The organism is Maritimimonas sp. 2210JD6-3 (genome assembly GCF_056591795.1).
The window spans coordinates 1-57,671 of the sequence record NZ_JBWQOJ010000021.1; the positions used below are offsets into that span (position 1 = coordinate 1).

Annotated in this window: 44 protein-coding genes and 1 pseudogene (1 of these 45 running past the window's edge); 31 read left to right on the forward strand and 14 right to left on the reverse strand. The window is 34.5% G+C overall.

The genetic code is table 11. The annotated features are described in order from the left end of the window. Positions 1-121: 121 nt before the first annotated feature. Positions 122-6,562 (reverse strand): alpha-2-macroglobulin family protein, encoded by a 6,441-nt coding sequence (locus tag AC1EUY_RS09895; RefSeq protein ID WP_480195370.1) that lies wholly within the window; start codon positions 6,560-6,562, stop codon positions 122-124. 237 nt (positions 6,563-6,799) lie between these two features. Here AC1EUY_RS09895 and AC1EUY_RS09900 point away from each other — a divergent pair, with 237 nt between their 5' ends. From AC1EUY_RS09900 to AC1EUY_RS09910, 3 genes are all read left to right on the forward strand, one after another. Then, entirely contained in the window at positions 6,800-8,152 is a 1,353-nt protein-coding gene (locus tag AC1EUY_RS09900; protein WP_480195371.1) for a UDP-N-acetylmuramate--L-alanine ligase, read from the forward strand. 79 nt (positions 8,153-8,231) lie between these two features. Then, entirely contained in the window at positions 8,232-8,291 is a 60-nt protein-coding gene (locus AC1EUY_RS09905) for a hypothetical protein (RefSeq protein ID WP_480195413.1), read from the forward strand. A gap of 55 nt (positions 8,292-8,346) precedes the next feature. After that, positions 8,347-8,490: a GIY-YIG nuclease family protein gene (locus AC1EUY_RS09910; protein ID WP_480195372.1), complete on the forward strand. Its 144-nt coding sequence runs from the start codon at positions 8,347-8,349 to the stop codon at positions 8,488-8,490. A gap of 236 nt (positions 8,491-8,726) precedes the next feature. Here AC1EUY_RS09910 and AC1EUY_RS09915 read toward each other — a convergent pair whose 3' ends face one another. Further along, positions 8,727-9,728 carry an NADP-dependent oxidoreductase gene (locus AC1EUY_RS09915; RefSeq protein ID WP_480195373.1) on the reverse strand — a complete coding sequence of 334 codons (1,002 nt, stop codon included), beginning with the start codon at positions 9,726-9,728 and terminating at the stop codon, positions 8,727-8,729. Between the two features lie 11 nt (positions 9,729-9,739). Continuing rightward, positions 9,740-10,183: a DUF1569 domain-containing protein gene (locus tag AC1EUY_RS09920; protein WP_480195374.1), complete on the reverse strand. Its 444-nt coding sequence runs from the start codon at positions 10,181-10,183 to the stop codon at positions 9,740-9,742. An 80-nt stretch (positions 10,184-10,263) separates the two neighbouring features. Here AC1EUY_RS09920 and AC1EUY_RS09925 point away from each other — a divergent pair, with 80 nt between their 5' ends. Further along, entirely contained in the window at positions 10,264-10,986 is a 723-nt protein-coding gene (locus AC1EUY_RS09925; protein ID WP_480195375.1) for a DUF1223 domain-containing protein, read from the forward strand. A 33-nt stretch (positions 10,987-11,019) separates the two neighbouring features. Here AC1EUY_RS09925 and AC1EUY_RS09930 read toward each other — a convergent pair whose 3' ends face one another. From AC1EUY_RS09930 to AC1EUY_RS09955, 6 genes are all read right to left on the reverse strand, one after another. Continuing rightward, positions 11,020-12,405, reverse strand: coding sequence for a TPM domain-containing protein (locus tag AC1EUY_RS09930; protein WP_480195376.1), 1,386 nt, complete (start codon positions 12,403-12,405; stop codon positions 11,020-11,022). Between the two features lie 20 nt (positions 12,406-12,425). Continuing rightward, positions 12,426-13,307: a GTPase Era gene (gene era, locus AC1EUY_RS09935; RefSeq protein WP_480195377.1), complete on the reverse strand. Its 882-nt coding sequence runs from the start codon at positions 13,305-13,307 to the stop codon at positions 12,426-12,428. Positions 13,308-13,374: 67 nt separating this feature from the next. Further along, complete coding sequence (locus AC1EUY_RS09940) at positions 13,375-13,632, reverse strand: four helix bundle protein (protein WP_480195378.1); 258 nt, start codon at positions 13,630-13,632, stop codon at positions 13,375-13,377. Positions 13,633-13,792: 160 nt separating this feature from the next. Further along, positions 13,793-15,271 carry a Na+/H+ antiporter NhaC family protein gene (locus AC1EUY_RS09945; protein WP_480195379.1) on the reverse strand — a complete coding sequence of 493 codons (1,479 nt, stop codon included), beginning with the start codon at positions 15,269-15,271 and terminating at the stop codon, positions 13,793-13,795. A gap of 3 nt (positions 15,272-15,274) precedes the next feature. Next, a complete protein-coding gene (locus AC1EUY_RS09950) occupies positions 15,275-17,134 on the reverse strand; it encodes a trehalase family glycosidase (protein WP_480195380.1) in 1,860 nt (619 codons plus the stop codon). Next, positions 17,118-18,344 carry an MFS transporter gene (locus AC1EUY_RS09955; protein ID WP_480195381.1) on the reverse strand — a complete coding sequence of 409 codons (1,227 nt, stop codon included), beginning with the start codon at positions 18,342-18,344 and terminating at the stop codon, positions 17,118-17,120. The genes AC1EUY_RS09950 and AC1EUY_RS09955 overlap by 17 nt, the downstream gene beginning before the upstream one ends. A 206-nt stretch (positions 18,345-18,550) precedes the next feature. Between AC1EUY_RS09955 and AC1EUY_RS09960 the strand changes: the two are divergent. The 10 genes and pseudogenes from AC1EUY_RS09960 to AC1EUY_RS10005 all read left to right on the forward strand — a co-directional run. Then, positions 18,551-18,796 (forward strand): annotated as a pseudogene (locus AC1EUY_RS09960) (MFS transporter); the annotation flags it as partial. Positions 18,797-18,964: 168 nt separating this feature from the next. Next, on the forward strand, positions 18,965-20,620 hold the full coding sequence (locus tag AC1EUY_RS09965) for a glycoside hydrolase family 13 protein (RefSeq protein WP_480195382.1): 1,656 nt from the start codon (positions 18,965-18,967) through the stop codon (positions 20,618-20,620). A gap of 8 nt (positions 20,621-20,628) precedes the next feature. Beyond that, complete coding sequence (locus AC1EUY_RS09970; protein ID WP_480195383.1) at positions 20,629-21,528, forward strand: carbohydrate kinase family protein; 900 nt, start codon at positions 20,629-20,631, stop codon at positions 21,526-21,528. A 219-nt stretch (positions 21,529-21,747) separates the two neighbouring features. Next, positions 21,748-24,801, forward strand: coding sequence for a SusC/RagA family TonB-linked outer membrane protein (locus AC1EUY_RS09975; RefSeq protein ID WP_480195384.1), 3,054 nt, complete (start codon positions 21,748-21,750; stop codon positions 24,799-24,801). 22 nt (positions 24,802-24,823) lie between these two features. Next, positions 24,824-26,416 (forward strand): RagB/SusD family nutrient uptake outer membrane protein, encoded by a 1,593-nt coding sequence (locus tag AC1EUY_RS09980; protein ID WP_480195385.1) that lies wholly within the window; start codon positions 24,824-24,826, stop codon positions 26,414-26,416. 158 nt (positions 26,417-26,574) lie between these two features. Continuing rightward, positions 26,575-29,928 (forward strand): VCBS repeat-containing protein, encoded by a 3,354-nt coding sequence (locus tag AC1EUY_RS09985; RefSeq protein ID WP_480195386.1) that lies wholly within the window; start codon positions 26,575-26,577, stop codon positions 29,926-29,928. Then, positions 29,921-33,169, forward strand: coding sequence for a VCBS repeat-containing protein (locus AC1EUY_RS09990; protein ID WP_480195387.1), 3,249 nt, complete (start codon positions 29,921-29,923; stop codon positions 33,167-33,169). Before AC1EUY_RS09985 ends, AC1EUY_RS09990 begins: the two co-directional genes overlap by 8 nt. Before the next feature lies 1 nt (position 33,170). Beyond that, entirely contained in the window at positions 33,171-34,505 is a 1,335-nt protein-coding gene (locus AC1EUY_RS09995) for a phosphatase PAP2 family protein (protein WP_480195388.1), read from the forward strand. Positions 34,506-34,516: 11 nt separating this feature from the next. Continuing rightward, positions 34,517-35,410, forward strand: a complete 894-nt coding sequence (locus AC1EUY_RS10000) for a GyrI-like domain-containing protein (protein WP_480195389.1) — start codon at positions 34,517-34,519, stop codon at positions 35,408-35,410. 30 nt (positions 35,411-35,440) lie between these two features. Next, on the forward strand, positions 35,441-36,757 hold the full coding sequence (locus tag AC1EUY_RS10005) for an MFS transporter (protein WP_480195390.1): 1,317 nt from the start codon (positions 35,441-35,443) through the stop codon (positions 36,755-36,757). Positions 36,758-36,797: 40 nt separating this feature from the next. Here the strand turns inward: AC1EUY_RS10005 and AC1EUY_RS10010 are convergent, their stop codons facing one another. The 5 genes from AC1EUY_RS10010 to AC1EUY_RS10030 are packed head-to-tail and all read right to left on the reverse strand — an operon-like array spanning position 36,798 to position 42,009. After that, entirely contained in the window at positions 36,798-37,544 is a 747-nt protein-coding gene (locus AC1EUY_RS10010) for a 3-keto-disaccharide hydrolase (RefSeq protein ID WP_480195391.1), read from the reverse strand. Between the two features lie 10 nt (positions 37,545-37,554). Further along, complete coding sequence (locus AC1EUY_RS10015; protein ID WP_480195392.1) at positions 37,555-38,607, reverse strand: sugar phosphate isomerase/epimerase family protein; 1,053 nt, start codon at positions 38,605-38,607, stop codon at positions 37,555-37,557. Between the two features lie 6 nt (positions 38,608-38,613). Beyond that, positions 38,614-39,750: a Gfo/Idh/MocA family protein gene (locus AC1EUY_RS10020; protein ID WP_480195393.1), complete on the reverse strand. Its 1,137-nt coding sequence runs from the start codon at positions 39,748-39,750 to the stop codon at positions 38,614-38,616. Between the two features lie 14 nt (positions 39,751-39,764). Next, positions 39,765-41,000: a nucleoside permease gene (locus tag AC1EUY_RS10025; protein WP_480195394.1), complete on the reverse strand. Its 1,236-nt coding sequence runs from the start codon at positions 40,998-41,000 to the stop codon at positions 39,765-39,767. A 28-nt stretch (positions 41,001-41,028) separates the two neighbouring features. Then, positions 41,029-42,009 carry a sugar phosphate isomerase/epimerase family protein gene (locus tag AC1EUY_RS10030; protein WP_480195395.1) on the reverse strand — a complete coding sequence of 327 codons (981 nt, stop codon included), beginning with the start codon at positions 42,007-42,009 and terminating at the stop codon, positions 41,029-41,031. 234 nt (positions 42,010-42,243) lie between these two features. Between AC1EUY_RS10030 and AC1EUY_RS10035 the strand changes: the two genes are divergently transcribed. The 17 genes from AC1EUY_RS10035 to paaZ form a co-directional block, all read left to right on the forward strand. After that, on the forward strand, positions 42,244-43,941 hold the full coding sequence (locus AC1EUY_RS10035; protein ID WP_480195396.1) for a GMC oxidoreductase: 1,698 nt from the start codon (positions 42,244-42,246) through the stop codon (positions 43,939-43,941). 4 nt (positions 43,942-43,945) lie between these two features. Further along, a complete protein-coding gene (locus AC1EUY_RS10040) occupies positions 43,946-44,536 on the forward strand; it encodes a gluconate 2-dehydrogenase subunit 3 family protein (protein ID WP_480195397.1) in 591 nt (196 codons plus the stop codon). A gap of 6 nt (positions 44,537-44,542) precedes the next feature. After that, positions 44,543-45,358, forward strand: coding sequence for a 3-keto-disaccharide hydrolase (locus tag AC1EUY_RS10045; protein ID WP_480195398.1), 816 nt, complete (start codon positions 44,543-44,545; stop codon positions 45,356-45,358). A 17-nt stretch (positions 45,359-45,375) separates the two neighbouring features. Then, complete coding sequence (locus tag AC1EUY_RS10050) at positions 45,376-46,812, forward strand: Gfo/Idh/MocA family protein (RefSeq protein WP_480195399.1); 1,437 nt, start codon at positions 45,376-45,378, stop codon at positions 46,810-46,812. A 106-nt stretch (positions 46,813-46,918) separates the two neighbouring features. After that, complete coding sequence (locus AC1EUY_RS10055; protein WP_480195400.1) at positions 46,919-47,992, forward strand: 2Fe-2S iron-sulfur cluster-binding protein; 1,074 nt, start codon at positions 46,919-46,921, stop codon at positions 47,990-47,992. A 103-nt stretch (positions 47,993-48,095) separates the two neighbouring features. Then, positions 48,096-49,046, forward strand: coding sequence for a 1,2-phenylacetyl-CoA epoxidase subunit PaaA (gene paaA, locus AC1EUY_RS10060; protein WP_480195401.1), 951 nt, complete (start codon positions 48,096-48,098; stop codon positions 49,044-49,046). A gap of 30 nt (positions 49,047-49,076) precedes the next feature. Next, complete coding sequence (locus AC1EUY_RS10065; RefSeq protein ID WP_480195402.1) at positions 49,077-49,427, forward strand: four helix bundle protein; 351 nt, start codon at positions 49,077-49,079, stop codon at positions 49,425-49,427. 45 nt (positions 49,428-49,472) lie between these two features. Further along, positions 49,473-49,757 (forward strand): 1,2-phenylacetyl-CoA epoxidase subunit PaaB, encoded by a 285-nt coding sequence (gene paaB, locus AC1EUY_RS10070; RefSeq protein WP_480195403.1) that lies wholly within the window; start codon positions 49,473-49,475, stop codon positions 49,755-49,757. 137 nt (positions 49,758-49,894) lie between these two features. Next, on the forward strand, positions 49,895-50,647 hold the full coding sequence (gene paaC / locus AC1EUY_RS10075; protein WP_480195404.1) for a 1,2-phenylacetyl-CoA epoxidase subunit PaaC: 753 nt from the start codon (positions 49,895-49,897) through the stop codon (positions 50,645-50,647). A 148-nt stretch (positions 50,648-50,795) separates the two neighbouring features. Beyond that, on the forward strand, positions 50,796-51,296 hold the full coding sequence (paaD, locus tag AC1EUY_RS10080; RefSeq protein WP_480195405.1) for a 1,2-phenylacetyl-CoA epoxidase subunit PaaD: 501 nt from the start codon (positions 50,796-50,798) through the stop codon (positions 51,294-51,296). 83 nt (positions 51,297-51,379) lie between these two features. Then, entirely contained in the window at positions 51,380-52,165 is a 786-nt protein-coding gene (locus tag AC1EUY_RS10085) for an enoyl-CoA hydratase-related protein (protein WP_480195406.1), read from the forward strand. 242 nt (positions 52,166-52,407) lie between these two features. Continuing rightward, on the forward strand, positions 52,408-53,604 hold the full coding sequence (locus AC1EUY_RS10090) for a 3-hydroxyacyl-CoA dehydrogenase NAD-binding domain-containing protein (RefSeq protein ID WP_480195407.1): 1,197 nt from the start codon (positions 52,408-52,410) through the stop codon (positions 53,602-53,604). 27 nt (positions 53,605-53,631) lie between these two features. Beyond that, the gene (locus AC1EUY_RS10095; RefSeq protein ID WP_480195408.1) at positions 53,632-54,021 is read left to right on the forward strand and encodes a four helix bundle protein; all 390 of its coding nucleotides are present in this window, start codon (positions 53,632-53,634) and stop codon (positions 54,019-54,021) included. A gap of 13 nt (positions 54,022-54,034) precedes the next feature. Further along, positions 54,035-54,445, forward strand: coding sequence for a PaaI family thioesterase (locus tag AC1EUY_RS10100; protein ID WP_480195409.1), 411 nt, complete (start codon positions 54,035-54,037; stop codon positions 54,443-54,445). A 244-nt stretch (positions 54,446-54,689) separates the two neighbouring features. Then, positions 54,690-55,895, forward strand: a complete 1,206-nt coding sequence (gene pcaF, locus AC1EUY_RS10105; RefSeq protein ID WP_480195410.1) for a 3-oxoadipyl-CoA thiolase — start codon at positions 54,690-54,692, stop codon at positions 55,893-55,895. Positions 55,896-55,931: 36 nt separating this feature from the next. Beyond that, on the forward strand, positions 55,932-56,252 hold the full coding sequence (locus tag AC1EUY_RS10110) for a GIY-YIG nuclease family protein (RefSeq protein WP_480195411.1): 321 nt from the start codon (positions 55,932-55,934) through the stop codon (positions 56,250-56,252). 29 nt (positions 56,253-56,281) lie between these two features. Then, positions 56,282-57,671 carry part of the coding region annotated (paaZ, locus tag AC1EUY_RS10115; RefSeq protein WP_480195412.1) for a phenylacetic acid degradation bifunctional protein PaaZ on the forward strand (this coding region is incomplete at its 3' end). Its footprint extends 382 nt past the window's final position, so 1,390 of the 1,772 annotated nt are shown.

Genomic DNA, 57,671 nt, shown 5'->3' on the forward strand with positions numbered 1-57,671 from the left:
GTTCTAATTCGTCAATGCGAGTGTAGCGTGGCAATCTGCTTAATTTGAATTCTGTTTTGGCAGATTACTTCGTCATTTCACTCCTCGTAATGACGTTCTAATTTGTCATTAATGACGTTAGCTAATCAACTTTAACTCGTACCCCTTCACTATGACTACTAAATTCTGGAGCATACATACTTTGTATGGTGGTAATGCCATTTGAGAAATCACCTTTGTTATTTACACGTAAATCATACTCAAATACATATACGCCTTTCGGTAAATAATCAAAGAAGAAATTGGTAGCAGCATCCTTCGTACTTTCGTAATACCCTAAACCATCTTGCCATTTGTATTGCGATAATACATTTACAGGTTCAAATCCTGCAGCACGCATATCTTTCATATGTATAAACTCCATCGCTCTATCTACACGTAATTCTATACGCACACGCACCAAATCGCCTAAATTTAAATCTGTAGTTGAAACGATTTCAGATAGCTCTTCACCTTTGTCTGTGTTCTTTTTCAAGAAGAGCTTTTTCTTTAATTTTAAAGGTGTTTCCGCCGAGGTAATTTTATCCAAATCCTCAAAATATTGCCAGTACAAAGCACCCCAAGCAATACCATCTGAGTTTTTAGAGAGTTTTATTGTTGCCATTTCAGGTTGTATTTCATTGCCTTTCCAAGAGGTTTTAAAATAACCCGTACCAGCTTCTACTTTAGTATTTTCTAACGCTAGCGGATCAATTTTTTCTGTACCAATTTTCACCTCCACAAAATCTGTTACTTCTAGCCAGTTTGACCCTTGCAATAATAATGCATATACTGCTTCTGTGGTTGCTTTTGTGGTTTTCCATCTATTGGTTTGTTTATTTTTTAATAGCCAAACTTTTAATTCATCGACCACTTTGGTGTCGCCAGAAATTTCACTAAACGCTTCAATTAACAACGCTTGTGTTTCAATAGGCGCTTGGTACCAATACCAGCTAGCCGTATTTTCTTTCCAATACATGCCTAGTTCTTCACTCGTAATAGCATTTTCTTGTAATGATGCCAAGATTTTAGTTGCAACCGCATTAACATTGCGCTTTGCAATTAAGGCAATCATACCTTTGGTATATAGGTTTCGGTCTAACCAGAATGTATATGCCTGATTTGTATAGTAATCAGCTGCTTTTTGAACATTGTCGTTCATGGCAATGTCTTTATAGAAACTTCGCATATACAAATACTGAATCTGATAATTACCTGTATGATTTTGTTTCCAGAATTCTGCTTCTTTTTTAATGCCTTCTGTTTTGTTTTTAGCACTTTCGCGGATGCGTTTTGCTTGTTTTTCTAGCTTGCGGTAGTCTTCTAAAATTTCATCGTCTAAAAATTTCACTGCTTTTTGAAGTATAGATTTCTCACGTTCGTTCGAAATGACATTTAATTTTCTTAAGTGACCAAAGCCAGAGGCGATATGCTGAGTAATATATCGATTAGGGTAACGTGCACCTTTAAACCATGGAAAACCACCATTGCTCATCTGCATTTGTTGTAGCTTTCGTAATGCTGAGGATAGTTCATTATTCATTTTGTTAAGGTCGAATAATAAAGCAATACGTTTTTTCTGTTCAGTCTCCGATTGTGCATCACGTACCCAAGGTGTTTCTTGAATTAATAATGACTTTAACTCTTGATTTTTCTCTAAATTAGAAAGTAAAGCATCGCTTGATTTCCACTGCTTAAAAACTTCTTGAATTCTCGGATTTGAATTCGCAATATGACTACCCAAGGCATTTGCATAGTACCTAGAGAATGTTTGCTCAGCACATTCGTACGGATATTCCATTAAATAGGGTAATGCTTGTACCGCATACCAGGCTGGGTTGGAAGTAACCTCCAATGTTAAATTATGATTCTTCAACGTAGATGAAGTATTATTTTTCAATTTATCTAAAGAGAATGTCTTCGTTTGCCCAGAACGTAACCACACAGGTAAGGTCTCAGTCACTAACATTCTGTTTGATAAAATAGGTAAGGCATTTTCTTCACCATCGGTAAAATCACCTGCTATGGCAACGATTTTGTATTTTACAGCTTGTACATCGTCTGGTATTTGCAAGCTCCAGCTTACATTGGCATTCCCTTTGGCATCAATGATAAATGCTCTTTGATTGTCTGAATTACCTAATTTGCTATCAATAGGTTTATTAGTTAAAGCGTCATAGAATTGTAATTCGCTAACACCTTCTAATTTTTTATCAGAAAGATTGGCAATTTTCGAAGCAAACACAATACGATCACCTTCTCTAAAAAACCGTGGTGGATTTGGCAATACCATCAATTCTTTTTGTGTAACTGTTGTTAATTGTTGCGTAGCCGTTTGCAAATCTTTAGTATGTGCTAAGAGTTGCAATTTCCAACGGGTTAAACTCTCAGGAATCGTAAAGTTAATACTCACGTTTCCTTTTGTATCTGTTGTTAAATGGGGATAGAAAAAAGCCGTTTCTTGTAGGTTTTTGCGAGCTAAGATGCCTTTTAGGTCGGCTTTTTTAAGATCCGTTTTAGAAACCTCTTTCGTGTCTGCCAAAGCCAAATCTTCTTCAGCCATTTCATTTTCAACTTGAACTCCAGCAACTTTGCTTTCTAAAGCTTGTATAGGAGCAGCACTTCTTTCTAGTTTTTGTCTTTTGCGCTTAGATGTCCCATACCCAGTTACGACTACTTCATCTAATTGTGCACTAGACTCGAGAACAACGTTAAAAATATTATCATTACCTATTGTAATTTCAACGGGCTCCATTCCCACAAAAGTGAAAACAAGAATATCACCTTTTTTAGCTTCTATTGAGTAATTTCCATCAAAATCGGTTTCTGTTCCAGTTATTGTTCCTTTGATCAATATACTTACACCGGGTAAAACTCCACTATCGTCAAAAACTTTTCCTGATATAATACCCCTAGGTTTATTCTTATCAAAACTTGAGCCTGATTTAAAACTTAGATTATATTTTCTTTTTATATTTTTTAAATATTGGTTATTCATCCAGTAACTATTTCCAAATGAAAATCCGAACCAATTCAATTGATCATATCCTTGTTGGCCAAATCCGTAATAGCGATTATGAATATTATAAATATTGAAGTTTGTAGTACCAAAACTATAGTTGGCATTGCTCGAATTATAAGGATAATAGTAGCGATAGTTCAATGCATTTAGGTACCAATTATGTCCTCTAAACTGATCTAAAGAAGCATCATACATAGAAGCCAATACTTCAGCAGCCACTTGATCACCTTTACTTCCTTTGATCTTAAAACTCCATGTTTCATCTTGTCCAGGTTGTAATTTATCCCTAAACGTTGAAGTCTCAATTTGCAATTCATGTTTTGGATAGGGAACAGAAATAGGTAATACTCCGCTTTTAAAAGCATTGTGATTCACCAATTGGTATTGAATGGCAAAGCCTCCTCTGTCTTTTTCTTTCACAGGAATAGAAACGGTTTTCATTTCATTCGATAAATGAATGACTTGCGTATCAACAGTGGTGTAGTTCTTATCAACCTGTAAGGTTACATACACATCTTTTGAAGCTGATCCTAAGGTCACCCGAACATAATCGTCAGGCTTATAGCTGTCCTTATTTGTTTTGATAAAGAACAATTGATTGTCTGCTACCTGTTTATCCTTAGAACCAAAGACATCAAACCGAACTTCATCTCTCACTTCCTGATCAAACTTATCTGCACAAACAAATTCTGCAATATACTTTCCAGAAAGCCATTTTGAAATATAGTTAAGATCAACTTCCTTCGATTTTTCTGTGTCTATATTTGTTTCGAAAACCAGTTCGCCTTTTTCCCATTTTTCTATGTTATCCTCATCTGTATATGCATCATGTGGGAATAGTTTTTTAAACTCCTCTTCAACAATAGTTTGATAATCGGGTGCCGCCCAAGGTCTTTTTCTCAATACCGTTGAAGGTGCTTTGAGTTTGTAAATTTTTAAGATTCCTTTCGTAGGTACAAACGCTCCATTTAAATTATTGGTAGTAAGTGCTAGCGTATGATTCTTGGCTTTATCTAACTTTTCTGGTATTGCTATCGAAATAGCTAAGGCATGATAGCCCACATTTACAGTGGTTTCTGTGCTTCGTGTTTCACCATTTATATCTGTAATATCAGCAGTAATCCTATAATTAAAGGTAGGCTGTGTTGATGGACTTATACTGAGATCAGCTAATGCTTTAAAAACGATTTCAAAATTTCCTTCTGCGTCTGTAGTTGTTTCACCATGTGAAATTTCCTGACTCTCAGAAGAAATTTGTGGACGGTAGTGCCAGTACCACCTCGGATATTGTGCAGTACGATATACTCTGTAACTAACCTTAGCATCCGTAATGTTACTTCCGGCGAAAGCCTTCGCAAAACCTTTGACTGTTACACTATCATTTATTCGATAGGTCTCTGCAACGGGTTTAAATTCAGTTTCAAATTTTGGACGTTTATATTCCTCAACAGCGATATATGTACTTCCTCGCATATTTCTACTTAGTAAACCAAAGCTACCAGTTGCTTCTATATAAAAATTACCAGTCAACCCTGTGTTAGGCAGTACAAATTCACCACTAAATGAACCAAATTCATTGGTATTTAGTTCTAAAGTTTTTACAACTTGATAGTTTACATCTTTAAGCGTAACAAGTACTTTTTTATTTGTTATAACTTCTGACTTATTCGCTTTCATAGCTATGGCAATTCCTTTAAAATGAACATTTTGACCAGGCCTGTAGATGCTTCTATCTGTAAACAAAAAAATTCGAGATTGTGTGCTATTGTCATATTTGGGTTTATAGCCTTTACTTAAATAATAATCCCCAAAAAAAGCTTTTTCTTTACCTTTAGTTACAGTAACAACTATATGACTATAACGTTGGTTTACTCTAAACGAAACAAACCCTTTATCATTTGTTGTTAAGGTATTCTCATACGGCTTGTTGTATCTATCGGTATTATAATTTTTAATATGCACTGTGGCATTTGGTACTGGTTTTCCGGTATTGCGATCTACTATTTGATAGGTATATGTGCCGTATTTAGAATTGTCTATTAATGCAAAATTGGTTACTTGTAAAAAGCTGTATCCAAATACCTCATCTTTATCAAGTGCGTCATGAGATGTGCCTATAAGTAGGTAATACCCTTGCTCTAGTTTAGGAACAACAACTTCTGTTTTATGCATCTGATAATCTTTTTCATCGTTAAGTTTTGCGCTCCAACTCTGAGATAGCTTTAACTTGTTAATGAAAGCTACTTTTGTAGAATCATTGTAGATCTCATCAAATGCTTTTTTCTCTTTTTTGGTAATCTGATATGCTTTGAAATATAGCTGATCTATATTTTTATAACTTATCAATAGTCTCGAAGGTTTTTCAATAGGAACAAATCGTTCATTAGTAATACTTAAGCTTTTACTGAGAATTTGTTGTTGTAGATTTTTACATTTTCTTGCTCCGAATGACTTTGGAAACTTAGTAATTACTTTTTCACAAAGCTCTAAGGCTTCTTTATTGAGCCAACGATTTTCTTCTTTTTTTAGAGGAATATATGTTGTAGCTTTTTGTGTTAACGCTAAACTAATTCTATAAGCTATTTCTGTTGAAATTTCTTGGTCTTTATAGTTGTCGAAAAGCGCTTTTAAAGTATTTAAATAATGTTCTTCTTTATCTTTAAAAATAACATTAGCCTTAACAAAGTCTAATCGCTGTAAAGTAAGATCAACCAATGCATCTGGTTGTTCATCTTTTAGATGAAATAGTGTGAGATTCTTATATAGTTTTAAAGCATGTAATTGTTGTGATAGACTATCTTTTGAAACTAATTCTTGCTTTATAAAAATTTGATTATCGGCTAATAATTCTTTACTTTCTAGTTCGAATTTATAAGCTGGGCGTTGTAAGTTTCGTTCATTTGTTCTATAAAAATTAATAGCTCTATGTGCTAGGAAATCATAGAGCGTTGGTCTTAATTTTATAGAACCTTGCTGCGGACTTAAAATTGAACCATAAGTTCCTAAATATATTTTTTGAAGTAGTAAAGCATCTTCTAAAGACTTTTGATAATATAGATGTATTTCTTCAAATAGCGTTTGTAGGTCCCATGTTCTAAAATCTTCTGAATCAACTTTTTCAGCAGTATTCGTGCGATTATAAAATTTCCATCTGTTTTGTTGAAAATATTGCCAGTAGAGATCAGCCAAAATACTTTCCAAGATATTTTTTGTAGGGAATTTGTTTTCAGTAATTTCCTTTTTAAGTTTATTAATTATTTTTAGCTGCGCATCTTCTTCTAGCGCTAAGGAAAATTTTGATTTATAGAGCAACGATTTGATGATCTGCGGATGATTTTTCTTTTTCTTTGCTTTTTTATAAATTTTTTCAACTTCCGCTAAGGCAGATTTCGGTAGCCCTTTTAATTCAAATTGCTCAACTACCGACCATTCTTTTTGAAAATTATCAAATGTATTTGATTGGGCATTTGCGAATAATGAAAACAATAGCGTCATTAATGTTATGGTGATTGATTTTTGCATAGTTTACTATTTATTTACCAAATAACTCTTAAATTCTGTAGAATCGCAATCAAAAATGAGTGATTGTGTCTTTTTTTAAAGTCATTGGTTGTTTTGATTGAGTTTGGATTAAAGATACCAATTTTATTGTGTACTCTTTTCGTATTTTTGGATGATCTAATCGTCATTGTGAACGAAGTGAAGCAATCTGTTAATGAGATAGCTACGCTTTGCTCGTTATGACGTAATATTATTTAAATGAATATACATTTTATTGCCATTGGAGGTGCTGCTATGCACAACCTAGCTTTAGCATTATACCAAAAAGGATACCAAATTACGGGTAGTGATGATACCATACATGATCCTTCTAAATCTCGTTTGAAAGCGAAAGGCTTGTTACCAGATACTTTTGGTTGGTTTCCTGAAAAGATTACAAGTGATTTAGATGCTATTATTTTAGGGATGCATGCAAAGGAGGATAATCCAGAATTGTTAAAAGCGCAAGAATTAGGATTGAAAATCTATTCCTACCCAGAGTTTTTATACGAACAATCAAAAGACAAAACAAGAGTTGTGATTGGTGGTTCACATGGTAAAACTTCGATTACCTCTATGATTTTACATGTGTTACATTATCATGAAAAGGAAGTAGATTATATGGTAGGTGCGCAGTTAGAAGGTTTTGATACTATGGTGCATCTTACCGAGGATAATGAATTCATCGTTTTAGAAGGTGATGAATATTTGAGCTCACCGATTGATCGACGACCAAAGTTTCACTTATACAAGCCCAATATTGCCTTGCTGAGTGGTATCGCTTGGGATCATATTAATGTATTCTCTACCTATGAAAATTATGTTGAGCAGTTCAAAATATTTGTTGACTCCATAACCAACGGAGGCGCCATGATATATAATGAAGAAGATGTTGAGGTTAAAAAAGTGGTAGAGGAAAGCACTAATCACATTAAAAGATATCCTTATAAAACACCTGATTATACTATCGAAAACGGAATTACTTTTTTAGATACTTCTGATGGGAAATTGCCATTAGAGATTTTTGGAAAGCATAATTTACAAAACTTGTCTGGGGCAAAATGGATTTGCCAGCACATGGGCGTGGATGAAGACGATTTTTATGAAGCGATTGCCAGTTTTAAAGGAGCCAGTAAACGTTTAGAAAAGATAGCTGAAAATAACACTACGGTTATTTTTAAAGATTTTGCACATTCACCAAGTAAGGTTGAAGCAACAACTAAAGCAGTTAAAGAACAGTATAACGAAAGAACCATTCTGGCTTGTTTAGAATTGCATACCTATAGTAGCTTAAATGCTGAATTTTTAAAAGAATATAAAGGTGCTTTAGATGCCGCCGATGAGGCAGTAGTTTTTTATTCACCACATGCTGTTGAAATTAAGAAATTAGAAAAAGTTTCTGCAGAACAAATTGCTAATGCTTTTGAGCGAGATGACCTTATCATTTATACAGATCCAACTAAATTTAAAGAATTTTTATTTTCTCAAAGTCTAGAAAATACGGCACTGCTATTAATGAGTTCGGGTAATTATGGTGGCTTGGATTTTGAGGAGGTTAAACGTTTAATTTAACTTGTCATTCCAAACTTGATTTGGAATCCATCGCGATATGAAGTTGCAACATCAATATTATGTATACATTTTGTCTAATATGACGAATGGTACGTTATACATTGGTATGACCAATAACTTAGAGAGAAGAATGTTTTGAACATAAACATAAACTTGTTGAAGGGTTTGCCAAGAAGTATGGTCTTAATATATTGGTGTACTTTGAACAATTTCAGTATGTTAATGATGCAATCAAAAGAGAAAAACAATTAAAAAGTTGGAGACGCCAGTGGAAAATTGACCTTATTGAAGATGACAATAAGGATTGGAATGATTTATCTCGAGATTGGTTTGATTGACTTCTTGTACATGGATCATGAATCAAGTTCAGGATGACACAAAGCAGTAGTAGCTAAGCAGATTTGATATTGCGAAAGCAACAAAGAAAAACGTGGTAATCTAATGTTTTTAAAGACTTCCACATCCTATATTTCTCACGATTCACGAAGACGTTTAGTATAAATTATTCCTGCGAGGCAGGAATCTATTGATATTAATGGATTCCGGATCTAGTCCAGAATGACATGATTAACAATTATTCACTCACTTTTAATACCAATTTCCCTAGTTTTTCGCCTGAAAACAATCGTAAGAAAGTATCATAAAAGTTTTCAATGCCTTCATACACATCTTCTTTCGATTTTAATTTGCCTTGTTGCATCCATTCTCCCATTTGCATCGCAGCTTTTTGATAATCTTTGGCATAATCAAAAACTACCATCCCTTTCATAGAGGCACGATTTACCAATAACGACAGGTAATTTGAAGGCCCTTTTACAGGTTTGGTATTATTATATTGAGAAATTGCACCACAAATCACGATACGTGCATGCATTGCCAATCTGCTTAATGCCAATTCTAAAATATCACCACCAACATTATCAAAATATACATCAATCCCTTTAGGAAAGTATTCCTTTAATTTGGTAGCAATATTGTCATTTTTATAGTCAATAGCAGTATCAAAACCGAGTTCTTCAACTAGATATTTACATTTTTCAGGTCCGCCTGCGATACCAATTACAGTACAATTTTTAATTTTTGCGATTTGTCCAACGATACTACCCACAGCTCCTGCAGCGCCAGAAACAAATACATGGTCTCCTTCTTTAAGTTCACCTACTTCTAGAATTCCGAAATAAGCAGTCATACCCGTCATACCCAACGTGCCAGTGTACATAGGTAATGGAGCAAGATTAGGATCGATTTTGTGATACCCTTTTCCGTTTGAAATTACATATTGTTGTACACCAGTTTGCCCATAAACAAAATCACCTACATTAAAATCTGGATGCTTTGATTCGATTACTTTACCAACACCACCAGCACGCATTACTTCATCAATTTGCACAGGAGGAATATACGAACGCCTATCATCAAGCCACCCACGCATCGCGGGATCGAGTGAAATGTATTCACATTGTACCAAAAGCTCACCTTGACCAGGTTCTTGAGTTTCAGCTTCAACTAACTGCCATGTGTCTTTTGTTGGTAATCCAACTGGGCGTTCTTTAAGGAGTACTTGTTTATTTTTCAAAGTAAAATAGTTTACACGCCAAATTGACGTAAATGATGATCTAGATGTTTGTATTGCATTTGTCCCCATTGGTCTTTGGTGAAATAACCAAATCCTGGATGTGGTTCCCATTCTTGTTTATGGCGTTGAGCATATAGTTCGCTCATTAGTTCTTTTAATTTTGTTTTTTCAGTTTCAAAATCCCTTTGATCTTTGACACGTAAAGCTCTGGCTGTTGGTAAATTTTTGCGCCAAAGCTTATCGTTGTATAGTGATTTCTTAAAAAACACTTTAGCGAGCCAATTTGGTTTAAATCCGTAATGATTTTTCCCGAGCATGATGTTCAAAGGTCCTTGGCAATGATGCATCATTTGCCCAGCATTCATTTTACCCCAAGTTGCCGAAGTTTCTGAATTTAAATTTTTAATTCGATGCTCAATTTCAGCGTAAGCGTCTTGATTAAAAAGTGATTTCATTTTCATAATAATTATGCATTTGTGTAAAAATAGAGAAAGTTGTACGTCTTAACTAATAGCTTTTAATAAAAATTATAGCAATGCGTCTTAAAATTTCTTTGATTATTTTTTTAGTAGTTATGAGTGTATCGTTTTCAAATAAGGAAAACAATGAAGATAAAATTGTACTGGTTGAATTGTTTACTTCACAGGGTTGTAGTAGTTGCCCCAAAGCGGATGAAGTTTTAAAACAGATAAAAGAAAAGTATAAGGATGAAAAAGTTATTCCGTTAAGCTTTCATGTTGATTATTGGGATCGATTAGGGTGGAAAGATACCTTTAGTCAGGCAAAATTTTCGGATCGACAACGCGATTATGCTAAAAAATTTAAGAGTAGTTCTATCTACACTCCTCAAATGATTATTAACGGCACTATTGAATTTGTAGGGTCACATAAATCTAAAGCTTTTGATGTGATACATAGAAAATTAGGAGGAAATCAAATTGTGCTCGATGGAAATTTTGATGATAATCATACTTTGAATGTTACTTACAGTTTACCCAAAGTAAATTTAAAAACCTACGATTTAAATATTGCATTGGTAAAAGACAAAGAGCAGGTGTCAATAAAGAGAGGGGAGAATTGGGGTAAGAATATAACCTATCACAATATTGTGTATGATTTCAAGTCGTTAGAAAAAGTTGATCAAAAAGGAACCGTAAGTTTTAAAAAACCTAAGGGATTTAATTCAAAAGATTTTTCAGTTGTTATGTTTTTGCAAGAAAATAAAAATGGTGAGGTTGTAACTGTTAAGAAGTTATAATCTGTGGATGTATGGAGTTAAAAGGGTATGTCCCTACCAACTCACTCCGGCACCACCACCACCTGAACTTCCGCCACCAAAGCTTGAAGAACCACTGCTAGAACCACCACCGCCAAAACTTGAAGAACCAGAAGAGGAACTACTTTTTACCAATTGCGGAATAGTTTTTAGTATTTCTTCTTTGTAGTGACAATTTTTACATTGATAATGTTCTAATTTTTTACCACTTCTATTATAAGTAGCCGTGACAAGAACAAGTGTTTTATCTCTACCAAATGTTTTATAACCACACTCTTTACAGTCAGTGTATTTTCTACTAGAACCTTCATATTCAAGGATTAAAATATCACTTTCATCTTCAGTTACCCATACATCATATCGTACTGATTTAATTTTTTCTTCAAGAATTTGTGGATTTTCTAAATACGCATTTTCTGCCCATTCATCTTTCAAGATAAGTTCTTTACCATTTACCTTACTAAAGCGCTTGGCATATCGATACTGCTTTAATCTTTTTTGAACCATTTGGCTAAAAAACCACAAAGGCAAAGGGAACAGAAAAGCTAAGCAACCAACCTTTTGCTTTTTTAAACGATGATACTTATCGTAATAATCGTCTTTAGAACGTTCAATATCATAAGCAACGCCATATTTCCAAATAGAAAGGATGGCAGTAATCAATGCATATATTAGTAAGGGAATAATTAATAATAATTTTTCTTTAGAAGATCTATCATGACTCACACTCGATGAGTAAATTTCATTAATAGTCTTCGGGTCTTCCAAAAATTGCTGAATACGCTGTAAGGCAGCAAAAATACCATCACCAAATTGTCCTTGTTTGAAATAAGGTACAATTTCATCGGTGCCAATTCTATGACAAACTACATCTGTTAGAATAGGTTCAAGTCCGTAACCCACTTCAAACTCAGTACGGCGCTGATCCATTACAGTTAAAATCAATAAGCCATTATCAGTATCAGCTTGACCGATTCCCCATGCTTTAAAAAGAGCTACAGCAAAATTTTTAGGTACTTCATTGGCAATGCTTGGTAGCATTACAATAGCAATTTGCGCTGTCGTTTTTTGTTCTAAATTCCATAAAAGTGCATTTATTTTTTGCTCATCTGCTAATGATAAGTAATCATTTGGGTCTGAAATGTAACCAGTGCCGCCATCTTTTGGGTTAGGAACGCTACTAACCGAGTAACGGTCTTTAACATTTTTATAAGTTGGACTTTTAAAAAATGGCACATTAGAGACACTATTATTACCGTTAGTTTTAAAAGGAAAACTTTTATGTAAAGAATCGATAACAGCTTTAATAGAATCGATTTTTTTGTTAGCAATTGAATCTTGAGCGTTGAGTAAATTAAAAGAGAGAACTAAAAATAATACTACTATGTGACGGGTATTCATAACAATTCTATGACGAAACTTTATTCTTGATAACCAAATCTACGTAATTGGTTCTTATTAGAACGCCAGTCTTTATTGACTTTAACATACAACTCAATAAATATTTTCTTTTGAAAAAATCGTTCTAAATCCTTTCTGGCTTCTGCACCTACGCGTTTTAAAGCAGCTCCTTTATGACCAATAATAATACCTTTTTGAGAATCACGTTCAACCATAATTACAGAACGGATTTTTATGATTTTTTCTTCTTCAAAAAACTCTTCGGTTTCTATTTCGACTGAATACGGAATCTCTTTTTTGTAGTGTATTAAAATCTTTTCACGAATAGCTTCATTGACGAAAAATCGCTCAGGTTTGTCTGTCAATTGATCCTTAGGATAAAAAGCAGGAGATTCTGGAAGTAGTTTAATAATCCTATTAAAGATATTTTGAACGTTAAAATTTTCTAATGCCGAAATAGGATAGACTTCTGCATTGGGTACTTTCTCTTGCCAATATTCAACCTGTTCAACTAATTGTTCTTGTGAGGATTTATCAATCTTATTAATAAGTAATAAAACAGGAATATTTATACCTGTTATTTTTTTAAAAAATTCTTCATCTTTTAAATCTTTTTCACCAATCTCAACCATATATACAAGTACATCTGCATCATCAAAAGCCGACTTTACGAAATCCATCATCGATGCTTGTAATTCATAAGCTGGTTTGATAATACCAGGAGTATCAGAAAAAATAACTTGAAAGTCGTCACCATTTACAATGCCTAAAATACGATGACGTGTTGTTTGTGCTTTCGAAGTAATGATCGATAAACGTTCACCAACAAAGGCATTCATCAATGTAGATTTGCCAACGTTGGGATTGCCAATAATATTTACAAAACCTGCTTTATGCTTCATATTTATTTAATTCTCAAATCTCAAAATTTAAATAACAAATAAATTACAGACTAAAAATTCCAAATAGCTATTTTGATTTTTCAATAATTGATGAAAATATTTTTTTAAGCTCAATTGCTTCTTGAATTAAATTTTCTACTTCAGTTGTATTTCCTAAGTTATTCGTATGCTTGATTAGCTTCAACCAGTATACACTTTCTTTAGCCTCTTTTCTACTTATCTTAACTCTGAAAATGAAATCTTTTTTACTTAGTGATTCGTTTGCTTCAATATAATTTGACCCCAACTGATCCAGAAGACCTAACCAACTGTTTTGAATCTTCAATGTTTGAAATATTACTTGATAGTTTTTTAATAAATAACCTTACATTTTTAGCAAATTCAAAAGTTCTCTCTTCTAAGTCGTAAGGTTTTTTCATATAATGATAATTGGAGCTTATTTGAGATTTGTGTTTTGATGATTGTAATTTCAACAAAGGTACACTTTATATAATAGTTAGTCCTATAATAACATACAATACTAGTGTAATTAATCCACCAATTAAGGCATAGGGTAATTGTGTTTTTACATGATCTATATGATCACTGGCTGAAGCCATAGATGAAATAATAGAAGTATCTGAAATTGGGGAGCAGTGGTCACCAAAAATACCGCCACCAAGTGTTGCCGCAATAATCAATGGCAATTCAGCACTATGAATTTCGGCCATCGGTATTGAAATGGCGAGCATTATAGCAAAAGTACCCCAAGATGTACCTGTTGAAAAAGCAATAAAAGAACTAATGACAAATACAACTGCTGGTAAAAATTCGGGTGATAACCAATCTTTTGACCAATTGGCTACAAATTCTCCTGTGCCTAAGGCTTTACAGGCGTCACCAATAGCAAAGGCAAATAGCATTAATAAGGCTAAAGGCATTAATTCGCTGATTCCTTTTAAGGTAATATCGACCATTTCTTTGGTTCTGATAATACCTTGAATTTTATACAAAACGAATGAAACGATGATGGCAGTTATGACAGCATATAGCACTGCTGAAGAGCCAGAACCTGCACTTATAGATTGAAATAAATGATCTGAAAAAGAGGAGAAATTTTCTACTTGATTCCATCCAGTATATGCTAAATAGATCGGCATTAAAAAAACCATGGTTGCTAAGGGTATGATCATGTTTCTGGCTTTTGCCGGAATTCCTTCTTTAGGTTCAAGTGAAGTAACTGTATCTGATAGCATTGGTTTTGAACCGTCGTTCATTAACTTACCTGTTTCTAAGGTCCGTTTTTCGGCTTTTGCCATGCCTCCAATATCTTTTCTAAAGACAATGGTTAAAAACAGGATTAGTAATGCGAGAATAGGGTAGAAATTGTACTTGATTGATGAGAGTAGTAGTCCGAACGGATTTTCTAATCCTTGTGTTACTAACAAACCCATGATAAAAGCTCCCCATGCATTAAAAGGAATTAAAATGGAAGTTGGAGCCGAGCTCGAATCAGCGATATACGCTAACTTTTCACGTGGTATTTTTAGCTTATCAAATACGGGACGAAATAACGTGCCAACAGTCAATGAACTAATGGTAGTTTCTACAAATAACAGCACTCCAGTCAACAATGCCAATAATTGAATAACCATTCGACTATACCCAGCTTCTTTTTTTTCAAAATATTGAATGATCTTATTCAATTTAACGATAAAACCTTCTATACCTCTAGAATATTGAATTAATAATAATAGCGCACCAACTAGCGCGCTAAAAATGATGGTTCTCGTATTTCCCGCAGATTTAAAAACATTTACCATGGCTTCAATAGTAGCTAAGGTTCCTGTAAAGAAATTCCAGTCACTTAAGATAATCCATGCAAACCAAATTCCGAATAATAGAGAGATATATACTTGCTTGGTGCGTAGCGCTAGAATGATAGCAACGACAGGTGGTAAAATAGAAAGAAATCCGTATTCCATGAGTTAATTTTTAAACAGTTTATAAGGGTGTGTCAATTCGTTTAATTGATCTTTTAGATTTTGATTGAGTAAGCTAAGTCCATATATATAAGAAGCATTCATCCAGCCAAAACCTTCACGTGTAATATATTCAAATTGCGTTCCTACATTCCCATATTCGGCAAATACTTTATGTGTTGCAGAGACCACGTTATACTTTTCAGGAATAGTACCGTTGTAATCAACCGCATTTTTGGTGATCATCCACAACCAGCGATACATCAATTCTTGTGCTTCTTTCTCAAATCCATAATTTAATAAACCTTTCCAAATCATCATTTGATGCGGTGCCCAACCGTTAGGATAGTCCCATTGACGGGCAGGACGATCTTTAGAGAGTTCACCGCGTGCTTCTTCTGTGCAGCCCGCAACACCACCTAAACACACTAATTTAGGTAAAACATGCGCCACTAACATTTTGGCTTGTTCTTGACTTGGAATGTTCCCCCACAAAGGGATTAAAGAAGTCGCCGCTATGAACGGTACTTGTTGTTGTTTTTCAATATCGTAATCGTAATAGCAAGTGTCATTTTCACTCCACAGTAATTGATTCATTAACCGCTTTCTTTGTGCAGCCTTTTCTTCCCAATAGAGGCTGTTTTGCGTGTTGAAATTGTCATTAAAATAAGTTCTAATCAAATAAGAAAAATCGGTTTCATATTTATATAAAAAGGTATTCAATTCAACACAATTTAGATGTGCACATTTGCCTTCAAGTCTATAGGAGGTATCATGACCATTTTCACGAACACTTCGGTCATGAACAAAGTACTCATCTAAGGCTTCATTCTTTATTTCTCTAATATAATATGCTTTTTCATATGCAGCTATTGACATTCCTGCTTTTTCAGCATAAGGTTTTAAAGCAGCATCGTAATGCCCTTTTTCTACTTCAGGAGGTAAGCCTATACCTTCGGCCAAATAACGGTTTAATCCATTTTTGGTAAGTCTTTTTCCTTGAACCATCCACACCGTTTCATATGCTTTTATGGCTGTTTTTAAATGAGAAGATAGCCAAAGCAAATCTGCTCCTTCAACCTTTGCTTCAAAAATTTCACGGATCAAAGAACTATAAAAAGGCGGTTGTGTTCTTGTAAGATAATAGGTTCTATTTGCATTTAAAATTTTACCATACTGTTCAATTTCGTATTGAAAATTATCGGCCATAGCTTTGGCTAAATGCTTTTTTGGGCCGAGTAAAAGCCCTACTGATTCAAAGTAGCTATCCCAACCGTACATCTCATTGAATCGTCCTCCAGGAACCACAAAAGGAGTTCCTTTTACTTCTCCGTTTTTTTCTTCTAATTTTAAGGAAAGAATCCCTGGCTTGTCATTGATACTAGAAACATACTCAGGAGTAATTTTTTCTGGTAATTGTAGGATCTCCAGATTCTGAAAATCTGATTGTAAACTCTTATAATAATTCAGTGCAATAGTATCATGATAAGGCACATAAACGCGTTGAATTTGTGAGTCTGATTTTTCATCGGTTAAAACTTTTTGCAATCCTATTTTATCTATGGTTCTGGTAAGTCCATCCCAATAGTACTGTTCAATCATGCGTTTGAACCGAACTATAGGTTTTTCGGTAATAAATTCAGTATTGATATAATTGATATTAGCCTCTTTAGCAAGAATAAGTTCTTGTAAAAGGTTAGAAAGATGATAGGTTCCTGCAATTGTAACTTCTTGATTATTTTCTGAATCTCTTAGTAAAAAAGATTTTGGACCTTGATCTTCTGTGGTGATTTTTTTATCACCGTCGGTATCTTCCTGATGAAGGAGTGCAGCTAATGTAGAGTGAATATCAAGTTTTAGCAACATGCTTAGTAGTTAATTTTTTAAGAATAAAATAGGATATTAACAACATTCCCATAGGAATAAGGGTATAATAAAATGCATTTTCGGGACCTTGATTTTTAAATAACCATCCTATAATTCGCGATCCTAAAGTACCTCCTAAAGCAGAAAAAACTACGATGAGTCCAGTCATAGGGCTATGCAATTTTTTGGGTAAAGCACTTAAAACTACAGAATTTAATAAAGGATATATAGGCGCTATAAAGAGTCCAACTATTGGAAAAGCAAACCCTATGGGAGGAATATCTTTTAGTGAGTTGATCTCGTCGATAGTTACATTTACAGTTTCAGGTAGCACAAAAATTACCAATAACATGGCCGAGATAGTACAAAAAGAAAGCACCCATATCCAGTTAATATGTTTTGTTATAACACTCGCTACTAATCTACCAATTGCCAAACAAATAGCAAGAATACTAGCCATCATAATACTTATATTTTCAGGTAATTGCAATACTTTATCATTAAAAGAGGGTAGCCACGTCATGATGCCTTGTTCTATCATTACAAACAAAAAAGCACTAATTACGAAAACGATGATAAGAACTCGAGCCATTAGTGCAAACATCTGCTTAAAATCATCTGCTAAATTTGCCCCAGGAATTTCGGGAGGGTTTTCAAATTTTGTAAACAATAAAAACAAGAAAGATAACGCTGATAGCCCTGCTAATAACCAATACACATTCAACCATGAATCAGGGTTACTTTCATTATTAAAGGCTGGAAATAAAAAATAAGCCAAGGCAATCCCAATCATAAATACACCTTCAATACTGCTCATTAAACTGTTATGTTCTTTTTCGTTAGAAGTAACCATTCCAATCATTGAATAAACAGAAACTTTAATCAGGGCAAAGGAAACTCCTACAATAGCAAAAAGAAGTTTAGCCGTATCGAACGAATTTCCAAAATACATTGCTACGCATGCAAAAGTTACTAAACCAAGCCCTATTAGCATTGCCTTTTTATAGCCTAGTCTAGGTAAAAAAGAAGCAATTAGAAAAGATACAATTGCTATGGGTAGATCTTTAAAAGCCTCTAATATGCTCGCTTGCACTTCATCAACTCCATAATTTTTTTGCGCTTTCAAGATTACAATTCCTACACTATTTAAGAGAATTGCAAATACAAAATAGTTGATATACAATGATAGTTTTACACCGAGATTTTTCATTTTTAAAGAGCTAGTTACATACAAATATAATGTTTCAAAGAAGTTATCTGAACTAATGTGAATGGTTTACGAAATACTTTTTAACACTAAAACGTTTTCGAAGGTTAAAAGAAGTATTAGTTCTTCCATATTTAGGTTAGTAGAATTTGATTATTATAAAAATTGACTAATTTAATCCTCTAACGAGCTAAAATCACATTTTAGTGATGAAAAATAAAATATTTAATTGGTCGATAACAGTAGCGCTTGCCAGATTCTTATTCGGTTTTGATACCGTTGTCATTTCTGGAGCAAACCAACCCATAAAAGAATTATGGAATACTTCACCACTGTTTCATGGTACCTTTATTATGTCGATGGCACTTTGGGGAACAGTGCTAGGAGCACTTTTCGGAAATATACCTTGTGATAGATTCGGACAAAAGAAAACCTTATTTTGGATTGGGATATTGTAGTTAGTTTTTATATTAGATTCAGGAATAGCACCAAACCATATTCATTTCTTTGCCGTTATGATGGTGTTACAATTATTATGGGCAATATTTAAAATGCCAGAAACGAAATGGATTTCTTTAGAAGATTTAGAAAAGAAACTTGTAAATAATAAAAGTTAGTAGTGAATGAATAAAAAGTGGTGGAAAGAAAGTGTTGTATATCAAATCTATCCTAGATCCTTTAAAGATACTACAGGTAATGGTATAGGTGATATTAGAGGAATTATAGAAAAATTAGATTATATAAAATCTTTAGGTGTAGATGTTATATGGTTATGCCCTGTCTATGATTCTCCTAATTACGATAATGGGTATGATATTAGAGATTATAAAAAAATAAATCCAGAATTTGGTAGTGCAGCAGATTTTGATGAACTACTGGATAAGATGCATCAAAAAGGATTAAAACTTGTAATGGATCTGGTTGCGAATCATACTTCATTTGAGCATTATTGGTTTAAAGAATCTCAAAAATCTAACGATAATCCGTATAGAGATTATTATATCTGGAGAGAAGGAGAAAAAAACAAACCTCCTAATAATTGGCAGTCATTTTTTGGCGGTAATGCATGGACGTATGATGCTAAAACAAATTCATACTATTTACATCTTTTTACTAGAGAACAACCAGATTTAAATTGGGAAAACCCCAAAGTTCGAAAAGAAATATGTGATGTAATGCATTATTGGTTTCAGAAAGGAGTGGATGGATTTAGAATGGATGTGATCTCTGTTATTTCTAAACCCGATGGATTGCCTGATTCGACCTTAAATGATTTTCAAGAAACGATAAAGCATGTATATGCGAACGGACCTAGACTTCATCAATACCTAAATGAAATGAATAAAGAGGTGTTAAGCAAGTATGATAGTATGACCGTTGGTGAAGGACCAGGTATTGATTTAGATAACGGATTAGATTACGTGCATGAAGATAGAAACGAATTGAATATGATTTTTCATTTCGATCACATGTTTATGGAAGCGGGTCCCGAAGGTAAATATGATGTAATACCTTTTGATTTTATAAAATTTAAAAAAGTTTTTGGTGATTGGGATGATCAATTGGCGCAAAAGGGTTGGGGAAGCATCTTTTTAGGAAATCATGATTTTGCCAGAATGGTTTCAAGGTTTGGTAATGATGAAGATTATAGAGAAGAATCTGCAAAATTACTAGCGATGTTATTGCTTACTTTAAGAGGAACAGTGTATATATATCAAGGAGATGAGATAGGAATGACCAATGTTATTTATGATTCGATAAAAGAATATGATGATGTCGAAACGCTCAACGCTTGGAGAGATGCAAAGAATGCTGGAAAGAATCTTAATGAATTTTTTAAAAATATTCAGAAACAAAGTAGAGATAATGCCAGAACACCAGTGCAGTGGGATACTTCTATAAATGCTGGCTTTACAAGTGGGACACCTTGGTTGAAGATAAATTCTAATTTCGATAAAATTAATGTAGCTCAGCAAAATGATAGAGAAGATTCAATTCTTAATTTTTACCGAAGTATGATTGCAATAAGAAAGCAGTATAACACATTAGTATATGGTAATTATGAATGTATAGATTTGGAAAATAAAGCTATATATGCTTATAAGCGTTGGGATGATGAAAATGAATTTTTGATTGTTTTAAACTTTAGTGACACGATAAGTAATTGGAATTATAATTTTGAAAACTTCAGATTGCTAAAAAGTAATTATAGAGAGGTTGATAATCATATATCTTTTGCGCCTTGGCAAGCCAAATTATTTATAAGAAACCCTAATTAATAAATGTTATGAAAAGTATAGTTTGTTTTGGTGAAGTTTTATGGGATGTGTTTCCCGATAGAAAAAATATAGGAGGAGCACCTTTAAATGTAGCCTTACGTTTAAACTCCTTTGGTGCAGAAGCAAAAATAATTAGTAGAGTTGGTAATGATAGTAATGGTAAAAATGCTCTAAACTATATTGAGACTAACGGATTAAGAATTGAAACTATTCAAATAGACGACGTGTTCGAAACAGGAGCTGTTAATGTTACACTAAACGAAAAAGGGTCTGCGTCCTATGAAATAAAATACCCAGTAGCATGGGATAAAATTGAACTCGTTAATGAGGTTACCGAAGTAGTAAAAAAGTCAGATGCTTTTATATATGGAAGCTTAGTCTGTCGGGATGACATATCTAGAAAGACACTTTTCCGTCTTTTAGAAGTAGCACCATTTAAAGTGTTTGATGTGAACCTAAGACCGCCGCACTATTCTTTTGAACTATTAATGCAGTTAATGCAAAAAGCTGATTTTATAAAGTTAAATGACGAAGAACTCATAGAAATTTGCAAGTACCTCAATTTTCAAGCAATAGATATCAGCGAAATGATGCAATTTCTTTCAGAGGAAACTAAAACAAGGTTAATATGTGTTACAAAAGGGGCAAAGGGGGCATCACTTTTAGTACATAATGACTTTTATGAGCATGGGGGGTATAAAATTAAGGTAAAAGATACCGTTGGGGCGGGAGATTCGTTTTTAGCTTCGTTAATTTATAAACTACTTTTATCTGCCAAACCCCAACAATCACTTGCGTTTGCGAGTGCTGTAGGCTCGTTGGTTGCTAGTAAAGAAGGGGCAAATCCAGTGTTGTCGATCTCAGAAATTGAAAATTTTACTCAAAAAGCTAAAAAAATAAATCATTAAAATCTAAAACGTTTTCGCAACAAAGTTATTAACACGAAAACGTTTTCGTTTGTTAACATTAAGTTAACAACTCAACTAATTTTTATAAATTGTCACATCGTTAAATTAGTACTATTGATTTTTGGGAATATCTATTTTTAGTTCTTACTAAATATGAATTCGGTGAAATCGTGAGAATATCTAGTTTAACAAAGAGACAATTAACTAATTTAAATAATTATGAAAATCAAATTACTTAAACAATTACTATGTATTGGTATCATGTTATGTTCGGGCATACTGTTTTCACAGACAGTGACTGGTACAGTATCTGACACTGATGGTTCTTTACCAGGCGTTAGTGTTCTTGTAAAAGGCACAACCACAGGAACTTCTACTGATTTTGACGGAAAATATTCATTAGATAATGTAGCTAGTGATGCCGTTTTGGTGTTTAGTTTTGTAGGGTACAAAACACAAGAGGTTCCCGTAAATGGAAGAAGTACAATTGATGTAGTTCTTGTTACTGATTCTGAAGCACTAGATGAGGTTGTCGTGATCGGTTATGGTCAAACAACTGTTAAAGATGCAACTGGAGCGGTTGCTGCAGTAACATCTGAAGACTTTAATAAAGGTCTTATTAGCTCGCCAGAACAATTAATTCAAGGAAAAACCGCAGGTGTTCAAATTACTGCATCTAGTGGTGAGCCTGGTGCAGGTGTAGCATTAAGAATTAGAGGTACGGGTTCAGTAAGAGCTAATAATAGTCCTTTATTTGTTGTGGATGGCGTTCCCGTATCAAATGAGAGTATCTCTGCTGGAGGTGCCGACGTAGGAGCTGGGACTAGTGGATCAAAAAACCCATTAAATTTCTTAAATCCTAATGATATTGAGAGCATGAGTATCTTAAAGGATGCTTCGGCTACAGCTATCTACGGTTCAAGAGGAGCTAATGGAGTTATTGTAATTACTACCAAATCGGGTAAAGGCGGTGGTGGTGGACAATTTTCATTTTCTACGAATCTAACGCTATCTGAAACTCGAAATACGTTAGACCTCTTAGATGCTGAAGAATTTGTTGCTTTAGGTGGTGCTGACTTAGGAGGTTCAACGGATTGGCAAAATTTTTTATTTAAAACATCATTTTCATCAGATACTAATCTATCATATGCCAGAAGCTATAATAATGGTAATATAAGGGCCACTTTTGGATATGCAGACCAAGTTGGTATAATAGAGAATACGGAGTTAGAGCGTATTACGGGTAGAATTAATGCAAATCACAGATTGTTTGATGATAAATTGAAAATAGGTTTTCAAGGTACTTTCTCTTCAGTGAACGATAGGAGACCTTTTTTGACCAGAACTACAGGAAGTACGGGGGATTTGCTAGCTTCAGCTTATTATGGAAACCCTACTTTAGCTGCTGATCCAGATATAAGTGCAGACCCAGATAGAAATCCAGCTAACTTGTTAGCTTATTACGATGATAATACCGGTACAAATAGATTTCTTGGAAACCTAACTTTTGATTATGCCATTACAAATGAATTTTCTACTAAACTTACTTTAGGCTTAGACACTTCAGATTCAGGAAGGGATCAGGTAGTTGGACCACAAATTCTTGGTTTGAATAATGGAGCACAGGGTAATGGGTTAGCTGCTATTAGTAATTTAGATACAGATAATAAGTTATTAGAATTAACTTTTAGTTATAAGAAAGAATTTGAGAATTCAAGGTTAGATGCATTAGTTGGGTATTCTTTCCAAGATTTTAAGAGAAAAGGTGAAAATATAGTTGGACTTGGTTTTAATACAAATAGTCTAAGTAGTATAGTAAATACTTTGGAATCTGCTTATAATGCTACCCAAGGTCTCGTAAGCAATTATCAAGGATATGGAATAGGAGCATTTCAAGATACAGGTATAGAACAATTTAGAATATTGAGCTTATTTCCTGAAGTTAATGATACCACTGCTCCTTTACCCTCAATTCCTGTTACTGCGCTTTCAGTAGACACATTTGATAATACTGATGAATTACAATCTTTTTTCGGACGTGTTAATTACACCATTGCAGATAAATATCTATTTACAGCGACATTAAGAGCTGATGGATCCTCTAGATTTGGAGGTAACAATCAGTATGGTTATTTCCCATCAGCGGCTTTTGCTTGGAAAATAAATGAAGAAGATTTTGCTGGTGATGCTTTTTCAACGCTTAAGCTAAGATTAAACTGGGGTATCACGGGTAATCAAGATGGTCTAGGATATGGTAATTTTGTTAATAGAAGAAGATGGAACGCTTTGGGTATCAATGCCAGTGGTCAATTATCTGAACCTGCTAATACACGAGTAGCATTTTCGAACCCAGACCTTAAGTGGGAAGAAACTACTCAATATGGATTTGGTATTGATTTTGGCTTTGGTGATGACCGATTCAAAGGTAACATAGATTTCTATAGAAAAGAGACGAAAGACATCTTGTTAAATTTACCTGCTATTCAGCCAGCGAATTTTGCTTTTAGTTTTACAAATATTGACGCTACAATTCTCAATCAAGGGGTTGAAATTGGGTTAGACTACGATCTTATTCGTACAGATGATTTTACATGGAATGCTAACTTGAACGTAGCTTTCAATACGAATGAACTAACAGACTATAATGGTCCTCCAATACAAGCTGGTAATTTATATGGTCAAGGTTTAACTGGCGCTACTACTCAAATTTTGGCTGACGGTAAACCGCTATTTACGTATAACTTACGTTTAGTTGATGAGAATTTGAATGTAGATGCTAATCCTACGGTGCTAGATAAATCTGGTCTTCCAGATGTTACCGGAGGATTCTCTACAAGTGCATCTTATAAAAATTGGGACGCTGCATTGTTCTTCAGTGGTCAGTTTGGGCATTATGTCTACAATAATACTGATAATGCTCTTTTTGCATCTCCTCAATTAGGTAGTAGAAATAACAGGAGAAGTGTTGTTCAAGAAGGAGCAATTTTATCAGCTACCAACCCAAGTACTTTCTTCTTAGAAAAAGGTGATTTTGTAAGACTTCAAACGGCTTCTATTGGTTATAATCTTCCAATGAGTGGAGACGGTGCTTTAAAAAGTTTACGTTTCAGCTTAAGTGGTCAAAATTTATTTTTAATTACTGATTATGGTGGATTAGATCCTGAAGTAAGTACTTCCGATATACCAGCTAATGGATTACCATCAGCATCTATCGATTACTTGTCATATCCTAGACCAAGAACTTATACATTAGGAATTAATGCTACTTTTTAGAAAAAACGAAAAATTTATAATGATGAAAAAAATAACAAAATATGTATGTTTGATACTCTTACTTCCAGTGATTTTTTCTTGTACTGATCTTGAGATAGAGGGTACTGACTCATTACTCGAAGGCGAGGGTTTTGCTGGTGTTGCAGATATCAATGGTGAAATTGCAAACATCTCTAACATCATTGCCGGGGGTGATTTAGGAAATCAAGACGGTTTATACGCATTAAATGAAGTATCTTCTGATGAATATATAGTAGCTACCCGAGGAACTGATTGGGGTGATAACGGTAGATGGCTAGCCATTCATAGACATACTTGGAATGCAGAATTGCAAGACGTAGTAAGAGCTTGGCAACGATTGAATAGTATCAATCTCAATACTACTTTAATTTTAAATGAAAAAAGTGTAAACACAACTTCTGGGGATGTTGCCGAATTAAAAGCGCAAGCTAGTTTTTATAGAGCTTGGGCAATGCATTGGACATTGGATATGTATAGACAAGTACCTTTTAGAGATCCAGATTTACCTAATAGTGCGATTCCAATAGTGCTCACTGGTCAAGAAGCAATAGACTTTATAGTTTCAGATTTAAATGATGCAATTAATGGTCTCCCAAGTGTTTCTTCTGCAGATGCTATCGATTTGAAATCATCTCCTACAAAGGCTGCTGCTAGGCATCTATTAGCGCGAGTTCTTTTAAATAAGCATGTTTATTTGGGAGTTTCTCCAGATCCAGCTGATATGCAGGCTATTATAGATCAAGTAGATGCTATTGCTGCTGAAGGATATACATTGGCAGCTTCGGGTGATTTCTTTGATATCTTTAGACCTAGTAATGATGTAGAGACTATATGGTGGTCTCCTTCTGATGCAGGTCCCAGAATATGGCCTACACTGCATTATAATTTGAACTCACCTGGTAATAATGGAGGAGGGTGGAATGGTTTTGCTACTCTATCAGAGTTCTATCAGTTGTTTGAGGGTGACCCAGATACCAATTATATTGGTGATGGGCAAGAAGAACGAAGAGGTTGGGTGCCTGATGCAGCTACAGCCAATAATGATAACCTTGGTATTGGCTATGGATTTTTAATTGGACAACAGTATAATGAGGATGGCACACCTTTAAACGCTAGAGAAAATGTTGGAGGAGTACCTCTAGTTTTTACTAAAGAAGTTAGCAAAGCTGAATTTGTAGCTCCCGCAGATAATGCTGTATTAGAGACTGATGGAACTAGAATGTTAAAATACCATCCTAATGAAGAAGGAGGTGATAGAAGAACTCATGTGGTAAAATATCGTTTTGGAGACGCTTATCTCATGAAAGCTGAAGCTATGTTTAGAATGGGAGGTGACCCTTTAGCAATGATTAATGACCTAAGAGCCACAAGAGGTGCTTCTGCCTTAGCAGCCATTACTGAAGCTGATTTATTAGCAGAAAGAGGTAGAGAAATGTACGCGGAGTTGACTAGAAGACAAGACTTAATTAGGTTTGGTCAATTTACTAGAGCTTGGAATCTTAAAGATGCTGGTAATCCAGATTTACAAGTATTTCCAATACCAATTGCTGATGTACTTGCGAACCCTAACTTAGTGCAAAATCCAGGATACTAGTTAAATAATTTTATTTGAATTAAAAAACGTCTTTAGTAGAACTAAGGGCGTTTTTTAATGGGTTTTTTAACGCTTTGTTTTATGAAATTAAAAGTCATTTAAGTAGTTTTGGGCGCTACAATAGTATTCAGCCATATTTTATAAATAATTAGCAATTGATGAAGCTACTAAAGAATATAACCATTATAAAGTCTATAACTTTTCTGTTCATTTTGTTAGGATGTACAAAAGCCGAAAAAAATGTAGAATCTACAAGCGGTGATGAGCTAAAGTTATTTACGCTGATGAGTTCTGAAGAAACTGGTATAGACCTATTCAATAAGGTCGAAAACCAAAAAGACTTTAACATCTTTATGTATCGTAACTTATACAACGGCGGCGGCGTTGCAATCGGCGATATTAATAATGATGGCTTGGCTGATATTTATATGACCGGTAATATGGAGTCAAATAAATTGTATCTAAACAAGGGTAATTTTAAATTTGAAGATATCTCAGAAAAAGCAGGTGTTACCGGTAATAAACCATGGTCAACAGGCGTAAACATGGTAGATATAAATCAAGATGGCTTATTAGATATCTATGTGAGTAATGCAGGTAATATGAAAGGTAATAATCATGATAATGACCTTTATATAAACAATGGCGACCTTACATTTACGGAAAGTGCGGAGAAATATAATTTAGCTAAAACTGGGTTTAGTACTCATGCAACTTTTTTTGATTATGATAAAGATGGCGATCTTGATGCGTATATCTTAAACAATAGCAATATTCCGGTAAGTAGTCTTGGATATGCTGAGCAACGCCAAGTAAGAGCTCAAGATTGGGAAGGCGTACCAGAAATCTTTAGAGGTGTTGGTGATATGCTGCTACGTAATGACGATGGAAAATTTGTTGATGTTAGCGAAAAAGCAGGAATTTATGGTAGTCTCATTGGTTTTGGTTTAGGCGTAATGATTACCGACCTCAATAATGATCTCTACCCAGATATCTATGTGTCAAATGATTTTTATGAGCGAGATTATTTATACATCAATAATCAAGATGGTACATTTTCGGAGGAAATAAAAAATTGGACTTCACATCTCAGCCTATCCGCCATGGGTATAGATATCTCAGATATTAATAATGACGGTAATGCAGATATTTTTATCACCGATATGTTACCAGAAGAAGATCAACGCGTAAAGTCTGTAATGGAATTTGAAGGCTATAACGTATTCAAACTAAAACAAAGTAAAGATTTTTATCAGCAATACATCCAAAACACACTACAGTTAAACAATGGTAATGGCTCATTTTCTGAGATAGCCTATTATAGCGGTGTTCACGCAACAGATTGGAGCTGGGCTGGATTACTATTCGATATGGATAATGATGGCTATAGAGATATTTACATCACAAATGGTATCAATCATGACCTTACCGATTTAGATTTTGTGGACTTTTTTGCCAATGAGATCATCCAAAAAATGGCTTTAACAGGCAAAAAACAGGTGATTGATTCTATTATTAATAAAATGCCTGTTGCACCACAATCTAACTATGCTTTTAAAAATAATAAAGACCTCACTTTTAGTAATGCCTCCAAAGATTGGGGATTAGAATTACCCAGTAAATCGAATGGCGTTGCTTATGGTGATTTAGATAATGACGGTGATTTAGATTTTGTAGTGAATAATGTTAATATGGAGGCCTTTGTATATAGAAATAATGCGGAAAAGGTAACTGACAACAACTATATAAAACTAAAATTTATAGGAAAAGATAACAATAAGTTTGCAATTGGCACTACCGTAAAATTATATTATGAAAACAATACAGTACTTCAAGAATTGATTCCTTCTAGAGGATTTCAGTCTTCAATGGAGCATACCATGACCATAGGTCTTGGCGCCACAAAAAAAATTGATTCTATTCGAGTTATCTGGCCAGATGAAACGACACAAAAATTAGTAACTATTGATGCCAATCAACTTATTACACTTCATCAAAAAGATAGTGAAACCAAATACAAGCCTTTTAAGGAGAAAAATAAAAAATCACTTCTTAAAGAGCTTCCAAATCAAAACTTTATAAGTCATAAAGAGAATGAATATAATGATTTTGATTACGAAGGCTTGATTTCAAAAAAGATATCTCAAGAAGGCCCTTCACTAGCTGTTGGCGATATCAATAATGATGGAAATGAAGATGTATTTGTTGGTGGCGCTAAAGGGCAACCAGCTACTATCTACACACATAAAGGAAACGGAAAACTAAGTGTAAAAGCTTTTTTTCAAGAAGATGCAAATCTTGAAGATACAGCAGCAGCTTTTTTTGACGCCGATAGTGATGGTGACCTAGACTTAATGGTAGCTAGTGGTGGTAATGAAGTAAATAATGAAAGAAATTATAAAAATCGTTTATACCTCAACGATGGAAAAGGTAACTTTAAAAAGTCGCTAAACCGCATTCCATCTAGTTTTAAAAATGTATCTGTAGTTGCGCCTTACGATTTTGATAGTGATGGTGATATAGATGTTTTTATAGGTTCAAGAAGCGTTGTTGGCACGTATGGTGTAAATCCAGACCATTTGTTTTTAGAAAATACCGGTGATGGCACATTTACAGATGCAACTGAAAAAGTAGCCTACAAAGTAAAAGAAGCAGGTATGATTACCGATGCCAAATGGGTTGATATAGATGGCGATGCTAAAAAAGATCTTATTACCGTTTCAGAATGGGGCACTATAAATATTTATAAAAATTCTGGTCGTAGGTTATCAAATTATCAAACAAATCTCAAGGATCACTATGGCTGGTGGAATTCAGTTGAAACGGCAGATCTAGATAACGACGGAGATTTAGATTTTATACTAGGCAATCAGGGCAGTAATACACATTACAAAGCTTCAAAAGAGCAGCCAATGAAAATGTGGGTAAATGACTTTGATAATAATGGTACCATAGAGCAAATTGTAACCAGAAACTACAACGGAAAAGATTATCCCGTCCATCAGAAAAAAGAATTGACCACACAAATGGTTTCCTTAAAGAAACAGAATTTAAAAGCTTCTGAATACGCTAAAAAAACTGTTGATGAATTATTCCCAAAAGAGATATTTGAAAATTCAATTCAAAAGACTGCCAATATTGCTGAATCAGTCATAGCCATTAACGAAGGCGGAGGAAAATTCACTATTAAAAAATTACCACCGCAGGTTCAGCTCTCATGTGTCTGCGATGTTACATGTACAGACATCAATAATGATGGGTATTTAGATATCATCCTAGGCGGCAACAATTTTGAATTTAAACCACAATATTCAAGACTAGATGGTATGTATGGTGGCGTATTACTTAATGATGGTAAACTAAATTTTACTTGGCAAGATTATAACACCAGTGGCTTCTTCATCAAAGAAGAAATAAAACACATCGAACAGTTTAAAGATAAAAATGGTAACCTATACATTATCACTGCTATTAATGATGGTAAACCAAAAATCTTCAAGCTCAATGAATAAGCACCTATTTCTTATACTAGTATTCGTTTTTGTAAGCTGCTCAAAAAAAGAAGGAAGCTTATTTAAAAATCCAAATGCCAGCGATACTGGTATTGCCTTCACCAATACCATAACCGAAACAGATGAGCTCAACATCTTAGATTATCTCTACTTCTATAACGGAGGTGGTATTGCTGTTGGTGATATCAACAACGATGGTTTGCCCGATATTTTCTTTAGCGGAAATCAGGTTAAAAACAAATTATACCTCAACAAAGGCAATTTGAAATTCGAAGATATTACTGATGCTGCTGCTGTTGCAGGAAACAGTTCTTGGAATACAGGTGCCGTTATGGGTGATGTAAACGGAGATGGGTTGTTAGACATTTACGTTTGCGCAGTAGTAGGCATTAAAGGTTTTGATGGGTTTAATGAGTTATACATTAACAATGGAGATAATACATTTACAGAGCGTGCTGCTCAGTATGGATTAGATTTCGATTCGTATAGTTCTAATGCTGCTTTTTTAGACTATGACCTCGATGGAGACCTCGATATGTACATTTTAAATCATGCAGTACATACACAAGAGTCTTTTGGTCATGCTAAACTTAGATTTAAGAGAAATTATCAAACTGGAGACAAATTAATGCGCAATGACGGTGATACATTTACAGATGTAAGTGAGCAGGCAGGCATTTTTGGCGGAATTAATGGTTACGGCTTAGGAATTGCTATTTCCGATTTTAACCAAGATGGGTATCCTGATATTTATGTAGGAAATGATTTTCATGAAGATGACTATTATTACCTGAATAATGGGGACGGTACATTTACGGAAAGCTTAAAAAAATACTTTGGGCATACAACGAGATTTTCAATGGGAAGTGATGTAGCAGATATAAACAATGACGGTTGGCCTGATATTTTATCTTTAGATATGCTTCCTGAAGATGAAAATATTTTAAAATCATCCGAAGGAGATGATAATATTCAAACACAAAAATTACGAACTGAGCGTTTCGGATACCACTATCAATTTACACGTAACATGTTACATATTAATCAACAAAATAGTCCTTATACAGAAACTGCTTTGTTAAGTGGTATTGCAGCAACAGACTGGAGTTGGAGTGGTTTATTTGCTGATTACGATCAAGACGGGCAGCAAGATCTATTTATAGCGAATGGAATTCCTAAGCGTCCAAATGATCTAGATTATATCAATTTTGTGTCTAGTGAAGAAATCCAAAAAAAAATAAACAACACAAAATTAGTAGATCAACAAGCTATCGATTTAATGCCTTCTGGCGCGGTACATAATTATATCTTTAAAGGAGCAAAAGACCTAAAATTTGAAGACAAATCTAAAGATTGGATTAGAAAAGACACTTTAATATCCGGAGCGACAGCGATAAGCGATCTAGACAATGATGGCGACCTCGATATCATCACCAATAATATCAATAGCCCTGCTACGCTCTATATCAACAAAACAAATTCAAAAAGTAATTACCTTAAATTAAAATTTGATTATACACCCAAAAATAAACTAGGTATTGGTACAAAAGTTTTTGCCTATCAAGGTGAAAAATTACAGTATCGAGAATTATATACCGTCCGTGGTTTTCAAGCCTCATCAGAACCTATAGTTCATTTTGGCTTTCGAGAAGCTAAAAAAATAGATTCGTTACGCATTATCTGGCCGAACAACACATCTCAAGTATTAAAAGATGTTTCTGTAAACCAGACAATTACAATTGAATTATTAGAAAATACTACTCCATTTAATTACAAATCTTTAAGATCAAAAACAAAGCAACTTTTTGAAAAAGTTGAAGATAACTTAGGTATTGACTTTATACATAAAGAAGATAATTATATCGATTTTAACCGTCAAAAATTAATTCCTTATCAAGTTTCAGATAAAGGTCCTGCTGTAGCTGTTGGAGATTTGAATAATGATGGTAAAAATGACCTTTTCTTTGGAGGCTCGAAATTTAAACCGTCAAAAATTTATCTACAAACTGATACCTCTTTTGTTGCGAAAAATTTTAACGCTATTTACAAAGACTCTATAAAAGAAGATGTTACAGCACTTATCGCAGATTTAAATGCTGACGGCAATAATGATCTTTTTCTAGGCTCTGGTGGAGCTGACTTTTACGGAAAAATGAAGCCGCTACTTGATAGCTATTATGTAAGAAAAGATAGCTCCTTTGTGTTAACACAACTCCCCGATTATTTTGAGAATGCTTCCATCATAAAAGCAAATGATTTTGATGGCGATGGAGATATTGATCTATTTGTGGCCAGTAATGCTGTATCTGGTGATTTTGGAAACATTCCAAATTCATACATCCTTAAAAATGAAAATGGTAATTTTTCTATCGAAGAAAATGAAGCACTTCAAAAAGCCGGCATCGTTACCTATGCCATTTGGCATGATTTTGATAATGATGGAATTGAAGACTTAATTATAGTTGGTGAATGGATGTCGCCAAAATTCTTTAAGAATACAAAAGGGAGCTTAAAAGAAGTAAATATATTAAAACAAAGCTTAAATGGCTTGTGGCAAGCCATTATTCCGTTTGATATAGATCAAGATGGCGATACAGATTACTTACTCGGCAATTGGGGAACAAATTCTAAGTTTAAAGCTTCAGAAAAATATCCTATGAAAATGTACTATGCCGATTTTGATGACAATAGCAGTACAGAAACCATTATTGCTACAGAAAAAAACGGAAAGTATTACCCTCTAGCCGATCTTAATACACTTTCTAGTCAATTAGTTAGCTTAAAAAAGAAGTTTCCATCGTATAAAACCTACGGTGGTAAAACAATAGAACAGATTTTTGACAAAACTGCGTTAAGCAAAGCTAATCTATTAACTGTAAACACTTTAGAATCAGGCTATTTAAAAAACAACAATGGTGCATTTATATTTGTACCATTTCAAACTGAATTACAAGTGGCTCCTATTAAAGTCTTTTTGAGTCATGATTTTGACAATGATAGTAAAGAAGAAGTACTTGCTGCTGGCAACTACTTTGGTATTAAACCTTATCATGGTCGTTTCGATTCTTTTTCTGGCGCCTTGATAAAGAGTGAAAATAATGTAATTTTGGGAAATAAAGTTGGGTTAAATCTTACACAAAAATCTGTAAGGCATCTCAATATGATAACTTTAAATAATCAAGACTATTTACTAGTCACTTTTAATAATGATAAAGCACAGGTATATAAAATTAAGAAGTAAAATGACATTGAAAAAATCACTTGTACTATTCACCACACTTACTGTTTTCATCTCTTGTACTACAAAAAGTGATCCTATAAAAATTACTGCTAATGATTTTCACGCTTCGGTTGATAAAGTAACCGAAATTATGGTGCATGATATTTTTTCACCACCTGTAGCCAGTAGAATTTATGCGTACCCAAATATTGCCGCCTACGAAATCATCGCACAGCAAAACGAAAATTACCGTTCATTACACAATCAAGTTAATGAATTAAGTAGTATTCCTAAAGCAGATAAAGTTGTAAACTATCAATTAGCAGCACTGATAGCTCATATGGATGTTAGTCGTCGATTGATTTTCTCTGAAGATAAAATAGAATCGTATCGAGATAGCTTGTATGAAGTATGGCAAGATAAAAACAGTGTAGAGTTTGAAGCAGCCAAAGAATATGGTTTAAAAGTTGCCGAGAATATTACAGGTTGGTTAGATAAAGACAACTACAAGCAAACTCGTACCATGCCGAAGTTTACTGTAATTAGCGATGATCCTTCGCGTTGGCAACCTACACCTCCAGCCTATATGGATGGTATTGAACCGCATTGGAACAAGATCAGAACTTTTGTGATAGATTCTGCAGCACAATTTAAGCCTGTTCCTCCACCTACTTTTTCTATGAATAAAAAATCTGATTTTTACAAAGAACTTAAAGAAGTCTATGATATCAGTGAGCAAATAACAAAAGATGGGGACGATTCTGAAGAGATTGAGATTGCCCAGTTCTGGGATTGCAATCCATATGTATCGGTTACGCGTGGCCATTTAATGTTTGCAACTAAAAAAATTACACCTGGCGCACATTGGATTGGTATTACAAAAATTGCAGCTAGAAAAACGAATTCTGATTTTAACAAAACTGTTTATGCCTACACTAAAACATCGATGGCTATTGCCGATGCGTTTATTAGTTGTTGGGATGAAAAATATCGTAGTAACTTAATAAGGCCAGAAACATTGATAAATCAACATATTGATGAAAACTGGAAACCAATACTGCAAACACCTCCATTTCCTGAATATGTGAGTGGCCATTCTGTAGTTTCTGGAGCTGCATCAGTTGCATTGACTAACATTTTTGGAGATAATTTTGCCTTTGATGATGATACCGAATTGGTGTATGGACTTCCTGTCAGAAAATTCAATTCATTTGCGGCTGCTGCGGATGAGGCTGCTATTAGCAGGATGTACGGAGGTATCCATTACAGAGCAGCCGTTGAGATTGGTGTTAAACAAGGGCGAGATTTAGGACAGTTTGTCGTTGATAATTTAGAAATGTACAAAGTCGAGGATTAAGTTCTAAGTGAATGAAAACAAAAAAAATCACACTTATTTTAAGTGTCATCGTTTTAGCAGCGCTTACTTGGTATTTATTTATAAAACCTTATGATTATTTGGTTACTTTCAAAGCCAAGTCAACCCCAAGTATTATCAATCATTCCATTAAAAACTGGAATGAATCATTAGCTAATAACTCAAAAATAAGTCAAGCTACAACAACTGAGCTATCACAAAAGGTGTTCATTAATGACTCTACGTATAACTATAATTGGAAGCTCATAGCTATAAATGATTCAACATCAAAAGTAAAAGTATATGTAAAAGACCTGAACCATAGTTTCATCAATAAGCTGAAAATTCCATTCAGCAATACAAACTTTGAAAAGACAACCAAAAGAACCCTGCTTAATTTTAATAAAGAATTAAATGAGCATCTTAAAAAATTTAAGGTAAAAGTTGTTGGTATGGATAGTATAAAAGGAACTTATTGTGCTTATGTTCCCATAAAAACGGCGCGAAACAAAAAAGCAAGAGGCATGATGCAAAACTATTCTATGCTAGATAATTTTATGTTTAAGAACAGCCTTAAATTAAATGGTAAACCCAGAATTGAAATCGTAGATTGGAATACCGAGCAGGATAGCATTACATATAATTTTTGTTACCCAATTATAAAATCAGATTCGCTACCAAATCATCCTTTAATTAAATACAAGCAGCTTGAAGATAAGGTTGGCTTAAAAGCAATTTACAATGGTAACTATATCACATCAGATAAAGCATGGTATGTATTGCAAGACTATGCAAAGATGAAGAGGATGAATATTGTCCAAACACCTATTGAAGTATTTCATAACAACCCTAACATGGGTGGTAATGAACTAAATTGGAAAACTGAAGTGTTTATGCCAATTCAATAAAAATACCTACTTTTAAAAAAACCTACTCAAATGACACAAAAGCCCCTTAAAACTAGATTATCCTTTTGGCAAATCTTTAATATGAATGTTGGCTTTCTTGGAATTCAATATAGTTTCGGTTTACAGCAAACAGCCATAAATCCGATTTTTTTGTATTTGGGAGCATCCGAAGAAATGCTTCCTATTTTAAACATCGCAGGACCCGTAACTGGCTTAATAGTACAACCAATAATAGGAGCAATGTCTGATAAGACATGGTCCTCAAGATGGGGTAGAAGAAAACCATATTTTTTGATTGGTGCTTTGATAGGAAGTTTATGTCTTTTTGCTTTTCCAACCAGTCCAGTATTGTGGTTTGCAGTTGGACTGTTATGGATTTTAGATGTCGGGAATAACATGGCAATGGAACCTTACAGAGCTTTTGTTGGAGACAAATTACCTGAAAAACAATTAAGTTTAGGATACCAAATGCAAAGCTTATTTGTTGGAGCGGGTATTTTACTGGCAAACTTTTCAATTATTTTATTTCAAGATTGGTTCGGAGGAGATTCTGTAGAAGTGGCGGGATCTATACCAAAATGGTTATATTATTCTTTCTTTATTGGAGGTTTTCTTTCAATTGTGACCATACTATGGTCAGTATTAAAAACACCCGAAATTCCTCCAACTCATGAAGAATTGCTAGAGATTAATAAAAGTAAAGCGCTTCCTTTTGGTAAACGAATTAGAGAACCTTTTTTAGAAATAGTTGATGCTATAAAAAGAATGCCAAAGTTTATGTGGAAAATTGGAGTAGTCTATTTATTTCAATGGTATGCTTTATTTATTTATTGGCAATTTATCACGCCACTTTTTAAACTGACTCTAAATTATTCAACGTCTGAAGCAGCTGCTCAGGCAGCAAAAATGAGTACTACTTATAACGTAGTAACCATGCTTGTTGCGTTGGCATTAGTACCATTAACACTTCGTTTTGGGGGTAAAAAAATCTATGCCTTAAGTTTATTTGGCACTGCATTAGCTTTGTTTACAATACCGTATATATCCGATCCAAACATGGTACTAATACCGATGGTTTTATTCGGAATTGGTTGGGCGGCTATGATGGGTATACCCTATACGATGGTTTCAAAAATTGTTCCGCAAGAGCGTAGAGGTGTATATATGGGGATTTTAAATATGATGATTGTAATCCCGATGTTTATACAAACATTAACATTTGGTCCAATATATAAATATCTGTTAAAAGGAAATGCTATTAACGCAATGTTATTTGCAGGTATCTTTTTTGGAGTTGCTGCGTTTTTATCTCTACGATTAAACGTATCAAAGACGAAAGAAATCTAAATAAAAAAGCTTCGATTCATCGAAGCTTTTTTATTATTTTTTAAAGTTTTTTAATTTTTATATTTCGAAACCAGACGACATCAGAATGATCTTGTAAACCGATATGTCCCTCATGGTATTTACCAAAGCCTTCCCAATCTTTAAATTTTGAGTTGGCTACCATAGCATCCCATTTTTCTCCATGTACTGGAAATGTAAATGCCTCTTTACCATTCATCATAACAGAACCAATATTATTTTTATGATCTACTTTTAAGATACATTCATTCCATTCACCAGCAGGATGTATCAAATCATCTGGGCAAGCAATCATATCATATAATGAACCCGCTTTATGAGTTCCTTCAGCGATGAATGAATCAGGATGTAATTTATTATCTAACACCTGAATTTCTGGTCCAGTTTGATAAGCTTCAGGAAATTTCTCATCTTCATATACACCCCAAAAAATACCACTATTACCCTTTTCTGAAGCTTTCCATTCAAGAGATAAGACAAAATTTTTAAACTTTTGTTTAGAGATTATATTCTTTCCACCACGATCACTAGGGGTAAATTTCATGGCATCTCCATCAATGGTCCATTCATTATAGATGCTATCAGATAAGTATCCTCGCCATTGATCAAGAGAGTTTCCGTCAAAAAGTACAATCCAATCATTTTCTTTTTCCATTTCTTTTTCTATTTCAGTGTCTGACGATTTTTCGACAATAGCTTTTTTAGTATCCTTTTTACAGGCAGCTACTAATATCGTAACTAGTAGTGCAAATCCAACTATTTTTTTCATATTTATAAAATTATAATCCTAAAATTCTTTTTAATTCTTCTTTATTTACTTCCGCTCCAGCGAAATCATCAAATGCTTTTTGAGTTGCTTCGATAATATGTTCTTGAATAAATTGAGCACCTTCGCGAGCTCCTTGCTCAGGAGATTTAATACAACATTCCCATTCCATTACAGCCCAAACATCACAACCATATTGCGTTAGTTTTGAAAATATTGTTTTAAAATCTATCTGACCATCGCCTGGTGAACGATAACGTCCTGCACGATTTCCCCAATCATTATAGCCTCCAAAAACACCTTTTTTTCCTGTAGGATTAAACTCTGAGTCTTTTACATGGAAAGCTTTTATAAATTGATGATAATGATCAATATATTCAATATAGTCGAGTTGCTGTAATACAAAATGCGATGGATCATACAAAATATTTACACGTTTATGATTTCCAGTAGCTTCAAGAAAACGTTCAAAGGTGTCACCATCATGAATATCTTCACCAGGATGTACTTCATAGCATACATCAACTCCTTGTTCATCAAAATGATTAAGAATGGGTAACCAGCGCTTTGCTAATTCTTCAAAACCCATTTCTACCAATCCAGAAGGTCTTTGCGGCCAAGGATGAAATGTGTGCCATAATAAAGCTCCTGAAAATGTTGCATGTACGTTTAAGCCTAGATGCTTACTAGCTGTTGCAGCATTTTTTACGGTTTGTATCGCCCATTCAGTTCTAGCTTTTGGATTGCCTTTATGGATGTTGGGCGCAAAATTATCGAACATAATATCATACGCAGGATGTACAGCGACTAATTGCCCTTGTAAATGCGTAGAAAGCTCCGTAATTTCTAAGCCATAAGAATTGATTTTCCCTTTTAATTCATCACAATAATTTTTGCTTTCTGCTGCAAGGTCTAAATCGATTAATCTCGATTCCCAGGTAGGAATCTGAATACCTTTATAACCTAAATCTGAAGCCCATTTACAAAGTCCATCTAACGAATTAAATGGAGCCTTGTCATCCATAAATTGGGCAAGAAAAATGGCAGGTCCTTTGATAGTTTTCATATTTTTTTAATCTAAATTTACCCAAACATTACCCTGTTGATGTGAGGCAACAGCTTTTTCAATAAAATTCATACCACGAACGCCATCTAGTATCGTTGGAAACTCCATCTTATCATAGGGTTCTTTTCGTATGGCTTTCGCCACACCTTTGTAAATATTTCCCATAGAATCAAAAATGCCCTCAGGGTGCCCAGGAGGTAGTTTTGTTCCGTCTAATGAAATTTCACTATTATAGGAATGTCCGGGTTTTAATACACGGAGCGGTTTACCATCTTCTAACAAATACAAATAATTTGGATTTTCTTGTGCCCATTTCAATCCGGCTTTTTTACCATAGATTTGTACTGTAAAATTGTTTTCCTCACCCGTAGCTATTTGACTTGCGCGTAAAACACCTTTTACATTATTTTCACATCTTAACAACACAGTGCCATCAATATCCATTCTATTATCATCGTATAAATAATTAAGATCAGACAAAATCGAATTAATCTTAAGTCCTGTAACATATTCAATCATATCAAAGGCATGCGTTCCTATATCGCCCATACAACAACTTATTCCTGATTTTTCTGGATTTAACCTCCATGTTGTTGACCTCTTTTGCTTATCATGAATGATTGGATTGATCCATCCTTGGTAGTATTGTGCATCTATTTTTTGAACAGTCCCTATTTCACCCTCAGCAATCATCTTTTTCATTTGTCGAATCATAGGATACCCTGTGTAGGTGTAGGTAACCGCAAAAACAGTATTCGCTAATTTTAGGGTACTTTGTAGAATTTTTGCTTCTTCGTAAGTAGTAGTCATGGGTTTTTCACAGATGACATTAAACCCATTCTCCAATAGTTTTTTTGCCATCGGAAAATGTAAGAAATTAGGTGTAAGTATTGAAACCACCTGCATGCGCTCAGAAAGAGGCAATTTAGTTTCTTCTGCTATTAAAGTGTCAAAATCTTTATAAATTCTATTTGTAGGTAATCCGATTTTTTGTGCAAAGCCAATGTTGTCTTCCCAAAGCGGATTAAAAACACCACCTACAATTTGGTATTGATCGTACATTGAAGATGCGACACGGTGTAAAATACCGATAAGTGAATCACCGCCACCACCAAGTATTCCTAACTTTAGTTTAGTACTCATTTAGTTAATATATATTATGAATCTTTATATTCTATTTTCTCATCTTTAAATAACAATGCATAGATCACCATAATCACTGCGGCAAATGCCGCTGGTATCATCCATATTTTTTGCCAATGATGTGTGTTCTCAGAGATTAAATATGAGTCGGTTATTTTTCCTGCCACCCAAAAACCAATTAACATACCTACACCATAGGTTGCAAGTGTAATCAATCCTTGTGCAGCACTTTTCACTTTTTCCCCTGCTTTTGAATCTGTATAAATTTGCCCAGATACAAAAAAGAAATCATAGCAAATTCCATGTAACGCAATACCCGTTAATAGCATAAAGACTAATTCTCCCGAATTACCGTAAGCAAATAGCAAATAGCGTACTGCCCAGGCAAACATTCCAAAAAGAATGGTCTTTTTAAAACCATATTTTTTAAAAAACCACGGTAATAAGAGCATAAACAAAACTTCAGAAATTTGACCAATCGTCATTTTTCCTGTGGGATTTGTCACGCCAATTTCAGCCAGAAAAGGGTTTGCATTCTGATAATAAAATGCTAATGGAATACATATTAATACTGATGAAATAAAAAAGATCAAAAAGTTACGATCGTTAAGCAATTTTAAAGCGTCTAACCCTAAAATATCAGAAACTGTAACAGATTCTCCTTTTGCTTTTGGAGGTGTTTTGGGTAATGTAAAACTGAAAATACCTAAAATAGCTGAAGCTATTGCTGTCATTAAAAATGTATTTTGTAACATTCCTTTATCACCAGTAATTTCTGGATTTGGATCCCAATGAAAAATATAGCTAATAGTTAGCCCAGCTGCAATCCAACCAATAGTACCCCATACTCGAATGTAGGAAAACTCTTTTGCTGGGTCAGTCATTTGATTAAACGAAACCGAATTTACCAAAGCTAATGTTGGCATATAGGCGATCATATATCCTAAAACATATGGATAAAAGACATTGAATTCGGTAGTTTGAGACATTTGGTACATTAAAAAAGCACCTATCAAATGTAATAAGCCAAGTATTTTTTCGGCGTTAAAAAAACGATCAGCAATCAACCCAATAATAAAAGGAGCAATAATAGCACCCCAAGATTGTGTTGAATAGGCCATGCCTGTTTCGGCACCCGAAGCATTCAGGTTATTTCCTAAAAAAGTACCAAGTGTAACGAACCAGCCACCCCAAATAAAAAATTCGAGAAACATCATAAATGATAACTGAAACTGCGTAGATTTTTTCATAAATAATTAAGTTAGTTAATTAGGTAGATTAGTTAAGTTCTTTTGCAACTTTTAGTAATAGATCACGTGTTGCTTTAATTCCGCCTTCTTCGCTCAATCTACTGCCTTCATATTCTACTCCTACATAACCAGTATAGTTAGCATCTTTTACTATTTGCATCATTTTTGTGTAATCAATGTTAGTCTCATTTCCATTTTTATCAAAGTCATAAGATTTCGCACTTACGGCTTTTGCAAAAGGCATCATTAATTTAATGCCTTCATACATGTCTGCATATTCTTCTAGACATTCTCCCCAATTTTCTCCATCTTTTCGCTTGATACACCAATTGCCGAAATCAGGTAAAGTACCACAATTTTCCATATTAACTGCTTTGATAACTTGAGTAACTCGAGGAGCATCAGATGACATCCAGCCATGATTTTCAACAAGTACATTAATGTTCTTTGTAGCGGCATAAGTTGATAATTTTCTTAAACCATCTTCTGCAACTTTAACCCATAGGTCTGGATCATTGGTGCCAAAAGTATTTACGCGAATAGAATGACAACCTAAATATTGTGCCGCATTTATCCATTTTTTATGGTTTTCGACAGCTTGATCTCGTTCTTTCTCATTCGCGGCAGCAAGATCGCCTTCTCCATCCACCATAACAATAAGATTTTGCATCTTATATTCGTTACTTTTTTTCTTTAAAACTATTAAAAGTGAATCCAATCCAAGAGACTCAATTTGTTTTGTGTACAATTGACTAACATATTCTAATCCTTCAAAACCTAATTCATTTGCCTTTTTAGCAAAATCAAATGGATCCATTTTACCGTCTTCAATTAACTTGTGTAAAGACCATTGCGCTAGCGAAAGTTTAAAAAAGGGTTCTGACATTTCTTGTTTTTGAGGTTCTTCATTTTTTGCTGTCTTCTGATTTTCTTTACATGCAAGAACTACTACACAAAAAAATAATATTGAGAAAGGTAATCTCAAATATTGTAGTATCATTGATTTCATAGATGATTTTAATTAGTTAGTTAAAATGAGGTATTAAAGTTACTATTTATCTGATGAAACCAAAAATGAATTACTAAATCGTTATAGTTAAAAAATGCTTGTTAAAAAAATCGATGTTCTTTAGAATATTCTTTACATTTAACCTTAAATATTTTGCAATTAACAATTTAAAGACTGTAAAAATATGAAAAGAACAGTTTTAAAATACACTAACTAACAATTTAATAACTAGTAATGAAATTAGATCAAGAGTATGATGCCATAGTAATTGGTACCGGTATTAGCGGTGGTTGGGCGGCCAAGGAACTTTGTGAGAAAGGCCTAAAAACCTTAGTGCTTGAAAGAGGTCGTATGGTAAAGCATATACAAGATTACCCGACCATGAATAAAGATCCTTGGGATTTTGAACCTGGTGTAAATGTCATCACGCAGGAAACTCGAAAAAGGCAAGAGAAACAAAGTAGAACAGGCTATACTACAAGAGAAGGAAGTAAGCATTGGTTTGTTGATGATGTGAAACATCCGTATAACGAAACAAAACGTTTCGACTGGATGCGTGGTTATCATGTTGGTGGTCGTTCAATTATGTGGGGAAGACATAGTTATCGATTAAGTGATCTAGATTTTGAAGCGAATAAGAAAGAAGGTGTAGGCGTAGATTGGCCCATACGCTATAAAGACCTAGCACCTTGGTATGATAAAGTCGAAGAATATATAGGAGTAAGTGGTGAGAATTTAGGATTGCCTCAATTACCAGATGGTAAATTTGAACCACCCATAGAGATGAATTGTGTTGAAGAACATCTTAAATCAAATATAGGTGAGAATTATGATGATAGAGTGCTAACGGTAGGTCGTGTAGCGCATATTACAAGTGACAAACAATATGAAGGTAGAGGAAAATGTCAATACAGAAATAGATGTATTCGGGGCTGCCCTTTTGGAGGTTACTTTAGCAGTAATTCATCTACATTACCAGCTGCTGAAAGAACTGGTAATATGACCTTGAGACCGAATTCAATTGTTCATGAGATTATCTATGATGATGCTAAAAAAAGTGCTACTGGAGTTAAAGTAATAGATGCCGAAACAAAAGAAACGATAGTTTTTAATGCTAAAATTATTTTTTGCTGTGCTTCTGCAATACCGACTACTGCAATTTTAATGCAATCAAAGTCAGAGCGGTTTCCTAATGGATTAGGAAATGATTCAGGTGAATTAGGACATAATATTATGGATCATCATTTTAAAGCGGGTGCAACAGCAAAGTATGATGGTTATGAAGATAAATATTATAAAGGTCGCAGGCCTGGTGGTATTTATTTACCACGCTTTAGAAATCTTGGTGATAAGAAGACAAAAACTAAGTTTTTAAGAGGGTATGGTTATCAAGGCGGAGCTGGTAGAAATGGTGTTTCAGAATATGTTGCCGAAGCGGGTTATGGTTCCGAATTAACAGAAACCATATTAAAACCAGGAGATTGGTCTATGACCCTTATGGGATTTGGTGAATGTCTGCCTTATCATGAAAATAAAATGACGCTTGATTATGAGAAGTTAGATGAATGGGGATTGCCTACAGTTACCTTCGATGCAGAATGGAAAGAAAACGAATGGGAAATGCGAAAAGATATGATAGAACAAGCCATGGAAATGTTTAAAAAAGCGGGTTTTAAAGATATTCAACCAATGGATAGTCCAGGAGCTCCAGGGTTAGGTATTCATGAAATGGGAACGGCACGAATGGGTAGAGACCCTAAAACATCTATTTTAAACGCAAATAATCAAATACATTCAGTTCCAAACGTATATGTAACTGATGGTGCTTGTATGACTTCTGCAGGTTGTCAGAATCCTTCACTAACGTATATGGCTTTAACGGCTAGAGCAGCAAATCATGCTGCAGAACAATTTAAAAAAATGAAAGCTTAGTAGTATGAAAAGAAGAGATGCAATTAAAAATATAGGAATGTCATTGGGTCTTGTAGTGGCAACACCTACTGTAATAAGCTTATTACAAAGTTGTAAGAGTGAACCCAAAATAGATTGGACTCCTGAGTCCTTTAATGACGAAGAAAGTGTACTCGTTAAAAAATTAGTAAGCTTAATTTTACCTAAAACAGGCAATTTACCAGGAGCTGTAGAAGTAAATGTACCCCAATTTATAGATAGATATGCTTCAAAAGTGGCTAGTAAAGAAGAGCAAGAAAAATTTAAGAATGGGCTGACTGTCATTATGAAGGTGTTAGGGAAATCAGTTTCTAAAGCTTCTGATAATGATTATGATACCTTATTAGCTAAATATCTCAAAGCTTCTCCAGAGCAAATAGAATCATTTCAAGAAAATGAAGATGATAAAAATGCATTTGAGGCATTAGTAGGACTCCGTGGCATTTCTATTTGGGGGTATAGAAATAGTAGAAAAGTAGGTATGGAAGTATTAGCGTACGATCCTGTACCTGGAGTACAAAAAGGATGTATTTCTTTAGAAGAGGCAACAGGTGGTAAAGCTTGGTCATTATCATAAATTATAATGAGGTATCTTTCTTACATAACGCTTTTTTTCTTACTACTTATTTTAAATTGTAAAGAAAGAAAAGAAAAAAATGATTTTAATAAGAAAGGAATAGATGCGGCTGAAAATTGGATTTCACTTTTTAATGGTGAAGATTTAGATGATTGGATAGTGAAGATTAATGGCTATTCAGTAGGTGAAAATATTCATAATACCTTTAGAGTAGAGGATGGTGTTATGAAGGTGTCATATGATGGTTATAATGAATTCGGAGAATCTTATGGACATATTTTCTATAACAAGCCATTTTCAAATTACAAACTGAGACTTCAATATAGATTTGTTGGTAAACAACCCAAAGATGGTCAATCTTGGGCTAAGAAAAATAGCGGGGTAATGTTACATGCACAATCTCCAGAAAGTATGTATGTAGATCAAGGATTTCCAGTTTCTTTAGAAGCCCAGTTTTTAGGAGGAATAGAAGAAGGTGTTGATAGACCTACAGGAAATTTATGCACACCTGGAGTTCATGTTACTATGTTGAATAATCTCATTACTGAGCATTGTATTCCTGCTGATGCGCCTACATTTTATGGTGATGAATGGGTTAAGATGGAAGTACTAGTGTTACATGATTCTCTCATTACTCATAATGTAAATGGTAGAGAAGTTATCCGATATTCCAAACCAATTATTGGAGGAGAATTTATGCCTGAAACTGATGAGTGGAAAAAGAAACAAGGTAAGCCTCTAACTTCTGGATATATTGCACTACAAAGTGAAAGCCATCCCATTGAGTTCAAAAATATTGAGATTTTAGAACTTGAGGAATAACTAAAATTTTAGTACTTATGAAAAAAAAACAAGTAACTACGAGAAGATCTTTTATTAAAAAGTCGGCGATTGCTTTCGCTGGAATTAGTATTGTGCCAAGGCATGTGCTCGGTCAAGGATTTGTTCCGCCTAGTGATAAATTGAATATTGCAGTTGTTGGAGGCGGGGGTAAAGGCTATACAGATGCACTACATGCGTGGAATAATGGAGCTTCTAATATCACAGCTATTTGTGATGTTGATTGGAATTTAGCTGCGAATGCTTTTAAAAAATTCCCTAAAGCCAAAAAGTATAAAGACTATAGAAAACTATTTGAAGAGGTTAACGATTTTGATGCTGTTACTATTTCTACACCAGATCATACACATGCTGTAATTACCATGGATGCTATGAAACGAGGAAAGCACGTTTACGTACAAAAGCCTCTAACACATAGTATTTATGAAGCGCGTATGCTTACTGAAGCAGCAAATAAATATAAAGTGGTTACACAAATGGGTAATCAAGGTGCGTCGGGTGACGGTGTTAAGCAAATGGCGAAATGGTTTAATGAAGGGAAAATTGGAAACGTAAAAACCGTGCATGTGTGGACAAATAGACCCGTTTGGCCTCAAGGTATTCCAATGCCTACAGACAAACCAAAAATGATCGATGGTTTAGCATGGGATGTCTGGGTAGGTCCAGCTAAGATGGTTGATTATCATCCATTATATCACCCATTCAAATGGCGTGGTTGGTGGAATTTCGGTACTGGAGCACTAGGGGATATGGGTTGTCATTTAATTGATCCGCCTTATAGAGTATTAGGACTTGGATATCCAACAGAAGTAGAAAGTAGTGTTGGCGCAATTTACACGAGAGATTGGGTGCCAGAATATCTACCTGAGTCATGTCCGCCTTCATCAAGAACACAGTTAAAATTTAAAGCAACAGAGAAAAATCCAGTTGACGTTACCATGACCTGGACAGATGGTGGTCTGCGACCATTTCATCCAGAAATAATACCAGCTGATCATCCAATAGGGGATAATAACAGTGCAAATGGAATTATAATGATTGGTGAAAAAGGTATTATGACTTGTGGTACCTATGGTAAAAATCCAAAAATTTATTTAAATTCAGGAGAGCTTATTACATATAAAGAAAAAAATAATGACTTACCTGAAAATGGTCATCAGATTTTTTGGGTTGACGCATGTAAAGAAGGTTTTGGAAAAAATAAGCATCAACAATTAACTTCTTCATTTGATTTTGCTGGACCGTTAACAGAATCTATTTTAATGGGTAACCTAGCGATTAGAAGTTATTTGGTTAGAACGCCTAGAAATAATGGAGGACATAATTATCCTGGAAGAAAGAAATTACTTTGGGATGGTAAGAATATGAAAATTACCAACTTTGAAGATGCAAATCAATTTGTAAAAAGAGAATACAGAGAAGGTTGGAGCTTATAAAGAAGGTTAACTTTTTTGTGACTTTATAAGGTTGCTGAATACTTCGTTTATTAGTATATTTGTCATATAAACTAACAACTGTTAGTTTTGAGAATATAAAATACATATGGCAGATTTTTACAGCTTAAAAGTTGCAGATATATATAAAGAAACCGATGACACCTCGGTTATCACCTTTGAAATTCCTTCTGAATTGCATGGAACGTTCAGATTTAGACAAGGACAACATTTAACTTTAAAGTCAATTATTAATGGTGAAGACATACGTCGTTCTTATTCTTTATGTTCTAGCCCGATAGATAATGAGTGGAAAGTTGCTGTAAAAAAAATTCCTGGAGGAAAATTTTCAACCTATATTAATGAACAATTAAAATCAGGAGATATTCTTGACGTAATGAGTCCTAGTGGCACATTTGGTGTTGATTGTAATCCCCAGAAAGCTAAGAACTATCTTTTCTTCGCTGCAGGAAGTGGCATTACGCCCATTTTATCGATGATGAAAGCGCATTTGGCACAAGAACCTAAATCAACTTGTAAGTTATTTTATGTCAATAAAACTGCAAAATCGATTATCTTTAAAGAAGAATTAGAGCAGCTCAGAAATACCTATTTTGGAAGACTTGAGATTTACTATTTTCTAACTAAAGAACGTCGTGATATCGAGTTATTTAACGGACGCTTTGATGACGAAAAAATGCAAGTACTCACAAAAACATTTATTGATATTCCAGATACTAGCGAAGTGTTTTTGTGTGGCCCAGAACAGATGGTAAACTACGTAAGTGAGTATCTTATAAATGCAGGTTTATCTAAAGATTTAGTGCATTTCGAGTTGTTTGTTACCGGATTATCAGAAGAAGATATTAAGCGTGCAGAACGTTTAGCACAACAAAATGTTGAAGGTATAGAAGTTACTATTGTAGATGGAGGCAAAGAATTTGCCTTTACCATGACCAAAGAGTACGATAACATCTTAGATGCGGCTTTGGGCGCGGGCGCCGATTTGCCATTTGCTTGTAAAGGAGGTGTGTGCAGTACCTGTAAATGCGAAGTGAAAGAAGGTGCAGTTGAAATGAAAATAAATTACGCATTAGACGATAAAGAAGTAAGTCAAAATCTAGTGTTGAGTTGTCAAGCAGTACCAATAACTGAAAAAGTAGTAGTCGATTTCGACGTATAACATTCCTGCGAATGCAGGAATCTCATAAATGAAATTGATTTTAAATAAAATAGTATAACAAATTTAAAAAGCCCTTTCCTTTGGAGAGGGTTGAGAATAGGATATGAGTGAAGAACAAATTAAATCATTAGAAGAACAATTTGAAGCACGTATTGCACGCGATGAGAAAATTGAACCTAAAGATTGGATGCCCGAAAAATACCGTCAAACACATATCAGGCAAATGTCGCAACACGCACATTCTGAAGTGGTAGGTATGCTTCCGGAAGGAAACTGGATTACCCGTGCTCCATCGTTAAGACGTAAAGTAGCCTTGCTAGCCAAAGTGCAAGATGAAGCTGGGCATGGATTGTATCTCTACAGCGCAACAGAAACTTTAGGAATTTCTAGAGACGAAATGTATGAACAATTGCACACAGGAAAAGCCAAATACTCTAGCATTTTTAATTATCCAACTTTAACATGGGCAGATATGGGAGCTATCGGTTGGCTAGTAGATGGTGCTGCAATAATCAATCAAGTGCCCTTGTGTAATACGTCTTATGGGCCGTATGCTAGAGCAATGATTCGTGTGTGTAAAGAAGAAAGTTTTCATCAACGTCAAGGTTATGAAATCATGATAAAATTAGCAAACGGCACACCAGAACAAAAAGAAATGGCGCAAGATGCATTAAATCGCTGGTGGTGGCCAAGTCTAATGATGTTAGGGCCAACAGACGATAAATCTGTTCACACTGCACAATCTATGAAGTGGAAATTAAAGCGTAAAACAAATGATGAATTGCGTCAGCAATTTATTGACCAAACGGTACCACAGGCAGATTTAATTGGACTCACCATTCCAGATCCAGATTTAAAATGGAATGAAGAACGTGGTAGTTATGATTTTGGTGAAATTAATTGGGATGAATTTTGGCAAGTGGTTAAAGGCCATGGCCCAATGAATAAAGAACGCATGAAAGCACGAGTTGGCGCTTGGGAACGTGGTGAATGGGTACGTGATGCTGCGATGGCACATGCCGAAAAGAAACAAGAAAGAAAAAAAGCAGTTTAATGAAATTAAAGTTGAATCTGAACTTGAAAAATGGATAATAAAAAATTCGATTTAACTGAAAGACTTGAAGATTTTGCTGCGACTATTATTCTTTTGTACAATAAGAAACCATTATCATATGCAGGAGATTATTTAGCCAAGCAATTAATTAGATCATCTTGCTCTTCTGCTCTAAATTATGGTGAGGTATTAGGTGCAGGAACTGATAAGGATAAAATTAATAAATTAAGAATTTGCCTTAAAGAATTAAGAGAGTCGCAAAGAAATTTAAATATTCAAACAAAAGCAAAGTTGTTTTCGGAAGAAGAACTAAAAGACTTGAAAGATGAAAATGACCAATTAATAAGAATTATAGTAACAAGAATAAAAAATATTAATTGAAGTAATTTCAAATTCGATTTCAACTTCAATTTCAAATTCATAAGGATGAGAAAAAATTGGCCACTTTGGGAAATCTTCGTAAGAAGTAAAAACGGATTAGAGCATAGGCATTGTGGTAGTTTGCATGCCGCAGACGCAGAAATGGCGCTAGAAAACGCTCGTGATGTTTATACACGACGTAATGAAGGTGTAAGTATTTGGGTAGTAGAATCGAAGCATATAACGGCTTCTAATCCCGAAAATAATGGAGAGCTATTCGAACCAGCTCAAGACAAAATATATCGCCACCCAACATTTTACGATTTACCAGACGAAGTAAAGCATATGTAATTTGAGCTTTGCTCAAATTACAATTCCCACAAAAGTGGGAAACTCATCAATTAAAATAAAATGTCACTCTAAAATTATCCTAGAGTTGAATTACTAAAAGTTTCCCGTTTTTACGGGAACGATAAATAAATTTATCGATGAAAGAAAACTTATACAATTACATTCTCGGTATTGCAGACAACAGTCTCATATTAGGACAACGTATGGGAGAATTATGTGGGCATGGACCAAGTCTAGAAACAGATATTGCTTGTACTAATATTTCTTTAGATTTATTTGGGCAAGTACGTAGCTACTATCAATATGCAGCAAAAATAGCTGGAGATGAGAGAACTGAAGACGATATCGCGATGCTTCGTAAAGAACGTGAGTATAAAAATGTATTATTGGTAGAACAACCAAATACCAATTTTGCTTATACTATTGGCCGTCAGTTTTTATTTGATGTCTATCATTTTGCTTTTTTAACTGATTTACAGAAAAGTACAGATTTAACACTTTCTGCTATTGCAAAGAAATGTATTAAAGAAGTGAGTTATCATGTGCGTTTTTCTTCAGATTGGTTAAAAAGATTAGGAGACGGAACCGAAGAGAGCAATCAAAAAATGCAAGAAGCCATTGATGATTTATGGACGTACACTGATGAGTTATTTCACCAAACTGATGCTGATAAAGCGATGGTTTCAGAAGGTATCGGTGTTGATGTAATTAAACTCAAAGACGCATATTACAATCAAGTTTCAGAAGTATTAATCGAAGCTAACTTAAAAGTTCCAGAATCTAAATGGTTTCAAAAAGGAGGTAAAGAAGGTGTGCATACAGAGCATATGGGTTATTTACTAGCAGATTTGCAATATATGCAACGAACCTATCCTAATATGGAATGGTAACCAATTCCTGCGAAAGCAGGAATCTCATAATCGAAAAGTAAAAGCTACTCGGTTAAAAGTTAAACGTCACTTCGAGTGATTTGTGAAGTATGAGCAAATTGTATCGAGAAGCAATAAAATAAGTTTCCCTTTTTCATGGGAAGTAAACATGACAATAACAGAACAACATATTGATAAAAGATTGATTCCAATTTTAGAACAAGTTTCAGACCCTGAAATTCCTGTACTATCAATTATGGATATGGGCGTTGTGCGTTCGGCAAGTATTAGTAATGATATTGTGAAAGTAGAAATTACACCAACCTACAGCGGTTGCCCAGCAATGGATGTCATTGGAGACGATATTAAAAAAGCATTACATGATGCAGGTTACGCATCTGAAATTGATTTGATTTTGCATCCAGCTTGGACAACCGATTGGATTACACCAAAAGGAAGAAAAGCACTAGAAAATTATGGTATAGCAGCACCTTTAGAAGCCGAAGCAGATAAAGAAGTATTGTTAAATGGAAAACGATTGGTAAAGTGTACGAATTGTGGTTCGAAAAATACACGATTGGTGAGTCAGTTTGGTTCAACAGCATGTAAAGCACAGTTTCAGTGTGCCGATTGCCAAGAGCCTTTTGACTATTTTAAATGTTTAAAGTAAAGCGTCATTCCGAACGAAGTGAAGGAATCTCATGATGAGATTGCCACGTCCTTCGTCCTCGCAATGACAATTAAAAGTAAGGTATGAGCAATAATTCAATTATTTTAAAAATTGAAAACAAAGTAGCGTTCATAACGCTCAACAGACCAGAAGTATTCAATAGTTTCAATAGAGAAATGGCTTTACGGTTGCAAGCTGTTTTTGAGGATTGTGAAACAAATGATGATGTTCGAGCGATGGTACTTACTGGAAGCGGCAAAGCATTTTGCGCTGGGCAAGATTTAAAAGAAGTAACTTCTCCTGAATTGAATCCAGGTTTTAAAAAAATATTAGAAGAACATTATAATCCAATTATTAAAAAAATTCGCTCCATAAAAAAACCAATTATTGGTGCTATAAATGGTGTTGCCGCTGGTGCTGGAGCAAATATTGCTTTGGCTTGTGATATTGTAGTGGCTCATGAAAAAGTAAGTTTTATTCAAGCATTTAGTTTAATTGGATTGGTGCCAGATAGTGCAGGCACCTTCTTTTTACCACGCTTAATCGGTTTTCAAAAAGCACAAGCCCTAGCGATGCTAGGAGATAAAGTATCAGCAACAGAAGCTGAAAGAATTGGCATGATTTATAAAGTTATTTCTTTAGAAAATTTTGAAGAAGAAGTACAAAAGTTAGCTTTAAAGTTAGCAAACATGCCAACCAAAGCATTGGGTATGATTAAAGAATTATTTAATGCCTCAATAACCAATACGTTAGATGCACAATTAGCTATGGAATCAAAATATCAAATTGAAGCAGCGCAAAGTGAAGATTATGCTGAAGGCGTTGCTGCTTTTATAGAAAAACGTAAACCAGAATTTAAAGGAAGATAAAGAATATAGAAATTAGACCGCTTCGCTTTTAGATTTAAGACTAAATCAATGCGAAGCATTGAAATAAATGTTGAAATGCAGAATATAAAAATCAAATCGTTAAGAATTTCTGAAACCTTGGAAGAAATTTAGATTTTATTTTTGGTTTTCAAGCTCAATAAGAGATTGAAAAATTCCTCACTTTCAACTTGAATTTTTGGTTCGTTTTGTTTCAAGACAAAATGAACATAAAAACAAAGAAAATGAACATAGGAATAATAGGAAGTGGAACAATGGGAAGTGGCATCGCACAAGTAGCTGCTACTGCTGGATGTCAAGTAAAATTATACGATACCAATCAGGCAGCTTTAAATAAAGCAGAAGCAGCTTTAGAAAAAATATTAAATCGCCTTATTGAAAAAGAACGTATTGATGCCAATGAGAAAAATAGAGTTCAATCTAACATCTCGTATGTAGATAGTTTGAAAAGTTTGTCAGATTCAAACTTAACGATTGAAGCCATTATTGAAAATCTTGATATTAAAAAGAAAGTATTTTCAGAATTAGAAAATTATGTATCAGAAGACTGTATCATAGCATCAAATACCTCTAGCTTATCTATAGCATCGATAGCAGCCTCATTGCAAAAACCAGAGCGATGTGTTGGTATTCATTTTTTCAATCCAGCCCCGTTAATGAAACTGGTTGAGGTGATTCCTGCCATTCAAACATCAGAGGCTGTTCTTCAAAAAGCAATTGAAACTATTTCCGATTGGAAAAAAGTAGTCGCTGTGGCGAAAGATACACCTGGTTTTATTGTCAATCGCGTAGCGAGACCGTTTTATGGTGAAGCCTTACGAATTTATGAAGAAGGTATTGCCGATTTCGCAACTATCGATTGGAGTTTAAAAACCTTGGGAGGTTTTAGAATGGGCCCTTTTGAATTGATGGATTTTATTGGTAACGATGTGAATTACACAGTTACAGAAACGGTGTTTACAGCTTTCTATTTCGATTCAAGATACAAACCAGCATTCACGCAAAAACGATTTGCTGAGGCAGGTTATTTGGGACGTAAATCTGGAAAAGGCTATTACAACTATGATGAAAATGGTAGAAAAGTAGAAGACTCAACTGTCACGTCGAGCACTTCGACTTCGCTCAGCACAGGCTCTGTCGAGAAGTCCCTTTCAGAATCTATATTTAATCGTGTATTAATAATGCTCATCAATGAAGCGGCAGATGCATTATTTTTAAATATCGCTTCCGCGGAAGATATAGACAATGCCATGACAAAAGGAGTTAATTATCCAAAAGGATTACTGGCTTGGGCAGACGAAAAAGGCATCGATTGGTGTGTAACCAAACTAGATGAATTATATAATGAATATCATGAAGATAGATATCGATGTAGTCCGTTATTACGTAAAATGAACAGAGAACATAAAACGTTTTTTTAAAGAGGAATTAGGTATTTGGAAATAGGAATGAGTGATAATAGTAAATATCATTTTAAGTTTGAAGACTTAATTGTCTATCAAAAGGCTATGGATTTTGGTGAATTAACAGACAGTCTAGTTAAAAAGTTTCCAAACCATGAGCTTTATGCTTTATTATCTCAATTCCGAAGAGCTGCAGACTCTATAGCATTGAATATTGCTGAAGGCTATCCAGGTTCTGACGCTCAATTTGTAAAACACTTGAATCATGCTATTTATAGTGCTAATGAATGTGTTAGTTGTAGCACAAAAGCAAAAAGACGAAATTATATAAGTTTAGAACAAGATGAAGAAAATAGAAAATCGATTTCTGAATTAACGAAAATGATGTCATCTTTAAGAAAGAAAATTTTAAAAAGAATCAATACTAATACCTAATCTCTAAAATCAAATGCCTTTAAGCGGAGCGCAAATACCACATAAAATGCTAAACCAAGACGCTTACAGTCAATGGTTAGGCATTGAAATACTCGAATGTGAACTAGGGCGATGTAAAGTAGGCATGACTATTCGTAAAGAAATGTTGAATAGCATGAATAAAGCTCATGGAGGTATTAGCTACTCATTAGCAGATACAGCATTTGGTTTTGCTGCAAATACGCATGGTAAATACGCAGTATCTATCGAAACGAGTATCAACCATATTGAAGCTTTGGAAGAAGGTGATTACTTGGTGGCAGAGTCAGTAATAGAAAAAGTAAATAATAAATTAGGTTTTAACATCATTGAGGTAAAACGCGGTGATGAATTAGTAGCCCTTTTTAAAGGTGTGGTTTATAGAACACAAAAAAAATGGGAATAAATTCCTGCGTAGGCAGGAATCTCTTAACAAAAAGAAAATAAACTTTGGTTAAGAAAAAACATAGTAATAACGTGCGTTAGGGATTGCAGTGGTATCCTTTTTTACGTTAGTTCGAGTGAAATTACTTTTTAGCAATTTTGTATCGAGAACAAGTAAAAAAGATATAACGGAAAGCCCGACCTTTAGGTAACGCCCAAAAAAATAGTAATAATTAATAAGATACCTGCTTACGCAGGCATTAGATATGGAAGCATATATAATAGACGGCATAAGAACGCCAATAGGAAGTTACAAAGGTACATTATCTGCTGTTCGTACAGACGATTTAGGAGCTATTGTAATTGAAGAAATTGTAAAACGAAACCCAAATATTCCTAAAGAGGCTTATGATGATGTCATTATGGGTTGTGCCAATCAAGCAGGAGAAGACAATCGTAATGTTGCTCGAATGTCTTTATTATTAGCAGGATTACCATTTACAGTTCCTGGAGAAACGGTTAATAGATTATGCAGTTCAGGATTATCAGCTATCATTCATGCTAATCGAGCTATAAAAGCAGGTGATGGAGACTTGTTTATTTCTGGTGGTGTTGAAAATATGACACGCGGACCCTACGTAATGGCTAAACCATCAACAGCATTTGGAGGTGACTCTAAAATGTACGATTCTACATTTGGATGGCGTTTTATCAATCCAAAAATGCACGAATTATATGGTACCGATGGCATGGGAAATACTGCCGAAAATCTCGTTGAAAAATATAATATCTCTAGAGAAGATCAAGATGCCTTTGCGTATTGGAGTCAAATGAAAGCTGCAAAAGCACAAGAAAATGGACGCCTAGCAAAAGAAATTGTAACAGTAGAAATTCCGCAACGTAAAAAAGAGCCTATCCAGTTCTCAAAAGACGAATTTGTTAAACCTAACACATCTTTAGAAGTATTAGGAAAATTACGAGCAGCATTTAAAAAAGAAGGCGGTAGTGTTACAGCTGGAAATTCATCAGGATTAAATGATGGAGCAGCAGCAACCATTATAGCATCAGAAGATGCCGTAAAAAAATACAACCTAAAACCACTAGCACGAATTGTAAGTTCTGCTGTAGTTGGTGTAGAACCACGAATTATGGGTATTGGTCCAGTTAAAGCTTCTAATAAAGCATTAGAAAAAGCTGGATTAACCATGGACGATATAGATATAATAGAATTAAACGAAGCCTTTGCAGCGCAAGCGTTAGCATGTACAAGAGCTTGGGGACTAGCAGATGATGATTCAAGGTTAAATCCTAACGGAGGCTCAATAGCAATTGGCCATCCTTTAGGAGTTACTGGAGCTAGAATTGCGTATTCAGCAGCTTTAGAATTGCATGAACAACAAAAGCAATACGCTCTAATTACTATGTGTGTAGGAGTTGGACAAGGGTATGCTTGTGTGATAGAAAGAGTTTAATTCCTGCGTAGGCAGGAATCTCATAGTAGGGAATAAATGAAACATTGGTTCGTCTATATAATGACAAATAAACCCAACGGAGTAATTTATATTGGTGTGACTGATAATATTGATGAAAGAGTTAAAGAGCATAAACTGAAATTGTATCCTAAAGCTTTTACAGCGAGATATAATTGTGATAAATTGATTTATTTTGAAGAGTTTGAAAATGGAGAAAAGGCTTTAATAAGGGAGCGACAATTCAAAAAATGGAAAAGAGATTGGAAAATCAAGTTGATTGAAGAAATGAATCCAAGTTGGTGTGATTTAAGTATTAATTGGAATTTAGATACGACAAGATTAAGAAGTAATAATTAATAAGATACCTGCCTGCGCAGGCATTGGATATGAAAAAAATACAACACTACGTCCAAGGTAATTGGACAACTGGAAAAGAAGAAGGTACATCAATTCATGACGCCATTACAGGCGAAGCGTTCACTAGTGTAGCTATTGAAGGATTGGATATTCCAGAGATTCTTAACTACGGAAGAACTAAAGGAGGTGCAATACTTCGTAAAATGACCTTTCAAGAGCGTGGCAACATGCTTAAAAAGTTAGCATTATACCTTACCAAAAGAAAAGATGCTTTTTATGAATTAAGTTATAGAACTGGTGCCACTAAAATTGATAGTTGGATTGATATAGAAGGTGGTTTTGGTAATCTTTTTGCCAATGCATCTTTACGGAAATTATTTCCTAATCAACCATATCATGTAGAAGGTGATCCAATAGATTTATCTCGTGGTGGACGATTTATGGCACATCATATTATGGTGCCTAAAAAAGGTGTTGCGGTGCATATCAATGCGTTCAATTTTCCAGTTTGGGGTATGTTAGAGAAATGCGCAGTGAACTGGATGGCTGGTGTTCCAGCTGTTGTATTGCCAGCACCATCATCAGCTTATTTAGCCGAAGCAGTAGCAAGAGAAATTATTAATTCTGGGATTCTCCCAGAAGGAGCGTTGCAAATCATTAACGGTACTGTAAAAACTATTTTAGATACTGTTGAATCTCAAGATGTGGTAACTTTTACAGGATCAGCAGCTACAGGGCGTTTATTAAAAGCACATCCAAGAATCATTCAAGAAGCAGTGCCTTTTACTATGGAAGCTGATTCATTAAATGCCTCTATTTTAGGAGAAGATGCTGTGCCAGGAACTCCAGAATTTGATTTATTTATCAAGGAAGTCAGAAAGGAAATGACAGTTAAAGCTGGACAGAAATGTACAGCAATCAGACGTATTATTGTACCTGAAAAGCTGGTTGAAGATGTTCAAATTCAATTAGGAAAAGCATTAGATAAAGTTACTATTGGTGATCCAAGGTTAAAAGAAGTACGCATGGGATCATTGATTAGCAAACAACAAGTTGAAGAAGTTAAAAAGTCCGTTCAAGATATTGCTAAAGAAGCACAAATTGTGTATGGTGATTTAGATAAAATTGATACTATTGGTGCTGATGCCAATAAAGGTGCATTTATAAGTCCAATTTTATTGCGTGCAGATCATCCATTTAAAAGTTCAGCTATTCACGAGCGCGAAGCATTTGGGCCTGTGAGTACCATAATGCCTTATAAAAGTTTAGATGAAGCTATACAATTAGCACAAATGGGCAAAGGCTCTTTAGTGTCTTCAATTGCAACATTTAATGATAACATTGCAAAAGAGTATGTGGTAAATGCTGCAAGTCATCATGGACGCATTTTGGTAATTAATCGTGAGATGGCAAAAGAAA

Excerpts from the sequence above, each read along its gene's own strand:
- AC1EUY_RS10085 (WP_480195406.1), top strand. The coding sequence starts at position 51,380 with ATGAGCAATAATTCAATTATTTTAAAAATTGAAAACAAAGTAGCGTTC.
- AC1EUY_RS09980 (WP_480195385.1), top strand. The coding sequence starts at position 24,824 with ATGAAAAAAATAACAAAATATGTATGTTTGATACTCTTACTTCCAGTG.
- AC1EUY_RS10030 (WP_480195395.1), bottom strand. The coding sequence starts at position 42,009 with ATGAAATCAATGATACTACAATATTTGAGATTACCTTTCTCAATATTA.
- AC1EUY_RS10100 (WP_480195409.1), top strand. The coding sequence starts at position 54,035 with ATGCCTTTAAGCGGAGCGCAAATACCACATAAAATGCTAAACCAAGAC.
- AC1EUY_RS10090 (WP_480195407.1), top strand. The coding sequence starts at position 52,408 with ATGAACATAGGAATAATAGGAAGTGGAACAATGGGAAGTGGCATCGCA.
- AC1EUY_RS09920 (WP_480195374.1), bottom strand. The coding sequence starts at position 10,183 with ATGAAATCACTTTTTAATCAAGACGCTTACGCTGAAATTGAGCATCGA.
- paaC (WP_480195404.1), top strand. The coding sequence starts at position 49,895 with ATGAAAGAAAACTTATACAATTACATTCTCGGTATTGCAGACAACAGT.
- AC1EUY_RS10005 (WP_480195390.1), top strand. The coding sequence starts at position 35,441 with ATGACACAAAAGCCCCTTAAAACTAGATTATCCTTTTGGCAAATCTTT.
- AC1EUY_RS09965 (WP_480195382.1), top strand. The coding sequence starts at position 18,965 with ATGAATAAAAAGTGGTGGAAAGAAAGTGTTGTATATCAAATCTATCCT.
- AC1EUY_RS09970 (WP_480195383.1), top strand. The coding sequence starts at position 20,629 with ATGAAAAGTATAGTTTGTTTTGGTGAAGTTTTATGGGATGTGTTTCCC.
- AC1EUY_RS10035 (WP_480195396.1), top strand. The coding sequence starts at position 42,244 with ATGAAATTAGATCAAGAGTATGATGCCATAGTAATTGGTACCGGTATT.
- AC1EUY_RS10110 (WP_480195411.1), top strand. The coding sequence starts at position 55,932 with ATGAAACATTGGTTCGTCTATATAATGACAAATAAACCCAACGGAGTA.
- AC1EUY_RS09930 (WP_480195376.1), bottom strand. The coding sequence starts at position 12,405 with ATGAATACCCGTCACATAGTAGTATTATTTTTAGTTCTCTCTTTTAAT.
- AC1EUY_RS09985 (WP_480195386.1), top strand. The coding sequence starts at position 26,575 with ATGAAGCTACTAAAGAATATAACCATTATAAAGTCTATAACTTTTCTG.
- paaD (WP_480195405.1), top strand. The coding sequence starts at position 50,796 with ATGACAATAACAGAACAACATATTGATAAAAGATTGATTCCAATTTTA.
- AC1EUY_RS10045 (WP_480195398.1), top strand. The coding sequence starts at position 44,543 with ATGAGGTATCTTTCTTACATAACGCTTTTTTTCTTACTACTTATTTTA.
- AC1EUY_RS09990 (WP_480195387.1), top strand. The coding sequence starts at position 29,921 with ATGAATAAGCACCTATTTCTTATACTAGTATTCGTTTTTGTAAGCTGC.
- AC1EUY_RS10000 (WP_480195389.1), top strand. The coding sequence starts at position 34,517 with ATGAAAACAAAAAAAATCACACTTATTTTAAGTGTCATCGTTTTAGCA.
- AC1EUY_RS10015 (WP_480195392.1), bottom strand. The coding sequence starts at position 38,607 with ATGAAAACTATCAAAGGACCTGCCATTTTTCTTGCCCAATTTATGGAT.
- AC1EUY_RS10055 (WP_480195400.1), top strand. The coding sequence starts at position 46,919 with ATGGCAGATTTTTACAGCTTAAAAGTTGCAGATATATATAAAGAAACC.
- AC1EUY_RS10050 (WP_480195399.1), top strand. The coding sequence starts at position 45,376 with ATGAAAAAAAAACAAGTAACTACGAGAAGATCTTTTATTAAAAAGTCG.
- AC1EUY_RS09995 (WP_480195388.1), top strand. The coding sequence starts at position 33,171 with ATGACATTGAAAAAATCACTTGTACTATTCACCACACTTACTGTTTTC.
- AC1EUY_RS10065 (WP_480195402.1), top strand. The coding sequence starts at position 49,077 with ATGGATAATAAAAAATTCGATTTAACTGAAAGACTTGAAGATTTTGCT.
- AC1EUY_RS10040 (WP_480195397.1), top strand. The coding sequence starts at position 43,946 with ATGAAAAGAAGAGATGCAATTAAAAATATAGGAATGTCATTGGGTCTT.
- AC1EUY_RS10010 (WP_480195391.1), bottom strand. The coding sequence starts at position 37,544 with ATGAAAAAAATAGTTGGATTTGCACTACTAGTTACGATATTAGTAGCT.
- AC1EUY_RS09895 (WP_480195370.1), bottom strand. The coding sequence starts at position 6,562 with ATGCAAAAATCAATCACCATAACATTAATGACGCTATTGTTTTCATTA.
- AC1EUY_RS10025 (WP_480195394.1), bottom strand. The coding sequence starts at position 41,000 with ATGAAAAAATCTACGCAGTTTCAGTTATCATTTATGATGTTTCTCGAA.
- paaB (WP_480195403.1), top strand. The coding sequence starts at position 49,473 with ATGAGAAAAAATTGGCCACTTTGGGAAATCTTCGTAAGAAGTAAAAAC.
- AC1EUY_RS10095 (WP_480195408.1), top strand. The coding sequence starts at position 53,632 with ATGAGTGATAATAGTAAATATCATTTTAAGTTTGAAGACTTAATTGTC.
- AC1EUY_RS10020 (WP_480195393.1), bottom strand. The coding sequence starts at position 39,750 with ATGAGTACTAAACTAAAGTTAGGAATACTTGGTGGTGGCGGTGATTCA.
- AC1EUY_RS09975 (WP_480195384.1), top strand. The coding sequence starts at position 21,748 with ATGAAAATCAAATTACTTAAACAATTACTATGTATTGGTATCATGTTA.
- era (WP_480195377.1), bottom strand. The coding sequence starts at position 13,307 with ATGAAGCATAAAGCAGGTTTTGTAAATATTATTGGCAATCCCAACGTT.
- AC1EUY_RS09950 (WP_480195380.1), bottom strand. The coding sequence starts at position 17,134 with ATGTTGCTAAAACTTGATATTCACTCTACATTAGCTGCACTCCTTCAT.
- pcaF (WP_480195410.1), top strand. The coding sequence starts at position 54,690 with ATGGAAGCATATATAATAGACGGCATAAGAACGCCAATAGGAAGTTAC.
- paaA (WP_480195401.1), top strand. The coding sequence starts at position 48,096 with ATGAGTGAAGAACAAATTAAATCATTAGAAGAACAATTTGAAGCACGT.
- AC1EUY_RS09945 (WP_480195379.1), bottom strand. The coding sequence starts at position 15,271 with ATGGAATACGGATTTCTTTCTATTTTACCACCTGTCGTTGCTATCATT.
- AC1EUY_RS09925 (WP_480195375.1), top strand. The coding sequence starts at position 10,264 with ATGCGTCTTAAAATTTCTTTGATTATTTTTTTAGTAGTTATGAGTGTA.
- AC1EUY_RS09955 (WP_480195381.1), bottom strand. The coding sequence starts at position 18,344 with ATGAAAAATCTCGGTGTAAAACTATCATTGTATATCAACTATTTTGTA.
- AC1EUY_RS09900 (WP_480195371.1), top strand. The coding sequence starts at position 6,800 with ATGAATATACATTTTATTGCCATTGGAGGTGCTGCTATGCACAACCTA.